Here is a 56,640-nt window from a genome sequence, read left to right on the forward strand (position 1 = left end):
GCCGCTACGAACGCAAGGCCGAGCACTTCCTCGCCTTCACCAGCATCGCCTGCACCCTCATCTGCTACCGCAGACTATCCAAATGAGATGGCGTCTTAGAGGTCGTTTCCTCCCGAGGCTGGCAGTGGGCGCGGAGCTGGACCGCGGATGCGGCGTTGACGCGTGCAGGGTGTACGACCCTGGGGCTCCGTGGCCGCCTCCAGGCCAGCCCCAACCCGAACACCAAGCTGCGGTTCCTCGAGGAGCGCGCCGTCGGCACCACCTGGGAACAGGTCGGCGAACCATGCGGAATCCCGGAGATCGGCACACCGGCCCCCCCGTCCGCGAACCTCGGACCTCAGTCCTGCGCGGCCACGGTGGGCACGGGCGACACGGGGATCTTCAGCTTCTTGAACCACAGCCGCAGCGCCTCGGTGACGCCGTCCTGCAGGTACAGCCCGGACTGCGCCAGCGCCGCGTCGAGGCGCACGTCGTCCTCCAAGAGCAGCCGGACCGACATCGCGACCCGCTGCGGTCCGCGCTGGCAGCCCACATGGTGAGGGCGCCGCCCGGCCTTCGCGGCCGCGGCCGCCGCCTCCTGCGCGGCCTTGCGACGGGCGTGCACGCGGGCGGGTGTCGTACGGGCGGATCTGCGCAAATGGGTGGTCCTCGCGGTGGTCACGGTCTGCCAACGCAGGCCGCGCCGGAACGTCACTGCTCCGAAGCGTCAGCATTCCGCTGACACAGCTCATCCCCGGACCGTCGTGGACGGTGACGAACAGCGTGGACCCGACCCGATCGCCATCACACCGGTCTGGTTATGGTCCGTCCGTCCGGGTGAGTGGCGGCTGCTCATGCCCACCCAGGCAGGTCATAGACCGCGTCACACAGCGGATCCGCAGCCTCGTCGACGCGATGCGCGGGAAGGGTTTCACGGTCATCTGGGTTGAGGACGGCCATGAGTTTGGCTGAGGCCCACCACCCCACGTTGCGGAGCTGGCGGGTGTCATCGTCGTACAACGCAACGTCCACGCCAACGGTGCCGTAGTCGCAGGTCGGATAGACACGCAGGACGGCGGGGGTGCGCAGGTTGAAGCCTACGAGGTGGTACAGCCCCGGAGCAGCGGAAGCTGCCGCGCCATGCCAAAGGAGGTCTCCTACCAAGTCGGCGATCACGTAGTCCAGCGCGTCCTGGGCTGTGACTTCGCTCTTTCTGGTCAGTAGACCTGCGGCTTCCAGTCCTGCGATGTCGACTACCCGCAGACCCTCATCGCTGCGCGTGTGCGAGAGGTCTTCAGCCAAGGCCCGCTGTGCCACGTGGCGTAGGGCCCCGACATACCACCAATCGCCGATCTGTTGTCCGTCCGGCCATCGTTCGGGCAGGTCCACGAGGAGCGGGTCGACAGTTGAACTGGCCAAGTGGACTCGGAAACGGTCACTGCCGGTCCGATGGGCAGCACGAATGTAATAGTCGGTCCCGGGAAGCGGGGTGCCGATGAAGCGGCGAAGCGTCAGCAAGACGCGGGCCGGGAAATCGTCCACGTCTCCAGAATTCTCCGACCGGCGTCTGCTGACTGCATGTACCGATCAGATGTTGTTGACCCAGTCAGGACACACTGTCTGACCCTTGCAGTAGGAAGTGATGGTCCCGATGGGCCGCCCGTCAGGAGTCTTGACGCCTCCAGGCCCCTTCTCTCCTCGCTCAGCGCTGGTCGGCTTGACCAGGGTGTCCGTCAACTTCTTGCCGGTGGCCGCGTCGATCACAGCGACCTCGACCATCTGCCCGTCCAGGTCGGTGGTCTCGGTGTTTGTCCGGGCAGTTCTGCAGCGTCTCAGTGAGTGACACAGTCGGGGATTTTGGAGATGTGGAGCTCAGTGGGAGTGGCCGGCAGGTAGATCCCGCCTTCCCCTGCAGAGGGATTTCCGCTGCCGGTCTCTGCGAGTGCAGGACCACGCCCCCTGTAACGGGTTCGCGAGACGCCAGAGCTGCGCCCTGTGGTGCTGAAGCGGTGGGTGGTGCGTTCGTCGGCCCTTGACCGAGGCGTGGCCCTTACTGTGTCAGTTCGAGTGAACTGCACTCCCGGCATCAGCTCTGCGTCCCCTCGCGGTATCCAATAACGGCTGCATCGGGTACAACGAGCAGCTTGCCGGTGGTACGCCGAGCCTCCAGATCGCTGTGGGCCTGGGCGGCCTCGGCCAGAGGGTAGCGGGCCGTTACGGTGACCTCAAGCGCCTTGGAGCGCACCCACTCGAACACATCGGCGGCGCGTCGGAGCAGTTCGGACCGATCGGCGATGAAGTCCCCGAGGCTGGGCCGGATCAGGGTCAGCGAACCACCGTGGGCGAGCCGAATGGGATCAAACGGCGGCACGGCACCACTTGCGGCGCCGAAGAGTACGAGATGGCCGCGAGTTCGCAGGCTGGCGAGGCTCGCGTCGAAGGTGTGCGCGCCGACGCCGTCGAAGACAACCGGCAGTCCCTGACCGCCGTTGAGCCGCCTCACCTCGGCTGCGAGATCGTCGACTGCGGAGTAGAGGATCACCTCAGCGGCCCCGGCACGCTTCGCCAGTTCGGCCTTCGCCGTGGTCGACGTCGTGCCTATCACCCTGCCGGCGAGGTGGGTGATGAGCTGGGTCAAAAGTAGCCCCACGCCACCGGCAGCCGCATGCACGAGCACCGTGTCGCCCCACTGGACCGGGTAGGCGTCCTTGACGAGATAGTGCGCGGTCATACCTTGCAGGAGCACGGCGGCGGCGGTCTCGAAGCCGATATCGTCAGGTAGCGGCACCAGCCGGGTGGAGTCCACGACGGCCCGTTCGGCATAAGTGCCGGGAATCTCCACCCAACCGACCCGGTCCCCCACTGCGACGTCGGCGACGTCGGGTCCAACTTGGACGACCGTGCCCGCGCCCTCAGTGCCCGGGGTGAAGGGCAGCGGGAGGGTGTATCGGCCCTCGCGGTGGTAGACGTCGAGGAAGTTGACCCCGGATGCGGCGACCTCCACGACCGCCTGGCCCGGACCCGGCCGCGGCTGGTCCACATCGACCTCCCGCAGCACCTCGGGACCGCCCACTTCGTATACCTGAATCGCTCGCATGACTCTCCAATTCCGGCTCACATCCCCCACCAACTCCGTGGATGGCGATCCGATTCCCGGCATGCAGATCAACGCCCGCCAGCACCACGCGCTGGCCGGCTGACCGCGTACGGTTCGCCGATCCGGGTTCTCACCTGCTCGAGCTCCTCCGGCTCGTAGTCCGCCAGGATCCTGCCCGAGAGATCACGCGTCTACCTCCCCCGCGACCGTGGTCGAGCGGTCCGCTCGGGTCGCCAGTTCTTCCGTTCGGCGGGGAGGGTTCTTCGTCAAGGAGACGGGCTCTACCTCTCGGTGCAGGCGTCGTTGTCGGAGTCGTCCGTACGGCGTCGGCGGGCGGCCAGGAGTGCGCCTCCGCCGGCGGCGAGGAGGACTCCGGCGCCGCCGAGCAGCCACGGGGTGGCGTCGGCGCCGGTGTGGGCGAGGGAGCCGTCGGGCTCGGGAGCCGTGGTGCTCGATGCGGTCTCGTCGGAGGCCGGGGAGCCGGTCGGCTTCTATGTCGGCCCCGGCGTGCCGTCGTCACCGGAGCCGCCGGACGTCGGCTTGTCCGTGGGCTTGTCCGTCGGCTAACGGACAAACGCCGCAGCGTCCTTCCGTTCCTTCCCCTCGTACCGCACCAGGCGCAGCAACTCCCGTTCAGGAAACGGCCACTGCGGGCCGGTGAGGACGAACCGGTCGACCACCCCACGCGCCCGTAGCCACGCGAACATGGCTCACTGTCAGCTTCTTCCCCGCCCGCAGAGCAAGCAGCCGCAGCGCCGCGCAGCGCCGTCCTCGACGCCCGGGCAATCCGCCGCCCGCGCACGGCGTCGCCGCCCCCATGTCAGTACGGCCACGCGGTGAGGCCTGTGACGTCCAGGCGCAGGACGAGGCTGCCGGCTTGTGTAATCGTCGGCCTTTGATCATCTGGCTTCTGAGAGTGGCGGCTCGCGCTTCGGTTCAGGGGAATCCCGTAGCGCGGCCGCCCCTTCGGTTGGCGTTGCGGGGTTGTCAGCGGATGCTGAGTGCGACGATCTGGGTGACCTCATCGGCGGCGAAGTTGTCGTCGCTGACCAGGAGCAGGGTGCGTTCGCCGTTGGGCAGGGTCGGGCCCCAGGTCATGCCTTCGGTGTTGTCGACCGTGGACAGGTCCAGGTCGTGGAAGTCCGTGACCAGTGTCTTGCGCATGGGGATGATCTTCTGCCCGGCCAGGGAGTCCATGTTCTGCACCTTCGTCGCGCCGCGGGTGGTGGCGTCGTAGATGCGGATCTTGAATCCTGCGCCCGCCACCCAGGTGCGTTCGAGTACGAGGTAGCGGCTGGGGTCTTCGGGGAAGGCGAGGATCGCGGGCACCCCGGTGTCCGGGCCCCACGGGCTGGTCGGGTCGGGCTCCGTGAAGATCTTCTCCAGCGGGTAGGCGAACTGCCCGAGGACGTCGCCCTGCCGGTTCTGCTGGGTGACGCGGACCAGGGCGCCGCGCTCCAGGTCGGGCTCCGGGCCGTCTTGGAACAGCGGCCCCTCGACGGCGCTGGTGAGCGTGCTGTTGTGGTCGCCGAAGGTGATCGCTTCCACCGCCTTGTTCCGCCTGAGACCCCAGTCCTGCCTGGTCGACTCGTAGTGGCGCGGCAGAGGCAACTGACCGCGATACTGGCCGGTCCGGGTGGCGAACTGGATCGTCGGCTGGATCAGCGGGTCACTCGACGATTTGGGCCGGTCGCCTTCCTGCGCCCACCAGTAGCGGCAGCCCAGCGGGTCGACCCGCAGCTCTTCCGGGTCAACGACCTTGCCGTCGCGGGCGCTGGCCGGCGGGTACACCGAGCCGTCCGGCTGCAGGAAGGGGTGCGTGCCGGTGAAGTCGACGGAGTGCACCCCGGCGCCGTCCACACGGATTCTGGCGGTGTAGAAGCGGGCGGGCTGCAGGACCGAGCGGTCGTCGCTGACCATCACGTACTCACCCGTACACGGATTGCGGTCGATGCCCGACAGCCCGCCAACCGTCGTGTTCTGGAAAGGGAGTTTGTGCGGAACGATCTTCTCGCCCAGCAACCGCGCCTGAGCCCCGATGTCGGACCGATGCGGGGGCGCGTCGGTGTCTCCCGGCTGGGCTGCCACCGCGGGGGCCATCGTGGCCGCCAGCGCCAGGGCCACAGTGCATGCGCGGCGGATCAAAGTGGCTTTCATGACACTGAGCTTGGCCCAGCGTCACCACCCCGCGCAGTCACCCGCCAGGGTGACCGGCGCCGCGGGTGCCACTCTGCCGTGTGGTGGGTGTGGTCTGTGAGTTGAGGGCATACCACTGAGCTTGGGCTGTGCAAGCAGGCCTGGGACGGTGACGGTGCCTGGTGGTCTTTGTCAGCTTCGGAAAAGGTGCGGCGTCCCGAGGCCTTTCGCGGCATAAGGGCCTCGGTACCCGCCTGTCCTTCCGCTGCTCGTGCGTCACGCCTGGTCGATTGGCCAGCGAAGCAGCCGCCAGTGGTTCCGGCCGCGAGCGGCCCGGCGTTGCTGGAGAGCGTTTCGGCGTCGTAGGGCAGTGTTGCTGGAAGCTGCAGTGGTGCAGTGATCGGAGTGCTGGCGGGCCGGTCTCCGAGATGTCGTCAGTGTCTCGGTACCGGCCCTGTCAGCGGTGGGTCACACCTGTCTGGCAGCCGTTGTGCTCACCTTGTCAGGAGGCGTCCTCGGTGCCGGCGTCGTCCAGTTCGTCGTCGTCGGCCGTGTAGGTGCGGTGGTACAGCTTGTTGTCCCGGCCTCGGATGAACAGTTCGATGTTGCCCTTCCTCCGGGACACCGCCGCGGGGGCGTCGTCCGTGCCGGTGATGCCGAGGTCGATCCACTCGCTCCACTGGCTGCCGTTCCAGAACCGGTGCAGGATCTGGTGGTCGTGTCCCTTGGCGAAGACGTCCAGCCGGTCCGGCCCCCAGGTAGCGGCTCCGGGGCCGGAGATGAAGCCGGTGCCGATCTCCCGCCAGGTGCCCCAGGTGCTGCCGTTGAGCACGCGGTGGTACATCTTGTTGCTGTTCGCTCCGCGCGCGAACAGGTCGACGCGGCCGGTGGCCCAGGACACCGCAGCGGTGCCGTTGATGGTCCCGCCGATGGAGCTGAACGACCCCCAGGGCTGGTCGATCGGCGCGGTGGCGTGCAGGACGGCGTTGACGTTGTTCACGGTGAGCAGGTCGATGCGGCCCTCACCCGCGGCCGCCGCCGCCACCCCGCCCCACGCCTGGGTGGTCTCGTTGGTCTGGGCCCACTTGTCGGGCCAGTTGGAGCCCTCGATCCAGCTCTTGCGGTAGATCACCCGCTTGCCGCCCACCGCATAGACCGTGTACCGGTCCGACTTGCCTGCGACGATCGCCGGGTCGTACGTCAGGCTGCCGCCCAGGTCGTTCCAATCAGCCCACTCCTGGCCCTCGTTCCAGGACCGGGCGACGATCCGGTTCTTCGGCCCCCGGGCGACCACGGTCATCTTCGACGGGACGCGCGATGCCACGCTCGGTGCTGAAATGATCGTGCCTTCCACGCTCTTCCAACCGCTCCACTCACCCATGTGCTCCTGCTTCCCCTCGTGATGTGGCGACTGGAACCCGCCGCCACTGGAAGTAATGGCGTCGATACGCATGGCGAAAACGACAGGGCGGCGGCAATCAGCCGATGCGTCCAAAACAGCTTGAAAAGACAGGGATCTTGGGATGCTCGTGCTATGGCACCGTCGAGGGCCGTGCCTGGACTTCAGCCCGGGAGACCGTGCGGAAACGGAACGTCACCGTCGCCCTCTGGCTCCTCGGGCAGCGGTGTTTCGGCTGCGTCAGGGGCGGGCTGTGGCTCGGCTCTGGGTGCGCGGTGGCGACTGAAGCGACCCAGGACCCGGGCGGCACTGGCGGCTGCCTGCTCGGGAGCATCCTGCACGATCTGTTCGAGAGCGAGGATGCCGCCGATACGTACATAGGTCTGTTCGGAACCGAGGCGTTCCAGGCGTTTGGTGAAGCGGTCGGTGGTCTGGTCGCGACGGGTCAGGCTGCCTGACGTCGAATCGGGCGCTGTCATGAGTCCTCCGGAGCCGCTCCCCTCGCGGATTGATACCGCAGGGTGCACAGTTGACAAAAGCACGATGCACGCTCGAGGAGTGGCGTCTGCCACACGTCCTGCGGCAGCAGGCGCCCGCCTCAGGGGACCGCAGCGACAGCACACAGGCGGAGAGGGGCCGACGCCTTGCCTTTGCTCTGTCCTGCGGCGGCGTGAGCCGGATCAGTCCAGGGCGTCGCCGAGGGCCGTCAGCAGGACGCTCTCGCAGGCTCCGGGGCCATCGACGAAGTCCACGAAGACCGCGATCAGCGCGAGCTCGCACCCCCTCGTGTCCGCGCACTGTCGGGGACCGGCCCGGCCGCATCGTGCCAGGCCTCGAACGCCACGGTCACCACCTTGCGCACCATGGGCAGACCAGCCGCGCTCACCTGCTCCGACCGCTGCTCGACGAGCTGGTTCATCAGCATGTCGATGAACCGCTCGGTGAACTGCGCACCGCCAGCGCGGTATCGGGTCAAGTCGCGCGCTGCACGGCTGTCCCTTCTTCGTCCGCGAGGCCAGTCCGGTGATAGAAGTTGACCTCAACCTAAGTTGAGGTCCTAGGTTTCCCCCATGGACACCACGAACTTCACTGTTCCCGCCAACGACGCCGATGAGCAAAGAATTCGCGAGTTGGTCGCGCGGTCCCAGGAGGCGCAGATCGACCCGGACGTGCTGCCTGCGCTACACACGGCGAACTTGGTGATCGTCAACTTGGCCGGGCGGCGCCTCTTCGGGCGCGAGGCCTTCGCTTCGGCCATGACCGAAGCGCTCTCGTCACCACTCAAGGACATCCGGACCTCGCTGGAGGTCGACGACATCCGGTTCACCACCCCAGACGTCGCTGTCGTCAGCCTCACCAAGACCGTCCATGACGAACGGTCCGAGACGGAGAGCTCGTCCGAGCTGCCCTCGGTCGGTGTCATGACCTACGTTTTGACCCGCCAGGGCGACGACTGGCGCATTGCCCTGGCCCAGACGACACCGGTCCGCTGAGCGGCCGCTGTGCCGACCAGGGCGCGCTTTCCGCGAAAGCCATGTCGTTTGAGAACCCGACCCCGGGCGAGGGACAGCACGGTCTGTTTGCGCCCCTTCCCCTCCGCGCGCTTTCGCTCGTAGTTCGCCCGTGCCGGAGGGCTGCATGTCGCCGCCGGTCGCGGCGATGAAGGTGGCCCCGAGCATGGCGCCCATGCCGGGCAGACTGCGGATCACCTCGGCGTGCGGGTGTTTTTGACCTTGCGATTCTTCCGCCAGGTCTCGTTGCCGCAGCCCGGGCCCAGGACACCGCACTGCCCAGAGATGCACCTGACTCCGCCGCGGCGGATCGTGGCCGGTATCTGATAGCCGGTCAGCAGCAGCATCGGCGCGAGGGGGTCGGCCATGAGCCGGGTGTTCTCCTCGCAGGTCTACTCAGCCCGACGGTAGGAGCCGAACCAGGGCTACTGGACCGTGATCGGTCTTGTCGCGCTCATGGTTGCGCTTGCGTTCGCTCCCTGTCTCCTCCCTCACGCGCTCTCTTCCCGACTGAGGGAGAAGGCACCCGCGGCAGCCGCCAGGACTGCCGCCTCCGCGGCTCGTCCCGGGAGTTGCGGGTCCGGATCGGCACGCAGGAGCACTAGCTGGTGGTAGAGCGGCGCCGTGGCGGCGATGAGCAGGCCCCGCGCGTCCGTGTGCGGTGCGGGTAGTTCACCGCGCTCGACGGCGCGCTCGACGAGGATCTCGCACTGGGCATATCGGTCCGCCCACAACCGCGTCTGGGCCCGCGCGGCCTGTTCGGAGTGGAACGAGGCGGCCATCAGGGCGACGGCGAACGACGGCTGTACGACCAGGGATTCCTGGATCTCCTGGTTGAGGGCCGTCAGATCGCCGCGCAGCGAGCCGGTGTCCGGCGGCTGCCAGTCGATCTCGCCGGCGGCGTCGATGACGTCGACGAGCAGGCCGCCGACATCGCGCCAACGCCGGTAGACCGTGGCGCGGTGCACTCCGGCCCGCGTCGCGACACCCTCCATCGTGAGTCCTTCGTGACCGCCTTCAGCGAGTTCGGCGCGTACCGCATCGAGAACCTGGGCGCGGATGCGGGCGGTGCGACCGCCCGGACGGCGGTCAGACGTCGTGTCCAGTGGGTCTGTCATCGGCAATCAGTATCCGGTTGATCAAGGCGGCAGAGCTGTGTCAGCATCTTAACGCGACAGTTGTCGCCCTAGGTTCACCAGAGAGGAACCGCCTCAACGATGCAGCCCGTTCCCGCTGACCCCACCGTGCTCCACCCGATGCCCGAGCACCCGCGCGTGGTTCTGCTCAAGCCGCTGGTGAAGTCGCCGCTGATCGAGGTCGGTGACTTCACCTACTACGACGATCCGGACGACCCGACCGCGTTCGAGACGCGCAACGTTCTCTACCACTACGGTCCCGAGCGCCTTGTCATCGGCAAGTACTGCGCGCTGGGGACGGGCACCCGGTTCATCATGAACGGCGCCAACCACCGTATGGACGGCCCTTCCACCTTCCCGTTCCCCACCATGGGGGGTTCCTGGGCGGAGCACTTCGACCTGATCACCGGCCTGCCCGGCCGGGGCGACACGGTCGTCGGCAACGACGTGTGGTTCGGCCACGGCGCCACGGTCATGCCCGGTGTACGCATCGGTCACGGCGCGATCATCGCCGCCGGTGCCGTGGTCACCGTCGACGTCCCCGACTACGGCATCGTCGGCGGCAACCCCGCCCGGCTCATCCGTACCCGCTACGACGCTGCGGACATCGCCCGGCTCCTCGCCGTGGCGTGGTGGGACTGGCCCGTGCGGCACATCACCGGGCATGTACGGACGATCATGTCGGGGACCGTCGCCGATCTGGAGGAGGCCGCCGCGCAGGCCGACCGGCCCTGACACCGCGCACGCGCCACATTCGCCCGCACCCGGCCCGCGCCAGAAACGAGTGATCGCCCATGTCCCGTCGCCGCGCCCATATCGCGATGGTCGGCGTTCCCATCGTCAGCCATGTCCTGCCCAGCCTCGCGCTCATCCGTGAGCTGGTGGCCCGCGGGCACCGGGTCACCTACGCCAACGACCCGTTCGTGGCCGACCGGATCGAGTCCGCCGGTGCGGAATCGGTGACCTGCACCTCCACGTTGCCCGTCGCGGACAACGACTGGCCTGCCGACCCCATCGCCGCGGCCTGCCTCTTCCTCGACGACGCCGTCCAGGCGCTCCCGCAACTGCGCGCCGCCTACGACGACGATCCGGCCGACCTGTACCTCTACGACATCGGCGCCTATGCCGCGCGCGCCCTCGCCGAAGCGCAGGGCCGTCCCCTCGTGCAGTTGTCCCCGACGTTCGTCGGCTGGGACGGCTACCAGGAGGAAGTCGCGGCGCATCTGCGGAAGCTGCCGGGCGCGGACGCGTACCGGGACAGGTTCGCACGGTGGCTCGCCGACTGCGGTGCGACCACCACGGACGTGGACACGTTCTCCGGCCCGCCTTCCCGAGCCCTCGCCCTGATCCCGCGAGCGATGCAGCCGCACGCCGATCGAGTCGACACCGACGCGGTGACCTTCGTCGGCCCCTGCTTCGACACCCGAGCGGCCACGGACAACTGGACCCGACCGGCGGCCGCGGACAACGTGCTGCTGATCTCGCTCGGTTCGGCGTACACGCGCCGGGCCGCGTTCTACCGCCAGTGCATCGCGGCCTTCGGCGACCTGCCCGGCTGGCACGTCGTACTCCAGATCGGCAAGTACACCGACCCCGAGGAACTCGGCACCATCCCGCCCAACGTCGAAGTGCACTCCTGGGTTCCGCAGCGGGCGATCCTGGAACAGGCCGACGCCTTCGTCACCCACGGCGGCATGGGCGGCTGCGGCGAAGGGCTCCTCGCCGGCGTTCCCATGATCGCCGTGCCGCAGGGAGCCGAGCAGTTCATGAACGCCGACCGGCTCGTCGAACTCGGCGTCGCCCGCCGTGTGGACACCGCTGACGCCGCCGCCGAGACCCTTCGTACGGCGCTCAACGACCTGGTCACGGATCCGGTACGCGTCGACAAGTCCCAGCAGTTGCAGGCCGCCGCCCGGGCCGAGGGCGGCACCCCGCGCGCCGCCGATCTCATCGAGAACATGCTGGCCGCCGCCGAGGGGCCCGCGCTCTGAAGCCCTGCCGCTTCCGTTCCGCGGGCGGCGCCGTCCTCATCCGAGGGCCTGTACGCAGGACAAGCGCGGAAAGATCACCGCCGAGAGCGGGGCGGCGGAGTGGATTCAGAAGATGTACGCATAGCGGCGCACCCCCCGGCCGCGCCTCCACCGTGCGCCCGGCTCTGGTCAGGTGGATGCCGTGGCGTCCCGGCCCTCGGAAGCGCGCGGGCCGGGCTCCGTCGCTGCTCAGCGGCTGTGGCCTTGAGCGCCTACCTCCCGCCGACCACGGGGAAGATCACCCGCCGAGTCCACCACGGAGTCGGTGACCTCCGTCTTCCGGACATGGCACAGCGAGGGGAAACGATGACCACAAGCGATCGCCCCTCGGCGAGGATCTGACCTTGAGCCGGTCGTGCTCGGCCACCGCAGCCAGCAGGTGGTCGAAGCAACTCCTGCCAGAGCTCGTTACGGGCTGAGGGAGCTGCCCTGCCGACCCAGGCCACGCAACAAGGTGTCGACCACGAGGGTCGCCAGTTCATCGACATCGTCGGCTTCGTCCGAGCGATTCTGGGCGGCCTCGTGAATGAGGGCGTAATAGACGCGGCGAGCCCACGCCAGGTCAGTGTCAGGGCGCAGCACACCGGCTTCCAAGGCGCGCTGGAACAGGCGGTCGCACTGAGCGAGCACATCGGCGTGTGCTCGTGCCACCTCGGGGTCCTCCGGTGTGGTCCTGCTCATTGCGAACCCCCACCCGATCTTGACCCGGAGGACGTTGGCGGTCGCTTGGTAGAGGGCGATCAGTGGTGGGGCGCTGTCGGGATGGGCACTCGTCACGGCTTCGTGGAACTGCCGCGTTGCCCAGGCTGTCAGAGCGTCCACCAGGGCCTCGCGGCTGGTGAACCGGCGGTGCACGGTCGTACGAGCGACGCCCGCCGCCTCCGCGATCTGCTCCATCGTGGCCGCCGGATTGGAGCTGAGGACACGCTCGGCAGCTTCCAGGATTGCCCTCACGGTCCGCTCCGCGTCCGCGCGCAGTGGCCGCTGCTGACTCTTCCGCTCCACGAGGTTCCTCTCTCTGACTCTCCGAGGAGGGTACGGGATAGTCGCCATTCATCGATAACTTGCAACACCAATGTTGCAAGTTCTAGGGTTAACGCATCGGGTAAGACTCATCTCTGGGTAGGGGTGCTCCATGGACCTGCAACTGACCGACAAGGCCGCTGTCGTGACCGGCGCGAGCCGGGGTATCGGCTTGGCCATCGTCTCCGCTCTGGTGAGTGAGGGCATGCGGGTGGTGGCCGCAGCACGGACGATCACTCCGGAGCTCAAGGCCACCGGCGCGATCGGCGTGTCCGTGGACCTTTCCGAAGCCGACGCCCCTGCCCGGCTCGTCGCTCAGGCCGAAGCCGAGCTCGGCGGGCTGGATCTCCTGGTCAACAACGTCGGTGGCGGCGACGCCGGGGATGGCCGGACGGGCGGCTTCCGCACCTTCACTGACCAGCAGTGGTACGACACGTTCGACCTGAACTTCCTCGCCTCGGTCCGCACTACCCGGGCCGCGCTGCCTCACCTCACCACCAGCCGCGGCGCCATCGTCAACATCTCCTCCAACGGCGCCAGGACCCCGCATGCGGGCCCTGTCACCTACACCACCGCCAAGGCCGCACTGACCGCGTTCGGCAAGGCGCTGGCCGAGGAGTTCGGCCCCCAGGGCGTGCGCGTCAACACCGTCTCGCCCGGGCCCGTCCGCACCGACATGTGGGAAAGCCCCGACGGTTACGGAGCCGAGCTTGCCAAGTCGATGGGCCTGGAACAGGAACAGCTCCTGGCCCATCTCCCGGCCGCCATGGGCATGGTCACCGGCAGGCTCGTGCACCCCGACGAGGTCGCCGCCCTTGTCGCCTACCTCGCCTCGCCCCTCGCCGGCAGCACCACCGGGGCGGACCACATCATCGACGGAGGCGCGATAAAGACAGTGTGACCACAGGCGCGCTGCCGCACCGACACCGCATGCGCCCTCGTCCAGCGAAGTCGCTGGATAGCTGAAGAGGAGGAACGGGATGTCACTGGCCGTCGTACGCGATCTGCGGCCGGAGCTCCGGCTGGAGACTTCCGAGGAGGTCGGGGCCTTCGAGCAGGATCTGCTGGCTGAGTTCGTCCTCGCCCGGGCCTCCGCCGGAGTCCTCGACGACACCATCCGCGGTGACGTCGGCCCCGTCCTTGGCCTGTGGGAATGGTTCGGTCGGTCCCTGTGGCAGATGGAGGCCCACGACCTCGACCGGTACTTCGGGCGGCACCGTCGCGACTCAGCCTTGGGCACCGAGGTCCGCCAGGCCGCGGCCTTCGCCGTATTCTTCGAGTTCCTCGAACTACGGCACAAGGTCGGCATCCACGCCGCCACCGGCTTCGTCGTCGAATCCCCCGCTGGATGAGATGAACCGGCCCCTCGGTGGCACCTCCGCGAGGCTGCGGATCCCGCTGCCGGAAGCGGAGGTCACCGCGCTCTTCGGCGGCTGGCGGTGCGACATGGAAGAGACACGCGAGTACGCTCCGGCCGCCCGGAACTACACCGCCTCGCGGCTGGTCGGCCTCATCGGACCGCGGATCTCGGAACTGTGCCTACTGCGGATCGGCGACGTCCGTTGGAACCTGGGGCGGTTCGGCAAGGTCCTCCTCAAGGACAAGGGCAGCCAGGGCCGTGGCATGAAAGAGCGGCTCGTCCCACTCATCAACGGCTCGCGTAACCTGCTGGAATGGTGGATCACCGGGCCGCGCTGGGAGTTCGACGACAAGGTCAACGACCCTCGTGCACCGTTGTTTGCCTCGAAAACGCCGATACGGCGACGGCTCCAGCAGGGCAGTGACCGACGACGCTCTGCGGACCAGGCTCGCTGACGCGGTCGTCCGGCATCTGCCGCACCAGGTCGGCCAGCTCACACCGCATGTGCTGCGACACTTCGCCGCTACCGACCTCTACCCGCAACGGCATGGACGTCGTTGCCGTCCAAGAGGTCCTCGGACATGAATGGCTCAACACGACCGTGATCTACGCGCACGTCGAGAAGTCCCACGTCGAAGATGCCTGGATCCACGCGGGGCATCGGGCCACGACTCGATTCGGAGGGGTACGCCGATGAAGTGCAACCTGCGGATGGTCGCAGCCGTCGACCTCACCCGGCCACCGTCCCCGCCCGCCCCACGGACAGCGAGAACCCCTCCGACCGCGTTTCCGCAGGTCGAAGGGGTTTTATGCAGTGGAGCCCAGGGGAGTCGAACCCCTGACAGCCTGATCGCCGGCCAGGACAACAAGACCCGTGTCGACCTGACGGTAGCGGCCCGCACTGGACAGCAGCTCTTCATCATCGGCACCCTGCGACCGCGCGGCGGCGCCCGGCCTCAGCCTGTCCCGTCGGAACCGTGGTTACGGCCGCCGCACCGTGTTCCGCCACGCCGGACCGAGCTGTTGCTGTTCGAGATGCCACGCGAGCTTCGTGGAGTCAGCAGCAAGGCCCCACTGCTCGACCCTCAACTGTTCACATCCTTGAGTGCCCAGGCCGCCCGCATCGCGGAGCTGCGTGGCTGGCCGCCCCGCACTCTCGGCTGTGCGACACGGCATCCGCGTTCTCTGCGCGGTTCACCGGCCCGGGGGTGGAGTACGTCGCTGTTGCCGCGCTGCTGGATCCGGCCCTTCGCGTGTTCGTGGCCCTGTCCGGTATCCATGCGCTGCCCGCCCGCCAGATTCGCTCGATACTGGTCGAGCACGTGGACCTGCCCGGACGGCGACTCGACCCTGAGGGCTTGAACCGTCCCCTGGACGACTACACCGCCGAGGCGATCAGCGGGTACCTCGCTTAGCGTCAGCGCAGATGGCCGAACAGCACCAACCTCCGATTCGGTCACTGCGTGACGTCGTGGTGGTGGCAGTGTTCCTGGTGATCAGCAGATGTGGCTCCCGGAGCACTGCAGGGCTGCGTATTCGTCTCCGTCCAATACGCGGTCAGGCTTGAGCCAGCCGTGGCGGTGCGCGAACTCGGCATACACAGAGGCAACGCCGTACTCGTAGTAGCGCTCCGGGATCAGATCGCGGAACACGCCAGGGACGCCGGTCCTTGACCAGGCCCCGCGGTCTTCCCAGATGCGCTGTGGTCAGCCAAGGCCCCGGGCTGGCGCTCCACGAACAGTGAAGCCGCAAGCGATCTGGAAGTAGTAGGCACCCCAAAGTCTCCCGCGGATGCCGCCGGATCGCGGACATGGGCCGGCGCCCAGCCATCCTCCACTGGGTCTCCCCCAAGTACATGGGGGCTGCTATCTGAGGTCGAGACAACTGTTGGAGTGAGGACGGTACTCGTTCGAGGGGTTTGGCTTCTCAACTCCGTTCCCTCACGTCTGCGTTGGGGAATCGTGGTGTCCCGAGACACCACTTGGAACAGGAGGAATCTTGACGCTATCGCGTATGCGGCGGGCACTGGCTCTTGCCGGACTGCTCGCGGCACTGGCATCCATCACGCCGAGTTCGGGCGCCGTCAGCCGGGCAGCCGATCCCTCGCGACCCGCTGCGGTCGGTCCCTTTCAGGTAAAGAACCAGGGCACCGGCCGCTGCATGGGCATGCCGCCGGGCGACGACCGGATGCGGGTGTGGAACTGCACCAGCGAGCCGTACCAGCTCTGGGACCTGATCGCCGACGGCCGTGGCCGTTACCACATGGTCACTCGCAGGGACGGCCGCTGCCTGGCCGGCCACGCCAACGGGCCCGCCGGCTGGGCCACATGGCTGAGCGACTGCGACAGATCGTTCACCAACGTGGATCAGCTCTGGTATGTGGACCCCGCCCACAGCGCAGCCCCCGAACGGATCGCCAACCTCTTTGGCCGCGCCCTCGAACCCGACCGCGGATGGGGTGGGGCGAACGAGTCTCCGGTAGTGACCAATGACTACGACGGACGGCCCAATCAGCGGTGGACCCTGATCTACGGGCCGTGAAACCGGCGCCACTCCTGCTCGGGGTCTGCCCCCACGAGTCCTCAAGGTCTGTCGAGCGGACCATCAGCGGAGCCAGAGCCGGATCGCCGCGAGGGTGACCGTCCCGTGCGACGCGAAGGTGACCGTGCCGTGACAGACGTACGCTCGCTTGTCGTATCTGGTCGCCACGGCCCGGAAGCCCTTGAGCGCATTGATGGCACTTCCCGAAGCGTGCGGGCAAGTCACGCCACGGTATGCCCGTCCGCTGGCGGAAGAGAATGCCGTTGACGGCACGACAAGCGGGATACCGATCGAAGACCTCCTGGCTATCAGGAATGAAGGTCCACTGCCGCAGATTCCGCCGCAGCTCGGACTCGGTCAGCCACCCCGTCCTGCCGCTGTGGCGCCCGGTGGTGTCCATGGCCGAGGCGCGCTCATCTGGCCGCAGGGGTTTCAGGCCGTACGTATCGAGTGGTCACCGGCCGACGCCGACTCTGTTTCGTAGGGTTCTGTGTCCGATTCGTAGGGTTCTGTGTCCGAGAGATCTCGGTGACGGGTCTCGCTGGCACAGCCAAGGGCGATGACAGTGAGCAGAACGGCGGCCATGACGTACAGGGCGATGGGCGCGGCGCTGTTGTACTCGGCGAGCAGAGCGGTGGCGATGAGCGGGGCCGGGGCGCCGGCGGCCACGGATGAGAACTGAGCGCCGATCGATGCTCCGGAGTAGCGCATGCGGGTGGCGAACAATTCGGAGAAGAACGCCGCCTGAGGGGCGTACATGGCACCGTGGAAAAGGAGGGCCACGGTGACGGCTGTGATCATTGCCGCGAAGGACTGCCGGTCGACCAGGGTGAAGAAGGGGTAGATCCAGATTCCCGTACCGAGGGCGCCGATGAGGTATACGGGGCGGCGCCCGATCTTGTCGGAGAGGGCACCCCACAGGGGGATGGTCACGAAGTGGACGGCGGATGCGATCAGGACGGCGTTGAGCGCGGTCTGCTTGCTGGTGTCGGCGTGCTCCGTCGCGTACACGAGGATGAATGCGGTGACGACGTAGTAGGAGATGTTCTCCGCCATGCGGGTGCCCATGGCGATGAGGACATCGCGCCAGTGATCGCGCAGGACGGCGAGTATGGGCGGCTTCTCGCGGGGGGCTCGTGCGGTCTTGCGGCGTTCGGCCGCCGCGAGGGCGGCTTTGAACACGGGCGATTCGTCGACGGACAGCCGGATCCACAGTCCGACGAGTACCAGCGCGCCGGAAAGCAGGAACGGCACCCGCCAACCCCAGGAGTTGAACGCCGCGTCCGACAATGTTGCCGTCAGCGTGGCGAGGACGCCGGTGGCCAGCAACTGCCCGGCCGGCGCCCCGGTCTGCGGCCACGAGGCCCAGAAGCCGCGTCGGGCGGCGTCTCCGTGCTCCGCCACCAGCAGCACCGCGCCGCCCCACTCGCCACCCAGGGCAAATCCCTGGACCAGGCGCAGTGCGGTAAGCAGGACGGGGGCGGCCGAGCCGATGGTGGCGTGGGTGGGGATCAGACCGATCAGGAAGGTCGCGCCTCCCATCATCAGCAGGCTGTAGACGAGGAGTTTCTTGCGGCCCAGCCGGTCGCCGAAGTGGCCGAAGACGAGGGCGCCGATGGGGCGGGCGGCGAAGCCGACGGCGTAGGTCAGGAATGACAGAAGCGTGCCGACCATGGGATCGGAGTCGGGGAAGAAGAGTTTGTTGAACACGAGTGCGGCGGCCGCGCCGTAGAGGAAGAAGTCGTACCACTCGATGGTGGTGCCGATGAGGCTGGCGGCCACGATCTTCTTGAGGCCGCCGGGGGCCTGGGGCTGTGCTGAGGGTGGGGACGGCATGTGAAGCACCACTTCCGGGACGGTGGCTGAAGTTGTGTTCGGTCTCGCACCAGAGTGGGACCGTTGGCCCGCTATCCGTTATGTGTGCGGCGACCACTGCTCCTGCGCGGATGTCCTCACCGCAGCCATATCGGGGCGTGCGTGGCCTCTGCCGCACTGTGTCGCCGAGCGGTTCCCCCGGTGGCGCGCGAGCAGGGTCAGGTTCGTGGCGGTGCGTTGTGACAGGTGAAGCTGTGCGCGGAGGTGGGATCGCCGTGGCCGCGGTATTTCGGCCAGGCGGGGAAGGCGCACAGCGGCCGGGTGCGGGCGTTTGCGGCGGGGTTGGTGTCGGTGACGACAGGCCGTGAGGGCGCCGTGCCGTCCTCTGCCCAGGTTTCCAGGGCGCTGAGCGAGTCGTAGCTTGCCGCGAAGGAGGCGTCGACGTGGTTGGCACCCGGTATGAGATAGAGCCGGGCGAAGGAGCTGGTGGCGTGCGGGCCCACGCGTCTTTGGACGCGTCGGAAGTACTCGGCGGTGGAGCGGTGGCTGACGAGTTCGTCGGCGGTGCCGTGCAGGAGGAAGAGTTTTCCCCCTGCCTCGGCGAAGCGGCGAAGGTCGGGGTCGTTGACGTCCTGCAGGGCGGAGAGACCGCTGATGCGGTGCTGCCAGGCGCCGGGGCGGCGGGGGTCGACGGCCAGCGGGTCGTGTGCGGGGTCGCGGGTGACGAAGTACCGCACCCACTGGTCCCAGAACTGGACGCCGTAGCCGCTGTCCTTCGGCATCGGGTGGCCGGGGGCACGGGTGCCCATGCCCAGCAAGGGGGTCGTCATGTCGGCGCCGGAGAGGAAGGGGAAGCCGGGATAGCCGGTCTCGCCGCTGGCCAGACGGTATTTCCACCGCAGTGGGGAGGAGAGCGCCGCGACGGCCTGGATCTGGCGATCCGACAGGCAGGTGTCAGCGGTGTCCTTTCCGCCCGGGCAGCGCAGGGTGAGAGGGTGGAAGCGGCAACCTGACTCGTTGGAGATGACGCCGTCGTGCAGGCCGTCGTCGCCGTCGCAGGACCTGATGACGCCGCGGTACAGAAGGTCCTGTTCCACCGGGTTGAGAAAGGCCCCTGGACGGGAGAGGATCTGGGCTTCGTAGCCGAAGAAGAGGTTGAGGCCGACGGCGTTCCAGGCGGGGTAGGCGGCGATGACGCCATCGAAGTCGGTGGGCCATCGCTGGGCGACGGCAAGTGCTTCGCGCCCGCCGCTGGAGCCGCCGGCGATGTATCTGTGGGCGGGAGCGGTGCGGTAGTACGCGCGGATGATGTGGCGAGCGGCGTCATGGGTCTTCTTCAGTGCGTCGCCCGCGAAGTTGCGCACGGCTTCGTCGTTGACACCGAAGGAGCCGTCCAGGGAGGTGACCGGTTTGAAGTCTGGGGCCGCCTGGTGGCCGGAGTCACTGGCGTAGGTGGCATAGCCGCGGCTGAGCGGGCGCGGCCGGCTGGTGGGGCCGAAGGGGACATTGCCCGTGACATCGGGGATGGTGCCGTCGTAGCCACCGCCGCCGAACATCATCGACTTCTTGTTCCACTGTCGGGGCAGGGCGACGCGCAGGGTGATGTCGGGAGCCCGCGGGTCCACCGGGTGGATGACGGCGTCGACACGGCAGTACGCGCCGGTCGCCGAAGTTCCGCTGACGGTAGGGGGAATGGCGTTCGTTGCGCTCACCTCGCCGCCCGTGGTGGGCAGCCCGATCGCTGAGGCGGGCAGCCGCAGGCCGCGCAGCCTGTCGCAGTCGGTCGGTGTCCGGGCGGCATGTGACGGGAACGGGATCGCGCCGCTCACCAGGACGCAGACGAGCCCTGTCGCGGCAATGGACTTCTTCATGGCGTCTCCGTCGCTCATGCCTCGTGTCGCGAGGCGCAAAGGTTACGAAGCGTGCCGCCGAGGGCTGCATGGACTGGGCGCGCGCGGGGGCTGCCTGCGAGGTGCGCCGGTCCGCGGGCGGGCATGTCAGGGCTTGCTGACTTTCAGCAGCCGCAGGGCGACCTGGATCTCCAGGAGCCGTTCCGGGTCGCGCCAGGTGGCGCCGAGGAGCTGGTTCACCCGGGCCAGGCGTTGGGTGACGGTGTTCACGTGCAGGTGCAGTTCGCGTGCGGTGTTGCGGGCGTGCCGGCCGGTGCGGCAGTACGTGTCGAGTGTGTGTACCAGGTCGGAGGGGTGGGTGCGGTCGTAGGCGATGACCGGGCCGATGACGGATTCGATGAAGGAGGCGGTGGTGGGCTCGCCGCTGAAGAGGGCTCCGACGAATCCGAGTCCGCGTGTGTCGGCGACCTCCCCCGTTCTGCCGAGGGCGATCAGAGCGTGCAGACAGTTGTCCGCCTCGCGGAAGGCGGCGGCGATATGGCCGAGGTCCGCGGCCCACGCTGTCCCGGCGGTGACGGGGCGGCGTGAGGTCCGCGCGAGCTCATCCACGGCTCGGCGCGCCATGGCCTGGGGGTCGTCTCCCGGCAGCAGGAGGACGACGGTGTTGCGCTGAGAGCTCGCCAGGCCGTGGGAGCGCCGGGCGATGGCCGCGGCGGCGGCATACACCCGCTCGCGCAGTTCGTCGTCGATCCGGGCCACCACCAGGGTGTGACAGGTGGTGAGGTCGACGCCGAGCAGGGCGGCCCGGTGCCGCAGGAGGTCGTGATCCTTGCTGTGCGCGGTCAGCAGGTCCCCCAGGAGTTCTCCGCGTACGCGCGCCTCGGCCTCCGCCATGCGTCTGCGGGTGACGAGCACGAGGGAGGCCACCAGTGCGGCCCTCTCCAGGATGCGCCGGTCGGTGGCGTCGACCTGCGCGGTGGCGGTCAGGATGATCGTTCCCAGGGGCTCGGACTCGGTGATCAGGGGAACGGCGCACCGCGTCGCGCGGACCACGGTGTGCCCCGCCTGCCAGGCGTCCGCGCTGAGCCGGCCGAGTTCGCAGGCCGGTACCGCGTCCCGATCGCAGGACCGGGCCACGATGGTGCCCTCCTCGTCGAGGACGACCACTGTGCCGGCGACCGCGGTCGCGGTGGCCTGGACGACTTCGTCGACGCCGTTGCCCTGGATGACCAGGCGAGTGAGGCGTTCGTGGACCTCCGCGGTGCGTTCCAGGTCCGCCATGTGGGAGCTGATGGTGTCGTTGGCGATGCGCAGTTCGGACACGGCCTCTTGGGCGGCGCTGAGCAGGCGGCTGTTCTCGATGGCCACGGCGGCGTGCGAGCCGAGCATCATCAGAACGGTGATGTCCCGGCTGCTGAATTCGCGCTGGCTGCGGTGTGCGGCCAGCAGGACGCCGATCACCTCTTGATTGAGTTTGACCGGCACACCCAGCAAGGACTCGATCCGCTCCGCGGCAACGGTCTTGTCGATCTCACAGGTATGGGCGAAGGAATCGTCGGTGAGGTACGAGGCGACGGAGTACGGCTCGCCTGTGCGCGCCACGATCCCGCCGACGCCGGTGCCGACCGGCAACCGCAGTTCACGCAACAGGCCGGAGATGTTGCCGGCGGTCGCCTTGATGTAGCTGTCGCCGCGGCCGCGGTCGCTGAGGCTGATGTAGGCCAGGTCGCAGTCCAGCAGCCGCCGTGCCCGGTCGGCTATCGCTTGGAGGATGGGGTCGAGGGCCCTCAGGGAGGCCAGGTCGTTCGCGGTGTCGTTGAGGAGCTGAAGTTCCGCCTCGTTGCGCCGGTGCCGCAGCAGCCTCTCCCGTAGACGCAGCGCGATCGCCCGCTCCTCCTTCAGCGCGTCGAGGCGGCCCACCGGCTCCCCCGTGGCACGTGCCGCCGCGAGCACCTCGTCGAAGGACTCCATGTCGGCGTCGTTGAGCAGTAGTTCGAGGAAAGACATGCCGTATGTCTGTGCCATCGGCCCTCCGTCGAGCTGTGCCCTTGCGGTCCGGCACAAGTGTCGAGCTGTGCGCTTACGGTCCGGCACAAGTGTCGAGCTGTGCCCTTACGGTCCGGCAAGTATGGCGCCACATCGCTGGAGGGGCACCGCAGCGATCTGAAGCGAACCGCCCTCCGCACAACGCGTCATCGCCGACCCCGCGGCCGGCTCTGACACTCACGGTTCGACGAGGTTGCGGCGAATGCCGTTCACCAGGCGCTGCGCCACTTCTTCGGCCCGCCCGGACGGCCAGGTCAGCAGCCCGCTCCCGGAGGCGCGGCCTCGCTGTCCGGCGTTGAGTGGCTCGTCGAGCGCGGGGAAGGTGACCGCGGACGACAGATGGGGCGCCAAGCTGTCGAGGATGTTCCTGGTCAGGTCCAGTCCGATGAAATCCGCGTTCTCCATGGGGCCGACGGCCGACCAGCGCAGGCCCAGGCTCGCCCGCACGACCGTGTCGACCGTCACCGGGTCGCAGACTTCCTGCTCCAACAGATGCAGTGCCTCCCGTACCAGCGCGAACTGGAGCCTGTTGCCGATGAATCCCGGGACATCACGGTGCAGGCGCACCGTCGTCCTCCCCATCCGGTTCAGCACGTCGCACGCTTCCTGCACGAACCGGTGGTCCGTTTCCGCGCCCGGGGCGACCTCGACCAGCGGAACGAGGTAGGGCGGGTTCCACCAGTGCACTCCCACCAGCCGTTGCGGATGCCGCATGCCTTTGGCCACTTCGGTGACCGAGAGCACCGAGGTGTTCGACCACACCGGCATCACGGCCGGGATCTTCGCTTCCAGTGCCTCCAGGACCCGATGCTTGACGTCGAGTCGCTCAGGGACGGCTTCGATCACGGCATCCACGCGCGACGACATGTCCGGCAGGCTTTCCGCCGCTGTGACGCGTGCGGTGACCGACCCGACATCGCCCGGCAGCATGTCGCACCTTTCGAGTGCCCGCACGATTCGCTCGTCGAGTGAGGCAAGGGTCGCGGGGTCCGTGTCATACACGACGACACAGTGCCCCGCCTGGGCGAGGGCAACAGCGATTCCGTGCCCCATGAGCCCGCCGCCGAGAATTCCGAACCGGGTCATTGCTGTCCTCCAAGACTGGGCGGATGTATGCGGTGACGTGTGCCCTCGCCGCACCTGAGCGCCACAGGCACAAGGCGAGGTGCGCAGCCCGCAGAGGCCGGAGCGGCAGAAGGTGGTGCACACGTCGATGGCTCGGACGTCTGCTCACACGACAGGCGGCGACCTGCACAACCACACAGCGTGGGCAGCCCGCCGCGCCGCCAAGACGGTACGACGCCGCCACAAGGCGCTACGAGAGGAGCAGCGCACATATGTGCGGCGCTGGACGTGTGCGCAATGCCCACATGGCACCCGGGGGGAGCGCCGTCGGGTCGCGCCGCCGACACCGCGTGTGCGGGCCCCGCACTCACGCCTGACGCGCACCCGGGCCGGTGGTGCCGAGACGTAATGGCTGGGGCGGACACCACGGGCGGCGAAAGATGTGCACCGCGCCCATCTGCCCACCACGACAGGTGGTTCTAGCGTGCTCCGTGTCACACCACCCCACCACCCCTGTCGGCGTCCCACCGGGTGCGAGCCGCACATAAGCCCTCGGTGACCGTACGACGGTAAGGAGCACCCCCATGCTGTTTGCGTCCACCAGTCTCAGCGGGACGGCATCGACCCACACCGGGAACCGGCCGGCAGCCCCCGCGCGGCGGCTGCTCAGCGCCTCGCTCGCGGCCCTGCTGACCACGAGCCTGCTGGGCCTGGCTACCCAGGCATCCAGCGCTTCGCCCCGGTCGGCCCCCGCCGCCGGACACGACCCGGTGATCATGATCCCCGGCATGACCGGCTCACCGGCCAACATGAACACCATGAAGTCCAGTCTGCAGACCGGCGGTTGGCCCTCGAACCGACTGTTCACCTGGACCGACAGCAGCTCGATGACGCAGGACCTGGCCAAGGCCGCACAGGAGCTCTCGGCCAAGGTCGATCAGGTCCGCGACCAGACCGGAGCCGCCAAGGTCGTTCTCGCCACGTGGTCCGCCTCCACCCTGGCCGCCCGGTACTACATCAAGAACCTCGACGGCGCGGACAAGGTCTCCCAGTACATCGGGTTCGCCGGACCGCAGCACGGCACCGCCAACAACGGCTGCCAGTGGTATGTGTCCTGCCAGCAGTTCGCCTCCCCGAACACCCCGTTCCTCCAGGCCCTGAACAATCCCTCCGAAGTCCCCTTCAACGACAAGATCGACTACCTCACGATCAGGTCGACCGCGGACTACAACGCCACCCCGACCGACACCGCGAAGCTGGCAGGCGCCGACGAGAACTATCTGATGAGCGGGCCGATGGCACCCAACCACCTCAGGATCATCTCGAACGCCACGGCGTTGGCGAAGATGCGCTCGTTCATCACCGCGCACGAGAACGCCTGACACACCGCCCGGTCGAGGGAGCCGTGCACCGGCCGTGCCGGGCGCCGCACCCGACGGCTCCCGGCACGCCACCGGCTTCACCCCGTCCTCCCGCCGACCTCGACCTCCGTGCCCTCCGCGGCGGACCGACGCAGCACTTGTCGGTGCGGCCGATCCGCGGTGCGCGGCACACGAAGGGCCCTATTCCCCATGAACAAGACGATGCCTTCGGCCTCGCGAGCAGTGGCCGGCATCCCCGCCGGAGTGTCTCTGGCCGTCGGCGGCTTCGGCCTCAGCGGCGTACCCGACACGCTCATCCGGGCGCTCCACGAGCAGGGCGCAGATGACCTCGAAGTGGTGTCCAACAACTGCGGTGTGGACGGACGCGGCCTGGGGGTCCTGCTGGGCTCGGGCCGCATATCGCGCGTCACCGGCTCCTATGTCGGTGAGAACAAGGAGTTCGCCCGCCAGTACCTGAGCGGGGAACTGGAAGTGGAACTGGTGCCCCAGGGCACGCTCGCCGAACGGCTGCGGGCCGGCGGCACGGGTGTCCCCGCCTTCTACACCCCGGCGGGGGTCGGCACACAGGTCGCCGCCGGCGGACTGCCCTGGCGCTACGCCCCCGACGGAACGGTCGCGCTCGCCTCACCGCCCAAGGAGACCCGGGTCTTCGCCGGACGCACGTACGTCTTGGAGCACGCCATCACGACCGACTACGCGCTCGTGCGGGCCTGGCGCGGCGACCAGCACGGCAACCTCGTCTTCCGCCGGGCCGCCGCCAACTTCAACCCGCTCGCGGCCATGGCCGGCCGGACCACCATCGCCGAGGTCGAAGAACTGGTCGCACCCGGCGAACTGGACCCCGACCACATCCACGTGCCGGGCATCTTCGTCCAACACGTCGTCCAGCTCACCCAGTCCCAGGCGGCCGACAAGCCGATCGAGAAGAGGACGGTACGTTCCCGATGACCTGGCCCCGCGAGCAGATGGCGGCCCGAGCCGCCGCCGAACTCACCGACGGCTCCTACGTCAACCTCGGCATCGGCCTGCCCACCCTCATCCCCAGCCACCTCCCACCCGGCGTGCACGTCGTTCTGCACTCCGAGAACGGCATCCTGGGCACCGGGCCCTGTCCGTACGAGGATCAGGTCGACCCCGACCTGATCAACGCCGGCAAAGAGACCGTCACCGTCCTGCCCGGGGCCGCCTTCTTCGACTCGGCCCTGTCCTTCGGCATGATCCGCGGCGGCCACATCGACACCGCGGTCCTCGGCGCCATGCAGGTCTCCGCGCAAGGTGACCTCGCCAACTGGACGATCCCCGGCAAGATGGTCAAGGGCATGGGAGGCGCGATGGACCTCGTCCACGGCGCGCGCCGCGTCATCGTCCTCATGGACCACACCGCCAAGGACGGCAGCCCGAAGATCCTGGAAGAGTGCGGACTGCCCCTCACCGGTGAGCGATGCGTCCACCGCGTCATCACCGACCTCGGTGTCCTCGACGTGACGCCCGACGGCCTGGCCCTGGTGGAGACCGCTCCGGGCACCACCGTCGAAGACATCCGCAACAGCACGGCCGCGCCCATACTTTTCGAGCACATGTCGGCTGAGTGTTGAAGCAGGCAGGCCGCGTGGCCCGCCGATCACACGCAAGTCCCGTCCCCCCAATTCCGCTATAGACGGCACTTCTTCGAACAGACGGCACTTCTTCAAACAGAGGAGAATCATGGCTTCCCTGTCCCGAGCCCTGAAACGTCATGGTGCGAGCCGCGCCATCGGCACCGCGCTCGCAGCCCTGGCTCTGCTGGCGGCGGGCGGTGTCACGGGCACCACCGCGGCCGAGGCGGCGACCTCGACCTGCCCGTCGGTCGACGGCCAGTGGGCCGCCCCCGGCCCGTTCGCCGTCAGCTCCGCGTCCAACGGCCGGGGCACAACTGTCTTCCGGCCGGCCGACCTGGGTGCCCTGGGCTGCACCACACACCCGGTCGTCCTGTGGAACAACGGAGCCCGATCCGGTCTCGACCGGTATGCGCCCCTGCTGAACCACCTCGCGTCGCACGGCTTCATCGTCGCCGCGGCGGAGGGCAACGCGGGCACCGGAGGTCCCATGCTGAAGGGACTGGACTACCTGACAACCGAGAATGGCCGGGCGGGCAGCCCCTACCAGGGCAAGGTCGACCTGGCCCACGTGGGTGCCACCGGCCATTCCTTCGGCGGCGGGGCGGCGGTCGACGCCGGGGCCGATCCCCGAGTGGATACGATCGCGCCGATCTACCCCCTCGCGTTCAGCAGCGGTAGCCGGGTGCGGGGCCCCGCGGTGTTCTACGCCGGTCAGAACGACACGATCGTGTCACCCTCGACGGTCCGCAGGACCTACAGCCAGGCCACCCAGGTGCCTGCCGTCTACGCCGAACAACGCGGCGCCGACCACTACGGCATCCCCGGCCTGCACGGCCCCGTCACCGCGTGGTTCCGCTTCCACCTCATGCGCGACGAGCAGGCTCGTGGCCTGTACTTCGGCCCCAACTGCACCTACTGCTCGTCTTCGTTCTGGTCGGTCTTCGAGCGCAACCCCCGCGCCAAGGCCGTCCCCGGCCCCTGACCGCCCGCCACCTGGCGGCGAGTCCGACGCACCTGAGCCTGCCTGACCAGGTGCCTCAGTGTCTCGGTGGACCGGAGTGGACGCAACGCGTCTTGTCTTTCCGCTGAATTCTGTTCAGCACGGTGTGCAGCGGGTGCTGCCCGGGGAGACTCGCCAGTACACCGGTGCCGCAGGGGTGCGGTTGCCGGGTGTGTTGCTCCCACCGCCTCTGGACTCCCGCGCTGAGGCGGCGTGGAGGCGGGACGGCCGTGCGTACCACCCATGCCGCGTACGGCCGGGCCTGCCCCGAATATGCCTGTCCATTAGGGGCGGATGGGAAGAAACCTGAGTGCCCCCACAGCCCGGTGAGCCCTGTGGGGCTAGGCGAATGGTCCGTCGGTGACGAACCGGTGGAGTTGGCGGGCGAAGGCCGTCGCTTCGTCGGCCGGCCATGAGGCCAGGCTGGTCGTGATGTGGTCAGACAGGCGCCGGCGCAGTATCGCGACGGTGCGTTCGCCCTCGTCGGTGAGGGTGAGCAGGGTGGCGCGCCGGTCAGCGGGGTCAGGTTCGCGCCGTACGAGTCCGGCCGTCTCCAGTCGGGTGGCGCGGCGGGTGACGCCGGACCGGTCGATCCCCACGTCGGGCGCCAGGTCGGCCGCGCTGCGCGGCCCGGTCCTGTCCAGCCCACTGAGGATCGGATAGGTCAGTTCGTCCACCGCCTCCCCCAAGCCGACGGTCAGGGTTCGATACAGCCCCATGCGCGTACTGCGCTTGAGCAGCACACCGAGGGCGTCGGCGATCTCATGGCCCACATTTCTCTCCACACCCTCACGATAGCGTGCGCGGCGCACGCATATGGGCTACGCTCCCCTGGATGCGTGCGCAACGCACGCATGCTCCGATGTGAGGCTCTGCCCAGATGCAGTGCTCCGAAGGGATTCCGCCATGAACCGAACCAATATCGTCACCGCCCTCACCGACCTGCTCTTCAACCCTGGCCTCGACCACCACGAGGCCGCCGACCGGCACTTCGCCCCCGACTACCGTCAGCGCACGAACGGGCAGTGGGACGACCGCGAAGGCTTCCTCGAGCACATCGCCCACCTGCGTACCGTCGTGGCCGAAGGTTCCGTCGAGGTCCACGACGAGTTGTCCGACGGCATCCACTACGCCGACCGCCACACGGTCCACATCACCAAGAAGGACGGATCCACCGTGCGTACCGAGGTCTACCTGTTCGGCGGCTTCGCACCCGACGGCCGCTTCAGCCGTATCGAGGAAGTAACCCTCATGCTCGAAGGCGCCGACGCCGACCGAAACCTCGGCAGCGCCCGCTGAGGAGTCGGCGATGCCGGTCACCGGCCCGGACGCCCCGCCGTCATGGCGTCATGGCGTCATGTGCGAGCACCGCACACCACCGGCAGGGAAAGCGATCTCCAACTCCTCCTCCATCGCGCCGAAGAAGCGCCGCCCATCGGGCGACTGCCGTGACGTGGACCAGGTGTAGTCCCCGCAGGGCTCCATGGCGGTGTGCAGCGCCTGACGGCCGAGCCCCTGTCCTTGCCAGTGACCGGCGATGGCGATATTGACCACGTATCCGATGCGGCACACATGGCAGATTTGATACTCGAGGCAGCCCACCAGGCGGCGGCGTGCGTCCAGGACGGACACGGCCTGGCGACCCGCGGGCAGCGCAGCGAACGCCCGCTCGAAGCTCACCTGCCGACTCACTGAATTCACCCGGCCTAGGACACCCCGCGCGGTCCGACGTCAGCGAAAGAGACTGTACCGAAGGTGCGTGCTGAAGGAAGAGCACCCGAACAGGGCAAGAGCGCCGCCCGTGCTCGCGGAGGAAGCCCTGGCGCAGCGTCACCACGTCGTGCCGCAGAACCCGCGGTCAGTTCTGGTCGCGTTCTGCGCGCCGCATCGGGCCCCGGCCAGGCTGCCGCGTCTCCCCCTGCCCGGAGGGCTCTGTGGTCCGCCGCCGGTCCAGGCGGGCCACCACCGGGCCGGCCGTGACACCGTGCAGCACGACCGAGACCAGCACCGTAAAGGTCACCACCGCCCACAACTCCCGCTCCGGGACCAGGAAGTCCTGCTGGCCCAGCGCGTAGGCGAGGTAGTACAGCGAACCGATGCCGCGGATCCCGTAGCTCGCCACCACCCAGCGCTCCTGGCCCCGCAAGCTGCCACCCAGCAGTCCGGCCCACCCCGCCAGCGGCCGGACCACCAGCAGGAGCAGCAGGGCGGTCACGGCACCCTGCCAGGTCAGCGGCGCCAGGCCGCCCAGCGCGATGAACGCACCGAGCAGGAACAGCAGTGTCGCGGTCAGCAGCCGCTCGATCTGCTCGACGAAATCGTGCAGCACGTTGTGGAAGCCGTGGGCGCGCTCGGCCGCCCTGACGGCGCAGGCGGTGGTGAACACGGCGAGGAAGCCGTAACCTCCCGCGAGTTCGGTCGTCCCGTACGCCAGGAAGGTGGCGGCCAGCGCGACGAACCCTTCGCGGTGCTCGGACAGCCGCAGTACGGAGGAGCGGGTCCGGAAGAACAGCCAGGCCAGCAGCTTGCCGATCAGCAACCCGCACGACACGCCGATGACGCACTTGAGGACGACGTCCTTCGCCGCCCATGGGCCGATCCACTCCGCGGACCAGCCGCTGCCCGCGGCGGCGGCCAGCCCGATGGCCGCGTACGTCAGGGGGAAGGCGAGGCCGTCGTTGAGGCCCGCCTCGCTGGTGAGGGCGAACCGCACCTCGTCCTCATCGTGTTTGTCCTCGGTGGGCTCGCCCACGCGTATCTCTGAGGCGAGTACCGGGTCTGTGGGTGCGAGGACCGCCGCGAGCAGCAGCGCGGCGGCCGGCGGCCAGTCCAGCAACCACCACGCGACCAGGGCCATCGTCAGGACGGTCAACAGCATCGTGACGCCGAGAAGACGCCAGGTAGAGGCCCACAGCCGTCGGCCCACCGGGCGGTTGAGCGCCAGTCCTGCGCCCATCAGGGCGATGATGACGCAGACCTCGGTGGCGTGCTCCGTCACGAGCCGCTGCTCCACCGGGTCCACCGCCGGCAAGGGCAGCGGCAGCGCGTACACGATGGTGCCGCTCACCAGGAACACGACCGGCAACGACAGGGGCCGCCCGGCCACCACCCGGGGCAGCACCGCCGCGAGCAACGCTCCCACTCCCAGCCACGCGAAGACCGCATCGGCAATGGTCACTGAGCTGAATCCGATCCGTCGTCGGAGCCCTGCCCCGCCTCAGTCACGGGGGGCCAGGTTTTCAAAGCGATCGTTTGTGGTGAGCCGCCCGTACAACCGCTGCCAGGCGGGTCCGGTCCTCCCGGTCGCCGGGGCCCGGCAAAGGGGGTGACTCATCTGGCACTCCTCAGCTTTCGTAGGACTGACGTACGTCTACTAACCCCTGAGAGCGCACTGACACGCCACCGTGGACGATCATCGACATTCGTTCCGCCGCCCGGGCTGGTGCGGCCGCCGCCTGGCTGGTGCGGGACAAACCTGGTCTGTCAGGCGTTCCGGAAGGTAGCTTGGATAAGGAGTCCCCCTGAGGGAGGCCGTCCGATGCCGTGGTTCGTATGGCTGCTCACCGCCGTGGCACTGGGTGCCGTGGAGTTTTTCACCCTGACCCTCGTCTTCGGATTGCTGGCGGGTGCCGCGCTGGTAGCGGCCATAGTCGCCGGTGTGGGCGTCGGCATTCTCGGCCAGCTCGTGGCTCTCGCAGCGACTGGGGCAGCGGGCTTGGTGATCATCCGTCCGATCGCTCTGCGGCATATGGCACAGCCTCCCCTCACACGCGAGGGGAGCGACGCGCTGATCGGCAAGCGGGCCGAGGTCCTGCAAGAGGTCACCGCCACCCGCGGCCTGATCAAGCTGTCCGGCGAGGAATGGTCCGCCCGCACCCTCGACGAAAGCCAGGTGATCCCGGTAGGCGGGCTGGTGGACGTGATGGAGATCGAGGGCGCCACGGCCATCGTCTATCCCCGCGAACTCCTTCCATGAACGGCTGAATCCCTAGCAGTGGAGGAAACGTGGAACCGGTATTCATCCTGATTCTCGTGGCGGCGATCGTCGTCGTCTTCCTCGTAGCCTCCACCGTGCGGGTCGTCCCGCAAGCGCGTCGCTACAACGTCGAGCGGTTCGGCCGATTTCGCCGGACGTTGCAGCCCGGACTGAACTTCGTCCTGCCGGTGGCGGACCGTATCAACACCAAACTCGATGTGCGCGAACAGGTCTACTCGTCCGATCCCAAGCCGGTGATCACCGAGGACAACTTGGTGGTGAACATCGACACCGTGCTCTATTACCAGGTCACCGACCCACGGGCAGCGGCCTACGAGGTCGCCGATTACCTGCAGGCGATCGATCAGCTCACCGTGACCACGCTGCGGAACGTCATCGGCAGCATGGACCTGGAGGGGACGCTCACCTCGCGTGAGGTGATCAACGCCCAGCTCCGTGCGGTCCTCGACGACGCCACCGGCAAGTGGGGCATCCGGGTCAACCGCGTCGAGATCAAGGCCATCGATCCGCCCCACACCATCAAAGAGGCCATGGAGAAGCAGATGCGGGCCGAGCGCGACAAGCGCGCGGCCATCCTGCACGCCGAAGGGGAACGGCAGGCCAAGATCCTCACCGCGGAAGGCACGAAGCAGAAGGACATCCTCGAAGCACAGGGCACACAACAAGCCATGATCTTGCGGGCGGACGGTGAGGCAAAGGCGGTGGAGCGCGTCTTCCAGGCCGTCCACCGCAACAACGCCGATCCGAAGATCCTGGCCTACAAGTACCTCGAGACGCTCCCCCACCTGGCGAAGAGCGACAACAACACGTTCTGGGTGATCCCGGGAGAGCTCACCGAGGCGGTTCGCACCGTCACCAGCGCGTTCGGCGACCGCTCAGCGATGGGACTCCCCCATCATGCGCAGGCTCCGGCAACAACCACCATCGGCACTGACGAAGCACCGGGCGGAGGCGAGGCGTCGGAGCCCCCGGCGGAATCGACACCGCCACTCGACACCGCCGCTCCACTCGACGCCGCCGCTCCACTCGACGCCGCCGCGGCTGTCGACGAGGCCACGAAGCAGGCCGCCGCCGCAGTGAACGACGCCAAGGCGGAGGCCGAGGCGGCAAGTACCCCCACCGTGCCGAGCCGAGGGCTGAAGTCCGGCGACTGACCCTTCTCAACTGTTCGGCGTAGAGGCGACGGCCCCCATCTCGCTCACAAGGGACGTACAAGGTCCGCTCCCACCAGTGGGTTGCCGACTGCTGACGGGAGACCGTCACCAATCATTCAGCGCCCCGCCCGGGGCGATCAGCCCCGTCTCGTAGGCGAAGACGACGGCCTGGACACGGTCGCGCAGGTCCAGCTTCGACAGGATGCGGCCGACGTGGCTCTTGACCGTGGTCGGGCTGAGGAACAGCCGGGAGGCGAGTTCGGCGTTGCTGAGGCCCGTCGCGAGCAGGCGGAGCACCTCCAGCTCCCGCGGGGTCAGGCCGGACAGGTCGCGGTGCGGGGCGACGGTCTGCGGTTCCTCGTGGGGGGCGAAGCGCTCGATCAGCCGACGCGTGATCGCGGGCGCGAGGAGAGCGTCGCCGGTCCGCACCAGACGCAAGGCGGAGACCAGGTGTTCGGGGGTGACGTCCTTGAGCAGGAAGCCGCTGGCGCCGGCCGTGAGCGCGGCGTAGACGTAGTGGTCGAGGTCGTATGTGGTGAGGACGATGACCCGCGTTCCGTCCGGGCCTGTGTCTGTGACGATGCGCCTGGTGGCCTCGATGCCGTCCATCTCCGGCATCCGGATGTCCATGAGGACGACGTCGGGCCGCGTACGGCGGACCGCGGCGACAGCCTCGGCCCCGTCGGCGGCCTCGGCCGTCACTTCGATGCCGTCCGCGGCCAGGATCATCTTGAAACCGGTGCGCACGAGGGCCTGGTCGTCGGCGATGACGGCGCGCAGCGGTGGCTGGCCCCTGTTCATACCGCGCTCCGGGGAATGCGGGCCGTCACCCGGTAGCCGCCGGTCGGCGTCGGTCCGGCCGTCAACTGGCCCTCGTAGACGGCCAGCCGCTCGCGCAACCCCAAGTGGCCACGGCCGTTGCTCTGCACCGGCGGGCAATCCTTGGCGCCTCCGGTGTCCGTGATCTCGATCTCCAGCCAGTCTTCGGTGTATCCGATGGTGACGGACGCCCGCGCGCCGCGCGCGTGTTTGATCGTGTTGGTCAGCGCCTCCTGTACGACGCGGTAAGCCGTGAGATCCACCCCCGGTGGCAGCGGATCCGGTGGCAGCGACACCCCCACGCTCACGGGCGTACCGACGGCGCGTACGCGTGCGACGAGCGCGTCGAGCTGCGCGAGCCCCGGCTGAGGTTCCAGGCCGTCGGGCTTCTCGTAGTCCGGGGCGGCCAGCAGTCCCATCGCGTGGCGGAGTTCGGCCATGGCGGCCCGACCGCCCGCCTCGACGGCCAGCAGTGCCTCCTTCGACTGTTCGGGTGCCCTGTCCATCACTGTGCGGGCCGCGCCTGCCTGGATCACCATCACGCTCACATTGTGGGTCACGACGTCGTGCAGTTCGGCGGCGATGCGGGCGCGCTCCTCCTCGGCGGCGCGGCGCGTGGCCTCCTCCTGAGCGGACTGCAGTTGTGTCACCCGGTCCCGGCTGGACGCAAGGCGCAGGTGCAGGAAGCGGACGAGGCTGGCCAGCATCCCCGCCACCAGGAGCACGAATCCCGGGCTCGACCATCCGGGGAGTACGGGTTCCGCGTGGCGGAAGGCGAAACCGGACAGGGCGGCGGCGATCACCAGGACGGCGACCGCCGCTATCCGGTAACGGCTGTACACGACGGCGCTGTAGGCGCCGATGACACAGGCCAGGACGGTGATCCAGGAGGCGGAGCCGCCGATGGCCAGTGCCGCGCCGAGCACCACCACGAACAGGGTCAGCGGATACCGGCGCCGGGCCGCCAGCGGCAGCGTCGACAGGACGACCAGGGCCCAGGGCACGGAGGAGGATTCTTCCTCCACGGGCGCCTGACCGGGGCCGGGTGGCGGGGGCGGGGCCGGGACCCCGGTACCGACGTCCACCGCAGGGGGGTTGATGTCCACCGGCCCGTCGCCGGGGTAGCGCACCGCCACGAACAGGGCGATGACGGTCAGTGCGAACGCCAGCAGCACATCGGCGCGCACCGCTCGCCGGGACAGCGGAGCGGCCTTCCCCTCCGGCCGCAGCGCGTCGATGAGTTGCTGACGCCGGCTACGTCGGTCTTCCGTTTCCATCCGTGCATTGTGCTGCGCCCTCCGCTCGGCCCGCGTCCGTCTGTCCGGCCGGGGCATTGTCTCGGAGGCCTACTCCTCAGGGATGACTCCACGGCCAAGTCCTCCGCGGGAGGGACCTGATGTTGGTTCCGCGGCCGACGCGTCCTCTGTGCTGCGCCTCTAGGTTCGCAGGACCGGCAGACGGCAGGTGCCTCTCGCGACCGTAAGGACGGACAACTCGTATGCATCAAGTGATCGAACTGAAGGGTGTGGCGAAGCGTTACGACAGCGCTGACGCGCCGGCGCTCGGACCGCTCACGCTCAGCGTCGCCAGCGGTGAGGCCCTTGCCGTGACGGGCCCTTCAGGCAGCGGCAAGTCCACACTGCTGAACCTCGTCGCCGGCCTGGACAAGCCGAGTGACGGCGCCGTGAGCGTGGCCGGGCGGAGGATCGACCAGTTGAGCGAGCGCGCCCTCGCCGAGTTCCGGCGCGAGTACATCGGCATGGTCTTCCAGTTCTTCAATCTTCTCGACGACCTGACCGTCATCGACAACATTCAGCTCCCGGCCCAACTGACCGGGATCAGTCGGCGCAGGGCCGCGGCCCGCGCGGGTGAGCTCATGGAGATGCTGGGCATCCAGAAGCATGCCCGCGCCTACCCGGGCCGACTGTCCGGAGGTGAACGCCAACGGGTCGCGGTTGCCCGGGCCTTGGTCAACTGGCCCGCGCTGCTGCTCGCCGACGAGCCCACCGGTGCGCTCGACACCGCCTCGGGCCACGACGTCCGCGATCTCCTGACGGATCTGCACCGTGCCGGACAGACCATCGTGTTGGTGACGCACGACCTGACGCTGGCGGAGGCATGCGCGAGCCGCACTCTGCACCTGGTCGACGGTCGCGTCGCCCTCGACTCCTGTACGCAGGCCTTCGGATGAGCCTGTTCGGTACCGGCGCGACGGGCCGGGTCGTACGCTCCGGGGTGGGCCGGCGGCGGGTGCAGACCGTGGTGATCGCCCTGGCCACGATGATGGCCGTGGCGTCGGCCGTGGTCGCGGGGTCGCTGATGGTCGCCGCGACCGCACCCTTCGACCACGCCTTCGAGAAGCAGCAAGGCGCGCACCTCACCGCCCAGTTCGATCCGGCCAAGGCCAGTGCGGCACAACTGGCGGAGACCGGAAAGCTGGCCGGCGTCACCGCGAGCTCGGGGCCGTACCCGTCCACGGCGTTACGGCCGGTCGACCCGGCGGGCTTCCGGATGCCGACGCTGACCCTGGTCGGGCGGTCCGGTCCGGACGGCGACGTGGACCGCGTGGATCTGAAGTCCGGGCGGTGGGCGCAGAAGCCGGGCGAGATCGTGCTCGCCGCGTCGTTCGAGGGGCCCGCCATCGGGATCGGCGCCACCCTGACGGCTTCGGACACCGCGAACGCCCCCACTCTTTCGATCGTCGGCTTCGCCGTGTCGGCCAGCAAGACCGGTGCCGCCTGGGTGGTTCCCGCGCAGGTCGACGCGCTGGCGTCGGGGGGCGGCCCGGTCACGAGTCAGATGCTCTACCGCTTCGACTCCGCGAGCACCAAGGAGCGGATCCTCGCTGACCGGAAGAGGCTCGCCGCCGCCGTGGGGCCCGGGGCGCTGCTGGGCACCCAGTCCTGGCTGGACACCAAACGCGTCGCCGATCAGGGTGCGGCCGCGACCGTCCCGTTCGTGGTGGCTCTGGGCATGCTCGGCATCGTGATGTCGGTGATCATCGTCAGTAGTGTGATCAGTGGTGCCGTGGGCACCGGCCTGCGCAGAATCGGCATTCTCAAGGCCATCGGCTTCACCCCGCGCGAGGTCGTACGCGCCTACGTGGCCCAGGCGCTGATTCCGGCCGGGGCAGGCATCGCCCTGGGGGTCGTCCTGGGAAACCTCCTGGCGGTGCCGCTGCTCTCGGACACCGAGGCGGTGTACGGCACCGTCTCACTTTCGGTGGCCTGGTGGGTGGACGTCACGGTGCCGGCCGCCGCCCTGGTGATCGTGGGGCTCGCGGCGCTGATTCCCGCACTGCGGGCCGGCAGACTGCGTACGGTCGAGGCCATCGCGGTCGGCCGGTCGCCGCGCACAGGACGCGGCCAGTGGGCACACCGGACGATGGGACTGCTGCCGTGGCCGCGACCGGTGACCTACGGCCTCGCCACCCCCTTCACCCATCCGGTCCGTGCCCTCGCCATGCTGCTCGCGGTGGCGTTCGGTACGGTCGCGGCAACCTTCGCAGTGGGGCTGACCTCGTCCCTCACCGCAATCGGTACCTCCCAGGACCCCGAGAGCCGTGCGGCGGTCACGGTCACGACCTCCAAGCTGAACAACGTCGCTCCCCCTCCGCCTCCTCCCGCGGGGGGCAGCGTGGCAGGCCCGTCCCCCGTGGGCGGCAGCGTGGCAGGCCCGTCCGAACTCAAGGTCGCCGACCCGGCGAAGGTGCGGTCTGTCATCGCCTCGCAGGCGGGCACCGGATCGTACTACGGCAAGACCCAGGCCGAGGTCGCTGTGACCGGGACCTCCGGCTCGGTTCGGGCCAGCCTCTACGAGGGCGATTCGCGCTCCGGCAGCCACGAGATGATTTCCGGACATTGGATCACCGGTACGGGGCAGGTCGTGGTGCCCACGCGCTTCCTGGAAAGGACCAGCACCAAGATCGGTGACACGGTGCGGATGACCTACGAGAAGGAGACCGCGAACCTGCGGATCGTGGGCGAGTCCTTCGACACCTCGGGCAGCGAGCTGGAGGTCCACGCGGACATGGCCAACTTCGCGTCGGCCGAGCCAGGTGCCTTCCTCGTCGAGGTGAGGTCCGGCGTCTCCGCCGACGCGTACGCCCAGAAGGTCACCGCGGTCATACAGTCGCTGGGCGGCGAGGCCACGACCAACGCCCCCTCGGGGCAGGAGGGCGTCATCCTCATCATGTCCGCGATGGCGGTGCTGCTCACCCTGATGCTGATCTGTGTGGCCGGCCTCGGCGTCCTCAACTCCGTGGTCCTCGACACCCGGGAACGCATCCACGACCTGGGTGTCTGCAAGGCGATCGGCATGTCGCCACGGCAGACCATGAGCCTCGTGCTCTCCTCGGTGACCGCGATCGGCGCGCTCGGCGGGCTCATCGGCGTGCCGGTGGGGTACGCGCTGCACAGCCTTGTCATGCCGATGATGGGGCGCGCCATAGGCACCGGTCTGCCGTCGCCGGTCCTCGACGTGTACGAGCCTGTCCATCTGCTCCTGTTGGGGCTGGGCGGGGTCGTGATCGCGGTGCTGGGCGCGCTGATCCCGGCCGGCTGGGCGGCCAGGGCGCGTACGGCCACGGCGCTGCGCACCGAGTAGCGTCCCCTGCCGCCCCCTGCCGTCCCCTGTCCGGGCCTCCCGAGTCCCTCTCGCGCTCCGCCGGATCTCTCGTGCTCCGGTACCGGACTTCGCGTACCGTCGACGGTCGGTCAGCTCGTCTCCCGCACCGCGTCCCTGATCAGGTCGGCGACCCGGGCGGGTTCGGACAGGACGACGGCGTGGGAGGCGTCCGGGAGTTCGACGACGACGGCTCCGGCCCGTGCGGCGCCGAAGCGCTGGACCTCGGGGCTGATCGTGCGGTCCGCCCCGGCCACCAGAGCCCAGGACGGTTTCGTACGCCACGCCGCCGCGGACGCGGTCTCGGTGAAGGCAGCCGTGGCGAGCGGGCGTTGGGCCGCTGCCAGGACACCGGCGACGCCCTCGGGCACGTCGGCCGCGAAGACGGAGGGAAAGGCCGTCTCATCGATGGTGACCTCGACCGCCGAGTCACCGTCGAGGAGCGGGTACGTCCACTCCTTCAGGTTGCCCGTCAGCGGGGACTCGGGAAAGCCCCCTTGGAGCCGGCCGAGGCTCTCGCCCTCGTGCGGCACATAGGCGGCCACGTAGACGAGCGCGACGACATTTTCCGCGGCACCGGCCACGGTGATCAGCGCACCGCCGTAGGAGTGGCCGACGAGTACGGCCGGGCCTTCGACCTGCGCGAGGACGGAGGTGAGGTAGGCGGCGTCCGCCCTCAGCCCCCGCAGCGGGTTCGACGGAGCGATCACCGGGATACCGCTGCTCCGCAGTTCCGAGATGACGCCTATCCAGCCTGTCGCGTCGGTGAAGGCACCGTGCACGAGGACGACGGTGGGGTTGGTCATGCGAGTTCTCTTCTCGGTGTCGGGCCACGTGGGGGGCGTCCTCATGACGGTCGAGGCGCGGCCCGGAATTCGGCACGAGGCAGAGGCAGGAGGTGAGAGGCACGAGGCGAGAGGCGAGAGGCAAGGCCCGTGCCGCTGTTACTCACGGTAGGACAGTGGAAGTGGCCCCGCTTGTACGTGCGCGCATCCGCGCTGTCATGACGGCGCACACGCGTCTCAGCGCCTGCGCTCGCCCTGGGCGCCGGCAGTCGTCGGTGCGAAGGCCGAGGTCGCCAGCGCCTGCCATTCGCTGGGACTCATCCCGTAGGCTCCGCGGAACGTTCGGCTGAAGTGCGAGGGGCTGCTGAAGCCCCAGCGGTGCGCCACCGCGGCCATGGTGCTTCTCCGGTGGGAGCGCCCCAGTTCGAGCCGGCAGAACTCGAGCCTGCGCTGCCGCACCCATTGGGTCACCGTGCTGCCGTCGTTCTGGAAGAGCTTTTGCAGGTACCGGACGGAGATGTGGTGGGCGCGTGCGATCGACTCCGGTGAGAGGTCCGGGTCCATCAGGTGTTCTTCGATATGGGCGCGAATACGGGACAGCATCTCGTTGACGGTCTCGGACGCGTCGTCGGCCTCGTCCGTCGTGCCCGGCGCGAGGAGCTCCATCACCAGGACGGAGAGGAGATGGACGGCTGTCCGGGCTCGCCGGTCCCCGATCGTGGACCGGCGGAACTCCGCCTCGGCGGCGAGCCCGGTCAGGAAGTCGGACACCAGCGCCCCGACCCCCTCCCCGCCGTGTACGGGTACGCCGAGTACCTGGTTCAGTTCCGACTCCGTGACGCCCAGATAGCAGCGGGGCACCCGGAAGAAGATCATCCGGCAGTCTTCGCCGAACCGCAGCAGGTGCTGCCGGGCGGGGTCGCAGAAGACCAGGTCGTTCGGCTCCAACAGGGTCTTGGCACGCTCGTGGTGGACGGTGACGGACCCACGGACATGGACGCCGAGGTAGACGTCGTTCCGGTCGCTCGTGTCCGGCATCTCGGAGAGCATCTGGACCAGCCATCCCGGGTGGGAGGAGGGCGAGGCCGGATCGGGCGTTTGCCAGCGCACCCGTTCGGGCGCACGTGACATCAGTGAGGGGGTCATGGGAACTCCAAGCCGTACGGTTCGTTCGGGCGGCGGGCGGGTTCACGCCCGGCTCGCCGGCTCCTCGGCCAGGAACTTCTCCACCACGGCGTTGAAGGCCTGCGGGTTCTCCAGGAAGGGGAAGTGCGAGCTCGCCACGTCGGAGGTGAAGACGTGCAGGCGTGCGCCGGGAATCCGCCCGGCTACGAAGCGCTGCGAATCGGGGTGCACATGGCTTCCCTCACAGCCGATCACCAGGGTCGGCACGTCGATCCGGGGAAGCACGTCCCGCCAGTCCTGCGCGCAGTGGTCGAACAGCAGCGGCACCCCGACGTAGGCGGGTGTCGACCTGATCTCCTCGGCGACGAAGGCCAGCACCTCGGGGTCGGGTTCGCCGGAGAACATGCCGCGCACGAAGTCGGCGCGGACCGTGTCCCCCTCCGGCCCCGCGAGGGCCGCGCCCAGGTACAGCAGCCCCGACACATCGAAGATGGCGCCGCAGTCCCGTTGTTCCCGCTCGGTCATCCAGGGCACGGCGGCTACCGCGGCGGGCTGGTCGACTGCGACGAAGCGCCGGATCCGTCCGGTCCCGTACTGGTCGATGAAGCTCCACCACACCGAGACACCCATGGACCAGCCCAGCGCGTCGAAACGGGCGAGACCGAGATGGTCGACGAGTTCGAGCACGTCACGGGAGAGCCGGGCGATGCGGTAGCCGTGACGCGGTTTGCCGGACTTCCCGTGGCCGCGGAGATCGACGGTGACGACGCGGCGGCGGGGCGCGAGGCCCTCGACCTGGTGGCGGAAGACCGCCTGCGTCTGCCCCCAGCCGTGCAGCATCACCAGCGGGACGCCCTCGCCGCCGGTGTCCTGGTACGCGAGCCGCGCGCCGTCCGTCGTGATCAGTTCCTTCATGACCTCTCCCCTGGTCAGGGGCGGTACGTCCGGCCCGCCCGTCCCGAACATCATCGAATGGGGCCCGCCGCCCGCACCACCGCGAGCTGTAGGAATCGGGCCGTGGATCCTTCTCGCTTTGTCGAAGCGGGTCCGTGGTCAGACGGCCCCGTTGTCGCCCGGGCGGAGGAGTTCCTCGATCCGGAGGCCGAGGTGCAGAGTGAGCCGGTGGGCGCCGACGTCGAGGTCGAGTCCGGTGATGTCCTGGATCTGACGCAGGCGGTAGTAGAGCGAGGTGCGGTGGATGCCCAGCGTGTCCGCGGTCCTGGGAATCGACCCCGCGTGTTCGAGGAAGCAGCGCAGGGTGTCCCGCAGGCGGTCGCCGCCATGAGCCTCGCTCAGGGTACGGAGCGGCTTCGGGACCAGGGACGCGTCCAGGGCGTGCTCGGGGAGCTGGAGCAGCACGGCGAGTTCCCCGAGCAGCTCCCAGTCACCGGTGTTCTTCAGGGTGGGCAGTCGGCGTGCCGCGCGCGCCGCCACGAGCGCCTGCTCGTACGACGTCCATGCGTCGTCCAGGGCCGGGTGCCTGCCACCGACACCGATCACCGGGTCAGCCGAGGGGCCCAGGAAGGTGCGGAGTTCGTCGAGGATGCGAGCGGACTGAGCGGTGACCTCGCCCTGGCCGGGTGGGCGGTCGCGGACCTGGAGCAGCGTCGCCCGCTCCTTGCCGATCGCGATGAGGCCCTGGGCGGAGCGCGTCTGCCGGAACCCCTCCAACGCCCCCCACAGGGCGGCCTCGGACTGCCGCACGATCTCCGTCGTGCGGCTGAGCTGGACGACGGTGACCAGGACGTGCTCCGCCGCTCCGAGCAATCCGAGTTCCCGGCCTCGCCGGCGTGCGGTGGTACGGGCGGCGACGTCGCTGCCGACGAGCGCGAGGACGAGGTCCCACTCGTCGGCCTTGCGGGTGTCGGCGGCGATGTGCTCTCCGTACATCTGGGCGGCCATGGCGTCCGCGGCCCGGGCGATGGCACGCTTCTCCTGCTCTCCGAGCGCCTTCTCGGGCACGACCACCATGAGCAGCCCGAGGAGATGCCCGCGCTCGCGCAGCGGCACGACGTAACGGGGCAGCAGTCCGAGACCGTCACGACCGTCGATGAACCCGGCTGTGGACCACTGGGTCACGCCCTGGGCGAGGACGTGACGGATGGTCGCGTTGTCGGCGCGGCCCTGCAGCAGGGTGCCGATGCGTACCGGGTCCTCGTCGCCGAAATGGCGGCTCGTGCAGACCATGCGGACCAGTGGGTCGTCGACGGCGACGGACCGGCCGAGCCGCTCCGCGAGCTCGTCGACGAGCGCCTGGAGCTCGGGGCTGCCAGGGCGGGCCCGCTGGAGCCTTACGGTCATGCGCTGTTCCTCTCTCGACCAACTGGTCCCCGCGGGCTTCTCCATCCCGCGGGTCTTGATCATTTTGAGGAGGCAACGGCGTCAGCACATCGCACGAATCGTCCATTGTCGCGACACGCACAAGGGATACGAAGCGACTACTCTCCGCTGTCACGATGCTCCACCAGTTGGGTCAGCTCCCCGCGCGAGGAGATGTTCAGCTTGGTGAAGGCCCGGCGAAGGTGCGAATTCACCGTGTGCGGCGAGAGGGAGAGGTGCTCGGCCGCCTGTCGGTTGGTCAGCCCCCGGGCCACGAGCCGTACCACTCGTATCTCCGCGGCCGTCAGCTCGGGCCATTGACCGTCGAGTCCGGCCGGTGACGGCCGACGGCGCACACCGGCGGCCCGCAGGCGCCGGCGGACGCGTGCGGCGTCCCGCTCGGCGCCCGCTCGCGCATAGAGCGCGAGGGCCGTGTCGAAGTACGGCACCGCTGCGGACTTGCGGGTGGCCGCGAGCTTGCGTCCGGCGTCCTCCAGTGCCGACGCCCGGGCCAGCACCCGAGGGCAGTCCTCGTACAGTTGGACGGCGCGTACGAGAGGGGCGAGGTCGTTGTCGAGGAGCCCCCGGGCGTGCGCGGCGGAGGCGAGGAGGAACGTGAGGTCGGGGTTGAGCACGGCTCGACGCTCGGCCACGGCGACTGCCTGTGCGGCCCGTTCGTGCGCGCCGGCGCGCAGCGCCAGGCGGACGAGGGCCGGGGTGTCGGCGGGGTCGAGCGAGCCGGCGAAATCGGGCCGGTCCACGACGGGCGAGGCCATCGCCTCGTCGAGTTCGGCCATGGCACGGTCGGGGCGGCCTTCGAAGTCGGCCATCAGCGCCAGCATCCAGGAGCCGGTGTGGCGGACGACGGGTGCGCTGTCGCCCCGCATGCGCCTCGCCTCCGCCGCGTACGCTCGTGCGGACTGCTGGTCGTCGGTGTGGAGGGCGACGCGCATCATCGCGTACCGGAGCGTGAGGTCGGCGAGGTTGCCCGGGCCGGGGTCGCCGCTCGTCGCGGCCGCGGCGTCGGCCCGGGCGTCCGTCAGTTGGCCGGCGTCGAGCAGCATCCGGGAGCGGATCATGAGCCACATGCGGGTGGCGGCCGTCCGGCCCTGGTCCCTGGTGGTCCGGATGCCGTCCTCCGCGGCGGCGAGCGCTTCCGCGGAGCGCCCGGCGGCGTTCGCCAGGAATCCGTGCCACAGGGCCTCCGGGAACCACAGCGAGGAGCTGACGCCGGGGGCGGCGGCGAGCGTCAGGGACCGCCCGGCCTGTCGGAACGCATCGGTCCAGTCCATGCGGTGGAAGCTCGCGGCCGAGCGGACCGTCGTCAGCGTGGCCTCTGCGGCACGGTCCCCCGCCGCCGCTGCGGTCTCCCGTGCCTCCGTGGCGACCTGCTGTGCCGCCCGGTGCTCGCCCGCCATCGACAGGCCGAGGGAGAGCAGCGCGAGCAACCGTCCCCTCAGGGACACGGGGACGCCGGGCAGTGCCGCCCCGGCGCGGGCCTGCCGGACCGCCTCGGAGAAGTCGTACGGTGCGGCGAGGCGTGCCAGGGCGAGACGTATGCGCGCCTCGTCCTCGGGTCCCAGGCCGCCGGTCGCCAGGGCGGAGACCCCAAGCTCACGCGCCCGGGCGGCCTGGCCCGTCTGCCAGAGCAGCGGGATCGTCTCAGCGATGACCCGCGGCCGCTCAGGAGCGGCCGCCGCGGTGAGTTCCAGGGCCTTGACGCTGCGTTCCGCGGCAGGTCCGGGAGCGGTGCCCGCGAGTTCCGCCGCGCCGGTACGCAGCCGGTCCGCCTCCGTCGCGTCACCTGGCCCCGCTCTCCCGGCCGAAGGACCGGGGCGCCCGGCGGGCGAGGCCGCGCTCCGCGACGGCGGCTCGGCGGTCCGACGACGCAGGGCTTGACGCAGGGGCAGGGGGAGGCCGACTGCCACCGCCTCTCGGATCAGGTCGTGGCGGAAGGCGAGACGGTCGCCCCTTTCGGCGAGCAGATCGGCGTCGAGGGATTCCTGCACCGCCGTGATGAGCGCCGCCGAGGACCTGCCGAGCAGTTCGGCTAGCTGCGCGACGGTGACAGGGTCGCCCACGGCAGCCGCCGTCCGCACCAGCTCCCGGGCCTCGTCCGACAACTGGTCGAGGCGGCGCACGACAGAGGGCAGCACCCGTGGGGCCGGGGGCCCGGCCGGCAGCCTGGCCATGCCGTTCGCCACCGTCACCACCCCGTCCTCCCGCAGCGGGCCGAGCAGCTCGACCAGCAGTTGCGGCACCCCCTCGGCGCGACGGGCGACGCCGAGGACGTCCGGGCCGGGAGGGGCGCCAAGGACGTCCTCGCTGATCCGTGCGGTCGCCCGGTCCCCCAGCGCTCCCAGCGCCAGCTCGTGTGCGCCTGCCCGCCGGATCCTGTCCAGGGTCGTGCGCACTCCCCGCGGCACGCTGCCGCCGCGCACGGCGACCAGCCACAGGATGGCGTGCGCCGAGAGTCCGGCTGCGAGGGTGTGGAAGGTGAGCAGGGTCAGGTCGTCGCACCACTGGAGGTCGTCGAGGACGACGAGCAGGGGGCCGTTTCGCGCCGTCTCCCGCAAGCGGTCCCCCAGTTCCTGGAGCAGCCAGAACCGCTGGCCGGGGGTCGTGGCGAGGTCCCGGAGACGGACGGCGCCCGACAGCGGTTCCGCGCTGGGAGACACGCCCTCGAGCAGCGGGCCGAGCGGCACGAACTGTTCGTCCGGGTCCGCCGCCCCCTCGAACACCCTCGTCCCGCGCCGCCTCGCGGCAGCCGCGGCCTCCTCCAGGATCCTGGACCTGCCGATGCCGGCGGGACCTTCGACACGGATGATCCCGCCTTCGCCCCGGTCGAGCGCGTCGAGGCGCGCCTCGATGAAGGCCAGTTCGGCCCCTCTGCCGCGGAGGGGCGTCCGTACACCGTCCGACTCCTCGGGTACGGTCCGCCTCGTCACTCGGTTCACGCTCACTCCGTCGGCCTGGGCCACACGGGACCTGCTCGGTCCGCGTGCGGTACGGCGGATCAGTATGAACCACCTCGCCGTCGCCCGGGCCTGGGCCCCCTCTCAGTCGAAGCGCAGGTCGGCGACTTGCCGTTCGAGGGCGGTGGCGTCGTCCTCGGGCTCTTCACCGACCGGGCGCGCCGCCATGAGCGTGGCGAGCTGGGCGCCCGCCCGGCGGACGCGGCCGGGCAGGCCGTCGGTGTACTCGTCCCCACCCGAACCCCAGTCCTCGGAGGCCGCGTACACGGCGGTGGGGACGACGACGGCACGGAGATGGGCGAAGAGCGGGCGCAGAGCGTGTTCCAGGACCAGGGAATGGCGGGCGGTGCCACCCGTCGCCGCAATCAGGACCGGCTTCCCGGTGAGGGCGTCCGGGTCGATCACGTCGAAGAAGGACTTGAAGAGACCGCTGTAGGAAGCCGCGAACACGGGAGTCACGACGATCAGGCCGTCGGCCGCCGTCACCGTGTCGATCGCGGCGCCCAGTCGCGACGGCGGAAAGCCGGTCACGAGATGGTTGGCGATGTCGCCGGCCAGTTCGCGCAGCTCCACGACCTCGGTCGACGCCGTGTGGCCCCGGCCGGCGAGTTCGTCGCGGGCCGCCTCGGCGAGGCGTTCCGCGAGCAGGCGGGTGGAGGAGGGGGTGCTCAGCCCCGCGGAGACGACGATCAGCTTCACGCGGCGGACACCTCCCGGACGGCTCGCAGCGACGCGTGCGTGGGGGCCTCGGGCACACCGGCCGGACGCCCCTTCGCGAATTCCCGCCGCAGCACGGGCACGACCTCTTCGCCGAGGATGTCGAGCTGTTCCAGCACGGTCTTCAGGGGCAGGCCCGCGTGGTCCATCAGGAACAACTGGCGCTGGTAGTCGCCGACGGTCTCCCGGAACGTCAGGGTCCGGTCGATGACCTGCTGGGGCGAGCCCACCGTCAGCGGGGTCTGCTCGGTGAAGTCCTCGAGCGACGGGCCGTGACCGTAGACGGGCGCGTTGTCGAAGTAGGGCCGGAACTCCCGTACGGCGTCCTGGGAGTTCTTCCGCATGAAGACCTGCCCGCCGAGGCCGACGACGGCGTCCTCCGGCCGGCCGTGACCGTGGTGCGCGAACCGGCGCCGGTAGAGCCGCACCATGCGCCTGGTGTGGTCGGCCGGCCAGAAGATGTTGTTGTGGAAGAAGCCGTCACCGTAGAAGGCGGCCTGCTCCGCGATCTCGGGCGACCTGATGGACCCGTGCCAGACGAAGGGCGGGACGCCGTCCAGGGGCCGCGGTGTCGAGGTGAAGGCCTGGAGCGGCGTACGGAACGTTCCCTCCCAGTCCACGACGTCCTCGCGCCACAGCCGGCGCAGCAGCGAGTAGTTCTCCTTGGCGAGGTTGATGCCCTGGCGGATGTCCTGGCCGAACCACGGGTACACCGGACCGGTGTTGCCGCGCCCCAGCATGAGGTCGACCCGGCCGTCGGCCAGGTGCTGGAGCATCGCGTAGTCCTCGGCGATCTTCACCGGGTCGTTGGTGGTGATCAGCGTGGTGGCGGTGGAAAGGATCAGCTTCTCGGTGCGGGCGGCTATGTAGCCGAGCATGGTGGTCGGCGACGACGGTACGAACGGCGGGTTGTGGTGCTCCCCGGTCGCGAAGACGTCAAGGCCGACTTCCTCCGCCTTGAGCGCGATGGCGACCATCGCCTTGATGCGCTCGCGTTCGGTGGGGGTGCGGCCGTCGGTGGGGTCGGGGGTCACGTCCCCGACGGTGAAGATGCCGAACTGCATGGGGTGTCTGCTCTCTTGATCTCGTCCGGTTCCCGCGCCGGAAACCGGGGGGCCGGGGTGACGCCGGGGGGCCCGGCGTCACCCTGCGGCTCGACGGTGCGGCGTCACTTCGCCAGGAAGGCGAGGAGGGCGGTGTTGACCTCCTCGGCGTGGGTCCACAGCAGACCGTGCGGGGCGCCCTCGATCTCGACGTACTGGGCTGCCGGAAGCGCCTTGTGGAAGGGGCGCGCGGTGCCCTGGGCGGGCAGGATACGGTCGGCGGTGCCGTGCAGGATCAGGGCCGGCACGTCGATGGCGGGGATGTCGGCGCGGAAGTCGGTGTACCAGGTCGCGGGCGCGGCGGACGCGGCGAAGGAGCCGCCGACGGCCGCGGTGTTCCAACTGTTGCGGACGGCCTCCTCGCTGATGCGGGTGCCCAGGTTCTCGTCGAGGTTGTAGAAGTCGTTGAAGAAGGCCGTGTAGTAGGCGTAGCGGTCGGCCTTGACGGCGGCGACGACGCCGTCGAAGAACTCCTTCGGGGCGACGCCGTCCGGGTTGTCCTCGCTCTTGAGCAGGCAGGGCTCGAGCGAGGCCAGGAAGGCGGCCTTGGCGACCCGGCGGGAGCCGTATGTGGACACGTAGCGGGCGACCTCACCGGTGCCCATGGAGAAGCCGACCAGGACGGCGTCGTTCAGGTCGAGGGTCTCCATCACGATGTTCAGGTCGGCCGCGAAGGTGTCGTAGTCGTAGCCGGTCGTCGGCTGCGAGGACCGCCCGAATCCGCGGCGGTCGTACGTGATCACGCGGTAACCGGCGTCGAGCAGCGCGGCGCTCTGGCGCTCCCAGGAGTGGCCGTCGAGTGGGAAGCCGTGGATGAGGACGACCGGCTGCCCGGCGCCCTGGTCCTCGAAGTACAGTTCGATGGGGTTGGTGTTCTCCTGGCCCACGGTGATGTACGGCATGGGGGGCTTCCTCGATTCGGGTCGGTGGTCCGCGCGTCGAAGCGGCGCGGTATGCCGTCACGCTAGGGCCGGTCCGGTGCCGCCTGTTGCCGTGCCGCGCACCGCGCCTTGCACGGGAGCGCAGGAGTCGTTCAGTGGCCGGTGGCGGTCGCGGCGTCGCCCTCGGCCAGCACGATCCTTGCCAGGTGGACCCTGGAGTGCACCGAGAGCTTGCGGAAGATCGACGCCAGATGGGTGTTGACCGTATGTGGGGAGACCAGGAGGGCGGCCGCGGCCGACCGGTTGGTGTGACCTGCGGCGACAAGCTCGGCCACCTTGCGCTCCGAGGCCGTCAGCGCGTCCCAGCCCCAGTGGGGGCGTGGCCGGGAACCTCCGTCGCGCCGTCCGGAGCGGGTCGTGGCCCGTTCCAGATCGACCCGGACCCGGTCGGCCTCGTAGTCCGCCCCCGCCGGTGCATAGATTTCGTACGCTCTGGTCAGGGCAGGCACTGCGGCGGCGTTGCCCACGCGCAGCAGCGCTCGCCCGAGGTCGGCGGAGGCATCGGCGAGGGGCAGTGGCCTGGGGCCGGTGAGGAGGATGCGGACCGATCGCTCCAGGAGTCCGTGGTCGGCGTTCACCAGGGCGGCCGCGTGGGCGGCCGTCCCCTGCGCGGTCGGCACGGAGGAGTTACGGGTGGCGTGCTGCGCCGCCTGGGCCACGAGGTCCTCGGCCAGGGTCCGGTCCCCGGCGCGCAGGGCGATCCGCACGGCCTGGACGACATGGGGGCGCAGCAGCCGCCAGCGGAAGAAGGAGTGGTCCCGCTGGGCGGACCGGACCAGTTCGGCCGCTGCCGCGTGGTCGCCGTCGGCGTCGGCGACGACGGCCTCGAAGTACTGGTGCGTGGCGTGGTTGCCCGTGTTCGGCCGGTCGGCCACGGTCGCCCGCACGACGTCCAGGTGGTCCCGCGCGGCTTCGCGGTCGCCGCGCAACAGCGCCAGGAGGCCGCGGTTGACCCGGATGTTGACCAGGTTGCCTGGCACATGGAGGTCCGCTTCGAGGCGTTCGGCGGTGACGAAGTCGGCGTCCGCGTCGTCGAGCCGCCCGAGCCCCATGTTCAGGGTTCCCTGGGCCCAGATCAGCATGGCGGGGCGCAGGGGGTCGTCGCCCGCCGTGCGGAGCATCGGCCGTAGGGCGTCGAAGTCGTCCATGTGGATCCGTGCCACGGCCTCCTCGGGGAGGAAGGCCGTGTCGAAGACGCTGAGCGCCGTGTGGTGTTCGACGGCGGCGGCGCAGTCGCCCGCGTTGAGGGCGATCTCGCCGAGGCTCCAGAGGGCGAGGACGCGGGCCTCCCGGTCACCGGACCGCTCCGCCTCGGCGAGCGCCCGTTCGGCGGTCTCGCGAGCGGCCCGGAGGTCGCGTCCGCGGGAGCGGGCCAGGGCCAGCCGCGCGGTCAGCCGGGCGCGGACCGCCGGGTCGGTGACGGCTGCCAGCGCTGCCGTCGAGCGGCGGGTCAGCTCGTGGACGTCGTCGAGGTGCCACAGCGTGTCGCCGATCACGGACTGCAGCCGTGCGAAGACCTCCAGTGGCGGCTGCCGGGCCAGCAGCGCGTCGCCGGTCTCCCGCGCCTGGGTGTACCGGCCCGCGCGGGTCAGCGCGACGATGGCCCGTTCTCCCACGTCGAACACCATGGGCGCGTGGGGCGGTACGAGTTCCAGGGCGCGTACGGCCAGGTCGGCTGCGAGGTCGGGCATCACGGCGATCACGTCCGTGACGGCCGTGCCGAGCAGCCTGATCGCCTCCTGGTCGCCGGGTTCGGCGCTCATCAGCAGATGCGGGACCGCGTCGACGGAGCTCCGGCCCGCCGCGACGAGCCGGCTCGCGGCCTCCCGGTGCAGCGCCCGGCGTACGGAGGGGGCGAGGTCGGCGTACACCGCCTGGCGGAGCAGGTCGTGGCGGAACAGGAGGCGTTCGCCCTCGTCGTGGAGGAGCGCGGCGGAGATCGCCTCTTCCAGCTCGGCGCCGAGGTCGCTGGCGGGCCTGCCGCACAAGGCCGCGGCGTCGGCGAGCGTGAACGCGCGGCCGAGGACCGAGCCGATCCGCAGGAAGCGGAGGGTGTCCGGCCGCAGGGCGGCCAGCCGCTCCCGTACGCCGAGTACCAGCCGCTGCGGCAGTCCTGGCCCGTCCGCGCCCGACGCCGCGATGCCCGTGAGCATCTCGGAGGCGAGGAAGGGGTTGCCGCTCGCTCCCTCGAGGAGCTCCGCGACGTGCTCCGGTACGTCCCCGCCGAGGACGTCCCGTGCCAGCTCGGCCAGGGCCGTGCCGGACAGCGGCCGCAGGGGGAGGGTCGTCGTCCCCGGTCCCTGTCCGTACAGTTCCGGGTCGTTCCTGCCCGTGAGCAGCCAGAGGACCGGGGAACTGAGCAGCCGTGCCGGCATGACACTCAGGGCGAATCGGCTCAGCGGATCGGCCCACTGGACGTCGTCGACCGCGATCAGTACGGGCGTGCCCGTCGAGCGTTCCTCGATGAGCTGGGCCAGTTGTTCGACGAGCCAGATGCGCTGGTCGTGGTGGCCCGCGAGGTCCGCGAAGTCCGTGCTCGACAGCAGTGGTGGGTCACCGTGCAGGAGGCCCGAGGCAAGTGAGGCGAGCGGTGCCAGCTCGTGCAGTTCCTCGGCGTGTCCATGGCTGACGACGAATCCGTGGGCCCGTGCGATCGAGACGGTCTCCCGCAGCAGTACGGTCTTTCCGATCCCGGGCTCGCCCAGGAGCAGCGCGATCGCTCCGCCCTCGCCGTCGCGCACCGCCTCGACCAGCGCGCGCAGCCGCTCCAGCTCGGCTTCGCGGCCTCGCAGCCCGGGTCGGCTCAGCCCCGCGCTACCCGGCGCCGCGACGCCGTGTCCCTCAGACCGGTCGGGGATCATCCCTTGACCGATCCGGCGAGCAGCCCCCGTGCGAAGTGCCGCCGGAGGGAGAAGAAGACGAGCAGCGGGACGAACGCCGCCACGAAGGCTCCCGCGGTGAGCCGCTGCCACTCGTTGCCGTACGTCCCGGCCAGGCTCGCCAGTCTGACCGTCATCGGCGCGGTCTCGGCCGTTCCGCCCGACAGCGTCAGTGCCACCAGAAGGTCGTTCCACACCCAGATGAACTGGATGATGGCGAAGGTGACCAGGGCCGGGCGGGCCAGGGGCAGCACGATCCGGAGCAGCAGCGTCCCGTGCGACGCCCCGTCGACGCGGGCGGCCTCGATCAGGTCCCGGGGCAGTCCGGCCAGGAAGTTGTGCAGGAGGAACACCGCGAACGGCAGCGCGAAGACCGTGTGGGCGAACCAGACGTGGCCGAACCGCGCGGGACCGCTGAGGTTCCACGCGGGCAGGAACAGCCAGCCTTGGGAGAAGAGCTTCAGAAGTGGGACGAGCGCCATCTGGAGCGGCACGATCTGGAGCGCGAAGATGCCGACGACGAGCGCGTCACGCCCCCGGAAGTCGATCCACGCCAGGGCGTACGCCGCGAAGAACGCCAGCACGAGCGGGAAAATGACCGAGGGAAGGGTGATGACGACGGAGTTGACGAAGTGCTCCGCGAGCCGGCCCGACCCGTTCTGGCCGCCGGACAGCACCTCGCCGTAGTTGTCGAGCGTGAAGTGCGGCGAACCGAACACGGTCCACCAGCCCGTCGTCTTGACCTCGTGCTCGGGGCGGAACGAGGAGAGCAGGAGGCCGAGGGTCGGTGTCGTCCAGAGAACCGCGATCACCACGGCGATCGTCGAGAAGGCGCGGGAGGCCAGACGCTCGCGGACGCCGTTCATCGAGCCCTCCGCTGCGCCCGGACCTGGTGGGCGACGAAGGGGGTGACGAGGACGAAGAGGAGCACGGCGAGAGCCGCGCCTCGGCCCGTCTCGCCGTAGCGAAAGGCCTGGTCGTACATCTCGTGGGCGATGACGCCCGTCTCGAACTGCCCTCCGGTCATGGTCTTGACGATGTCGAAGGCCTTGAAGGTGCCGATCGCCTGGGCGAGGACCACGACGAGCAGTGTGGGCCTGATCGACGGCATGGTGATCCACCAGAAGATCTGCCAGGTGGACGCGCCGTCGAGTCGGGCCGCCTCGGTCGTCTCAGCGGGAACGGCCTTGATCGCGCCGGCCAGCAGGACGGCCGCGAAACCCGCCTGCGTCCACACCATCACCACGATGAGGCACAGGACGTTCCAGGGAGAGTCCACGAGCCATTGCCTCGGTTCGCCGCCGAACGCGACGACGAGCTGGTTCAGGAGCCCGATCTGTCCGGCCTCCGCGGGACGGTAGGCGTAGACGAACTTCCAGACGACACCCGCGCCGACGAAGGAGACCACCATCGGCATCAGGACGAGGGACAGCGCGAACGCTCTGAACCGCGTCCGTACGACGGCCGCCGCGTAGAGCAGACCGACCGAGGTCGCCAGCAACGGCACGAGCACCACCCACGCCAGGGTGTTGCGCAGCGCGACCGCTCCCCGGGGGTCGGTGAACATCCACACGTAGTTGTCGAGGCCGGCCCACGCGTCTCCCCCGCTGTCGGTGAACGAAAGCACCAGGGTGCGCAGACCGGGAAGGAGGAGACCGACCGTGAGCAGCAGCAGCGCGGGGGCCAGCAGGGTCAGGGCCGCGGCCCGCCGCCGTTGTGGCCCCCGGTGCAGCGCCAGCAGGATCAGGGCGACCACCGCCGCGAAGGCGGCGACGCCCTGGAGCAGGAACAGCAGCTTGGACTGCTGGGCGACGACGTCGAACGGCATCAGTGGCTCGGCCAGGACCGTTCGATGGAGTCGGCGACCTGTCGGGTGTCCGCGCCGCCGGCCCAGTCGACGGCTCCCTTCCAGAACGTCCCGGCGCCGACCGACGCGGGCATCAGGTCCGAACCGTCGAACCTGAACTGTGTCCTCGGGTCCTGGAGCAGTCGGGTCGAGAGCTTGTCGACCGGGGTCGCGGCGTCCGCCGGGTCCACGCCCCTGTTCGCCGAGACGAACGGGCCCTTCTTCATACGCGCGTTCGCGAAGTCCGCGGAGGCCAGATACTCCTGGAAGGCCCGCACTTCGGGTCGGTCGGCGAACGCAGCGGTGAACACCCCGCCACCCAGTACGGGTCGGCTGGCAGAGTCGGCCCCCGGCAGCAGGAAGGCATAGACGTCCTTGTCCGGTCCGACCTCGGTGCCCTCCGGCCACAGACCGGCGTAGAACGAGGCCTGGCGGTGCATCGCACAGTCTCCGGAGAGAATCGGAGTGCCGGCTTCCTGGAAGGAGATCGACGCCATCGACCGGGCGGGACCGAAACCGCCGTTGGCGTACCGGTCGTCCTTGAGTACGGACCCCACGGTGTCCATGGCCTTGATCACACGCGGGTCATTGAACGGGATCTTGTGGGCGACCCACTGGTCGTAGACGTCCGTGCCCTGCTGGCGCAGCAGGACGTCCTCGATCCAGTCCGTCACGGGCCAGCCGGTCGCCTCACTCGACTCGAGGCCCGCACACCACGGCTTGACGCCTGATGCCGCGACCTTCTCCGTCACGGCCATCAGCTCGGACCACGTACGGGGAATGCTCAGCCCCCTGTCGCGGAAGAACTTCGGCGAGTACCAGACGAACGACTTCACGTTCGCGACCAGCGGCGTGCCGTAGAGGGCGCCGTTCACGGTCGCGTAGCTGTTCCAGTCCGCCGACCAGCCCTGCTTCGCCAGGGCCACGACCCCGGCGCTCGCGGGCTTGAGCTTCCCCGCCCGCGCGAAGCGTTCCAGGAGCCCGGGCTGGGGGAAGAACGCCACATCGGGCGCGCTCCCGCCGTCGACCCGGAGCTGGATCTGGGCCTCGAACTCCCCGCCGCCCTCGTACTGGACGTCGATTCCCGTGCAGTCCGCGAAGTCGGCCCAGGTCTCTTCGAACAGGTCGGCCTCCCGGTCCCGGTTCTCCGCGTAGACGGTGACCTTGGTGCCGGGATGCTTGCCGTACCTGGCGTACGGCACGCAGTCCACGGCTGCGGGTGACTGCGAACCGCTGCCCTGCGGAACACCGCAGGCGGTGGCGAAGGCGGCGAGGGTGATGACGGCGAGCGCGAGCCTCGCGCCGAACCTCATGGGTGTAGCTCCTCCGATCGCCGCCGAAGGGCTCTCGGGGGCGATCAGAAGCTACCAGCGCTCGAACAATATCGACTAATCGTTCGATCCTGAACGATCGGGTCCGTGGGCGGTGGACCGGACCGCGTCCTTGATCAGCTCTGCGACGGCCTTGGGCTGGGCAAGCATGACGAGGTGGGAGGAGTCCACCTCGACGGTGGTCATGCCGGCGCGCTCGTAGCCGTAGCGCTCCACATCGGGGTTGATCGTGCGGTCGCGGGAGGCGACCAGGCCCCATGAGGGCTTGGTCTTCCACGCCGCGACGGGCGCCGCCTCCGTGAAGGCACGTGCGGCCAGTGGGCGCTGGGAGACGGCGAGCACCGCGGCGAGGTCGGGGTCGACGTCCGCCGCGAACAGGGCGGGGAACCGGTCGACCGCCACCGAGACGTCGGTGCCGGGGTCGGTGGAGCCGGGCACCGGGAACGGGGTCTGGACGAGTGCGTCGGCGAGGCCGGAGTCGGGGAAGCGTCCCTGTAGCTCGCCCAGGCTCTCTCCTTCTTCCAACGCGTATCCCGCGACGTACACCAGTGCGCGGACGTTGTCCTCCGTCCCGGCGAGGGTGATGACGGCGCCGCCGTAGGAGTGCCCGACCAGGATCACGGGGCCTTCGACGGCACGGATCACCGAGGCGATGTACGCGGCGTCGCCGACCAGGCCCCGGTTGGGCACCGCCGGGGCGACCACCTCCATTCCGGCGGCGGTCAGCTCGGGGACGACGCGGGCGTAGCTGGAGGCGTCGGCGAAGGCGCCGTGGACCAGGACGACGGTGGGGCGGGCGTGTCGGGGCATGGGAGAGCTCCTCGGTGAGTGCGGGGGTGGGCGGGGATGTGGTGTTTCACGGGCCGAAGCGGTTTCACGGGCCGAAGCGGGCGCGTCCCGCCTCGGGCATCAGGTGGGTGTGGCCGGCGTTCGTGCGGCGGTCAGAGCGTGCGGCGCACGCCCGCCTGGCGTTCCAGGTTGCGGAGCTGGACGGCCAGGTCGCCTTCCACGGCGAGGTGGGCGGGGCCGCTGCGGCCGATGGGCAGGACCTGCTCGCTGCGCATGTCCTCGAGCATCAGGGCGAACGCCGCGTACATCGCGACGAGCGCCACCACGAAGCCGAGCGCACCGGACGTGCGCGTCAGCCATTCGGCGCCGGTGATGCCCGCGAGGCCGGTGGCGGCCCAGCGGGGCAGGGAGACCGCGAGGACGAGCCAGAGCGCGCGCTTGGGCCGGGTCACGGCGGTCATCAGGACCCCGAAGCAGAGGAGCGCCAGGTTGAACACGCCGAGGACCTGAAGGCCGTCGGCCGCGCCGCTGAGCATGATGAGTGCGTAGGGCAGCCAGCTACCGGCGAACACCGCCATCAGCGTGGCCGCGATCACGTCACGGGCGCCGAAGGCCAGAACACTCACCAGGAGTTGGAGGACGAAGGCCGGCAGCACGGTGAAGGCCACGGCGGCGCGGGCCGCCTCGTCGAAGAGCCCGAGCTGGAGGCAGCCCGTCATCACTGAGGCGATGGCTATCGTGAAGAAGCCGAGCGGCATGGGTGAGGCGATGGGGTGCAGGTTGATCCGTGTCATCGACCGGAGGTCCGGTTCGAAGCGGCGGCCCTGGGACGCTTCCGGCGGGGTGGCCTGGGCGTCGCCGCCACCGTCGGCGGCGGGAGAGGCTGCGGTCATCGGGTGGATCTCTCCTTCAGTGCTCGAAGCAGGGGTCGACGAAGGACGGCGTCGTTCCGGGAACGGAGCCGCGCGCGACGCGCCACCGGCGGTGCTGCTCGGATTCCGCGACGGCCTCGGCCACGAGCGACGCCTGGCGGGCGCCTTCCTGGCCCGACTGGTAGCCGCCGAAGTGGGCCACGGGGCTCCACTCGGGGCTCACCGGCGGGACCGCCTCGTCGAGTCCCTCGTACTCCGCGGTCGCGTAGACGATGCGGCCGCCGACGACGGTGAGTACGGACTCGATGTCGGGGATGACGTCCTCGGGCACGGTGAGGAAGTCGTCGGAGAGGATCGCGAGGTCGCCGTACCAGCCCTCTCGCAGGCTCCCCTTGACGTCCTGCTCGCCGGTGAGCCGGGCTCCCCCACGGGTGTAGAGGTCGAGGGCACTCTCACGGTCGATCAGGTTCCCGGCCGGGCGGAGGGCCGTGCCGCCGACGGTCCTGCCGGTCACCAGCCAGTGGAGCGCGACCCACGGGTTGTACGAGGAGACGCGGGTGGCGTCGGTTCCTGCCGCGACGGTCAGGCCCCGGTCGAGCATGGCCCGGACCGGTGGGGTGTGGGCGGCGGCCCCGGTGCCGTAGCGGTCGCGGAACGCCGTGCCCTGGAAGGACATGCGGTTCTGGACGGACAGGGCGCCGCCGAGGGCCGCGATCCGGTCCAGGCTGTCGCCCGAGACGGTCTCGGCGTGATCGAAGAGCCAGCGGTTGCCGCCGGGGAAGAGCCCTTCCGCCGCGAGTTTCTCGAAGACGGCCAGGTCGCGGCGGATCGTCTCGTCGTACGTCGCGTGGAGCCGGAAGCCCCAGCCGTTCTCCAGCAGGAGGCGGACCGCCTTCTCGAACTCGGCCTCGTACCCCTCGGCGAGCTCGGGACGGGGTTCGGAGAAGTTCTCGAAGTCGGCGGCCGCCCAGGTGAGGTTCTCGCCCGCGCCGTTGAGCCGGAGCCACTCGTCCCCGTCCCCGGGCTTGACCGTCTCGGTCCAGCGCTTCAGGTCGGCGAGCTCCTGTCCTGCCGTCTGCGGGAACAGGTGGTAGGCGATCCGCAGCGACAGCTCCCCCGCCGCGGCCAGGCCGACGACCGTGGCGTAGTTGTCGGGGAAGTTCTGGAACCCGCCGGCCGCGTCGACCGCGGATGTCAGTCCGAAGCGGTTCAGCTCGCGCAGAAAGTGGCGCGTCGACGTCCGCTTGTCGGCCTCGTCGAGGGCCGGCGCCTTGGCCAGGGTCGAGTACAGGATGAGGGCGCTCGGCGCCGCGAGGAGCACGCCGTTGGGTTCGCCGTCCCGGCCCCGTACGATCTGACCGCCGCGAGGGTCGGGGGTCTCCCTGGTGAATCCGGCG

At 69.6% G+C, this 56,640-nt stretch carries 51 protein-coding genes and 2 pseudogenes (1 of these 53 only partly in view); 18 read left to right on the forward strand and 35 right to left on the reverse strand.

Annotation, left to right across the window (positions count from 1 at the left end; translation table 11 throughout):
- Positions 1-86, forward strand: a pseudogene (locus IG78_RS47545) (IS5/IS1182 family transposase); the annotation flags it as partial.
- 251 nt (positions 87-337) lie between these two features.
- Here IG78_RS47545 and IG78_RS0101955 read toward each other — a convergent pair.
- The 8 genes and pseudogenes from IG78_RS0101955 to IG78_RS49005 form a co-directional block, all read right to left on the reverse strand.
- Entirely contained in the window at positions 338-661 is a 324-nt protein-coding gene (locus IG78_RS0101955) for a hypothetical protein (RefSeq protein WP_169749666.1), read from the reverse strand.
- A 170-nt stretch (positions 662-831) separates the two neighbouring features.
- A complete protein-coding gene (locus tag IG78_RS0101960) occupies positions 832-1,521 on the reverse strand; it encodes a hypothetical protein (protein ID WP_030559241.1) in 690 nt (229 codons plus the stop codon).
- A 544-nt stretch (positions 1,522-2,065) separates the two neighbouring features.
- On the reverse strand, positions 2,066-3,052 hold the full coding sequence (locus IG78_RS0101970; protein WP_430738974.1) for a quinone oxidoreductase family protein: 987 nt from the start codon (positions 3,050-3,052) through the stop codon (positions 2,066-2,068).
- Positions 3,053-3,357: 305 nt separating this feature from the next.
- Positions 3,358-3,489: pseudogene (locus IG78_RS50955) on the reverse strand (LAETG motif-containing sortase-dependent surface protein); the annotation flags it as partial.
- A gap of 574 nt (positions 3,490-4,063) precedes the next feature.
- Positions 4,064-5,233 carry an esterase-like activity of phytase family protein gene (locus IG78_RS0101985; protein WP_030559245.1) on the reverse strand — a complete coding sequence of 390 codons (1,170 nt, stop codon included), beginning with the start codon at positions 5,231-5,233 and terminating at the stop codon, positions 4,064-4,066.
- Positions 5,234-5,714: 481 nt separating this feature from the next.
- Entirely contained in the window at positions 5,715-6,665 is a 951-nt protein-coding gene (locus IG78_RS0101990; protein WP_488356432.1) for a DUF8189 domain-containing protein, read from the reverse strand.
- A gap of 110 nt (positions 6,666-6,775) precedes the next feature.
- Positions 6,776-7,090, reverse strand: a complete 315-nt coding sequence (locus tag IG78_RS49000; protein WP_157855740.1) for a hypothetical protein — start codon at positions 7,088-7,090, stop codon at positions 6,776-6,778.
- Positions 7,091-7,374: 284 nt separating this feature from the next.
- A complete protein-coding gene (locus IG78_RS49005; protein ID WP_030559249.1) occupies positions 7,375-7,587 on the reverse strand; it encodes a hypothetical protein in 213 nt (70 codons plus the stop codon).
- Positions 7,588-7,681: 94 nt separating this feature from the next.
- On the opposite strand from IG78_RS49005, the gene IG78_RS0102005 reads away from it, so the two are divergent.
- Complete coding sequence (locus IG78_RS0102005; RefSeq protein ID WP_030559251.1) at positions 7,682-8,104, forward strand: SgcJ/EcaC family oxidoreductase; 423 nt, start codon at positions 7,682-7,684, stop codon at positions 8,102-8,104.
- 212 nt (positions 8,105-8,316) lie between these two features.
- On the opposite strand, the gene IG78_RS49010 is transcribed toward IG78_RS0102005, so the two are convergent.
- Entirely contained in the window at positions 8,317-8,490 is a 174-nt protein-coding gene (locus IG78_RS49010; RefSeq protein ID WP_157855741.1) for a hypothetical protein, read from the reverse strand.
- A gap of 123 nt (positions 8,491-8,613) precedes the next feature.
- A complete protein-coding gene (locus IG78_RS0102015; protein WP_030559252.1) occupies positions 8,614-9,240 on the reverse strand; it encodes a TetR/AcrR family transcriptional regulator in 627 nt (208 codons plus the stop codon).
- Between the two features lie 99 nt (positions 9,241-9,339).
- Between IG78_RS0102015 and IG78_RS0102020 the strand changes: the two genes are divergently transcribed.
- Both IG78_RS0102020 and IG78_RS0102025 read left to right on the forward strand, forming a co-directional pair.
- Positions 9,340-9,993, forward strand: coding sequence for a CatB-related O-acetyltransferase (locus tag IG78_RS0102020; protein ID WP_030559253.1), 654 nt, complete (start codon positions 9,340-9,342; stop codon positions 9,991-9,993).
- A gap of 59 nt (positions 9,994-10,052) precedes the next feature.
- Positions 10,053-11,249 (forward strand): macrolide family glycosyltransferase, encoded by a 1,197-nt coding sequence (locus IG78_RS0102025; RefSeq protein WP_199813256.1) that lies wholly within the window; start codon positions 10,053-10,055, stop codon positions 11,247-11,249.
- 447 nt (positions 11,250-11,696) lie between these two features.
- Here IG78_RS0102025 and IG78_RS0102030 read toward each other — a convergent pair whose 3' ends face one another.
- A complete protein-coding gene (locus IG78_RS0102030; RefSeq protein ID WP_030559256.1) occupies positions 11,697-12,293 on the reverse strand; it encodes a TetR/AcrR family transcriptional regulator in 597 nt (198 codons plus the stop codon).
- Positions 12,294-12,423: 130 nt separating this feature from the next.
- On the opposite strand from IG78_RS0102030, the gene IG78_RS0102035 reads away from it, so the two are divergent.
- From IG78_RS0102035 to IG78_RS0102055, 5 genes are all read left to right on the forward strand, one after another.
- A complete protein-coding gene (locus IG78_RS0102035) occupies positions 12,424-13,212 on the forward strand; it encodes an SDR family NAD(P)-dependent oxidoreductase (protein ID WP_030559257.1) in 789 nt (262 codons plus the stop codon).
- Between the two features lie 79 nt (positions 13,213-13,291).
- Positions 13,292-13,663, forward strand: a complete 372-nt coding sequence (locus IG78_RS50960; protein WP_225882073.1) for a hypothetical protein — start codon at positions 13,292-13,294, stop codon at positions 13,661-13,663.
- 1 nt (position 13,664) lies between these two features.
- Complete coding sequence (locus IG78_RS50965) at positions 13,665-14,126, forward strand: site-specific integrase (protein ID WP_225882072.1); 462 nt, start codon at positions 13,665-13,667, stop codon at positions 14,124-14,126.
- 753 nt (positions 14,127-14,879) lie between these two features.
- Positions 14,880-15,086: a hypothetical protein gene (locus IG78_RS0102045; RefSeq protein ID WP_030559259.1), complete on the forward strand. Its 207-nt coding sequence runs from the start codon at positions 14,880-14,882 to the stop codon at positions 15,084-15,086.
- Positions 15,087-15,669: 583 nt separating this feature from the next.
- Entirely contained in the window at positions 15,670-16,212 is a 543-nt protein-coding gene (locus tag IG78_RS0102055) for an RICIN domain-containing protein (RefSeq protein WP_157855742.1), read from the forward strand.
- A 432-nt stretch (positions 16,213-16,644) separates the two neighbouring features.
- Here the strand turns inward: IG78_RS0102055 and IG78_RS0102065 are convergent, their stop codons facing one another.
- The 4 genes from IG78_RS0102065 to IG78_RS0102080 all read right to left on the reverse strand — a co-directional run bounded on the left by IG78_RS0102065 (position 16,645) and on the right by IG78_RS0102080 (position 23,009).
- Positions 16,645-18,048 (reverse strand): MFS transporter, encoded by a 1,404-nt coding sequence (locus IG78_RS0102065; protein ID WP_037685486.1) that lies wholly within the window; start codon positions 18,046-18,048, stop codon positions 16,645-16,647.
- Between the two features lie 197 nt (positions 18,049-18,245).
- Entirely contained in the window at positions 18,246-19,898 is a 1,653-nt protein-coding gene (locus IG78_RS0102070; protein ID WP_030559264.1) for a tannase/feruloyl esterase family alpha/beta hydrolase, read from the reverse strand.
- Positions 19,899-20,024: 126 nt separating this feature from the next.
- Entirely contained in the window at positions 20,025-21,902 is a 1,878-nt protein-coding gene (locus tag IG78_RS0102075; protein ID WP_030559265.1) for a helix-turn-helix domain-containing protein, read from the reverse strand.
- Positions 21,903-22,100: 198 nt separating this feature from the next.
- The gene (locus IG78_RS0102080; protein WP_030559266.1) at positions 22,101-23,009 is read right to left on the reverse strand and encodes a 3-hydroxyacyl-CoA dehydrogenase family protein; all 909 of its coding nucleotides are present in this window, start codon (positions 23,007-23,009) and stop codon (positions 22,101-22,103) included.
- 563 nt (positions 23,010-23,572) lie between these two features.
- Here IG78_RS0102080 and IG78_RS43795 point away from each other — a divergent pair.
- From IG78_RS43795 to IG78_RS0102100, 4 genes are all read left to right on the forward strand, one after another.
- A complete protein-coding gene (locus IG78_RS43795; RefSeq protein WP_051852300.1) occupies positions 23,573-24,370 on the forward strand; it encodes an esterase/lipase family protein in 798 nt (265 codons plus the stop codon).
- 189 nt (positions 24,371-24,559) lie between these two features.
- Positions 24,560-25,318, forward strand: a complete 759-nt coding sequence (locus IG78_RS0102090) for a CoA transferase subunit A (protein WP_030559269.1) — start codon at positions 24,560-24,562, stop codon at positions 25,316-25,318.
- Positions 25,315-25,965, forward strand: coding sequence for a CoA transferase subunit B (locus IG78_RS0102095; RefSeq protein ID WP_030559271.1), 651 nt, complete (start codon positions 25,315-25,317; stop codon positions 25,963-25,965). The genes IG78_RS0102090 and IG78_RS0102095 overlap by 4 nt, the downstream gene beginning before the upstream one ends.
- A 109-nt stretch (positions 25,966-26,074) precedes the next feature.
- The gene (locus IG78_RS0102100; protein ID WP_063760688.1) at positions 26,075-26,950 is read left to right on the forward strand and encodes a poly(ethylene terephthalate) hydrolase family protein; all 876 of its coding nucleotides are present in this window, start codon (positions 26,075-26,077) and stop codon (positions 26,948-26,950) included.
- 359 nt (positions 26,951-27,309) lie between these two features.
- Here IG78_RS0102100 and IG78_RS0102105 read toward each other — a convergent pair whose 3' ends face one another.
- Positions 27,310-27,753: a MarR family winged helix-turn-helix transcriptional regulator gene (locus IG78_RS0102105; RefSeq protein ID WP_030559274.1), complete on the reverse strand. Its 444-nt coding sequence runs from the start codon at positions 27,751-27,753 to the stop codon at positions 27,310-27,312.
- Positions 27,754-27,874: 121 nt separating this feature from the next.
- Here IG78_RS0102105 and IG78_RS0102110 point away from each other — a divergent pair, with 121 nt between their 5' ends.
- A complete protein-coding gene (locus tag IG78_RS0102110) occupies positions 27,875-28,267 on the forward strand; it encodes a nuclear transport factor 2 family protein (protein ID WP_030559275.1) in 393 nt (130 codons plus the stop codon).
- A gap of 48 nt (positions 28,268-28,315) precedes the next feature.
- Here the strand turns inward: IG78_RS0102110 and IG78_RS0102115 are convergent, their stop codons facing one another.
- Together IG78_RS0102115 and IG78_RS0102120 are read right to left on the reverse strand one after the other, a co-directional pair.
- Positions 28,316-28,648, reverse strand: a complete 333-nt coding sequence (locus IG78_RS0102115) for a GNAT family N-acetyltransferase (protein WP_051852301.1) — start codon at positions 28,646-28,648, stop codon at positions 28,316-28,318.
- 178 nt (positions 28,649-28,826) lie between these two features.
- Positions 28,827-30,146, reverse strand: a complete 1,320-nt coding sequence (locus IG78_RS0102120; RefSeq protein ID WP_051852302.1) for a cation:proton antiporter — start codon at positions 30,144-30,146, stop codon at positions 28,827-28,829.
- Positions 30,147-30,506: 360 nt separating this feature from the next.
- Here IG78_RS0102120 and IG78_RS0102125 point away from each other — a divergent pair, with 360 nt between their 5' ends.
- Together IG78_RS0102125 and IG78_RS0102130 are read left to right on the forward strand one after the other, a co-directional pair.
- The gene (locus tag IG78_RS0102125; RefSeq protein ID WP_030559279.1) at positions 30,507-30,944 is read left to right on the forward strand and encodes an NfeD family protein; all 438 of its coding nucleotides are present in this window, start codon (positions 30,507-30,509) and stop codon (positions 30,942-30,944) included.
- Between the two features lie 29 nt (positions 30,945-30,973).
- Positions 30,974-32,119 (forward strand): SPFH domain-containing protein, encoded by a 1,146-nt coding sequence (locus tag IG78_RS0102130; protein ID WP_030559280.1) that lies wholly within the window; start codon positions 30,974-30,976, stop codon positions 32,117-32,119.
- A 105-nt stretch (positions 32,120-32,224) separates the two neighbouring features.
- Here IG78_RS0102130 and IG78_RS0102135 read toward each other — a convergent pair whose 3' ends face one another.
- Positions 32,225-32,920 carry a response regulator gene (locus tag IG78_RS0102135; protein ID WP_030559281.1) on the reverse strand — a complete coding sequence of 232 codons (696 nt, stop codon included), beginning with the start codon at positions 32,918-32,920 and terminating at the stop codon, positions 32,225-32,227.
- Complete coding sequence (locus IG78_RS0102140; protein ID WP_030559283.1) at positions 32,917-34,215, reverse strand: sensor histidine kinase; 1,299 nt, start codon at positions 34,213-34,215, stop codon at positions 32,917-32,919. The genes IG78_RS0102135 and IG78_RS0102140 overlap by 4 nt, the downstream gene beginning before the upstream one ends.
- Positions 34,216-34,436: 221 nt before the next feature.
- Here IG78_RS0102140 and IG78_RS0102145 point away from each other — a divergent pair, with 221 nt between their 5' ends.
- Positions 34,437-35,129 (forward strand): ABC transporter ATP-binding protein, encoded by a 693-nt coding sequence (locus IG78_RS0102145; protein ID WP_030559284.1) that lies wholly within the window; start codon positions 34,437-34,439, stop codon positions 35,127-35,129.
- Positions 35,126-37,543: an ABC transporter permease gene (locus tag IG78_RS0102150; protein ID WP_030559286.1), complete on the forward strand. Its 2,418-nt coding sequence runs from the start codon at positions 35,126-35,128 to the stop codon at positions 37,541-37,543. The genes IG78_RS0102145 and IG78_RS0102150 overlap by 4 nt, the downstream gene beginning before the upstream one ends.
- A gap of 110 nt (positions 37,544-37,653) precedes the next feature.
- On the opposite strand, the gene IG78_RS0102155 is transcribed toward IG78_RS0102150, so the two are convergent.
- The 15 genes from IG78_RS0102155 to IG78_RS0102225 form a co-directional block, all read right to left on the reverse strand.
- Positions 37,654-38,367 carry an alpha/beta fold hydrolase gene (locus IG78_RS0102155; protein WP_030559287.1) on the reverse strand — a complete coding sequence of 238 codons (714 nt, stop codon included), beginning with the start codon at positions 38,365-38,367 and terminating at the stop codon, positions 37,654-37,656.
- A gap of 216 nt (positions 38,368-38,583) precedes the next feature.
- Positions 38,584-39,492: a helix-turn-helix domain-containing protein gene (locus tag IG78_RS41600; RefSeq protein WP_051852303.1), complete on the reverse strand. Its 909-nt coding sequence runs from the start codon at positions 39,490-39,492 to the stop codon at positions 38,584-38,586.
- Between the two features lie 42 nt (positions 39,493-39,534).
- Positions 39,535-40,386, reverse strand: coding sequence for an alpha/beta fold hydrolase (locus IG78_RS0102165; RefSeq protein ID WP_030559290.1), 852 nt, complete (start codon positions 40,384-40,386; stop codon positions 39,535-39,537).
- A gap of 138 nt (positions 40,387-40,524) precedes the next feature.
- A complete protein-coding gene (locus tag IG78_RS0102170) occupies positions 40,525-41,772 on the reverse strand; it encodes a PucR family transcriptional regulator (protein WP_030559292.1) in 1,248 nt (415 codons plus the stop codon).
- A gap of 137 nt (positions 41,773-41,909) precedes the next feature.
- Positions 41,910-44,747 carry an ATP-binding protein gene (locus IG78_RS0102175; RefSeq protein WP_037685530.1) on the reverse strand — a complete coding sequence of 946 codons (2,838 nt, stop codon included), beginning with the start codon at positions 44,745-44,747 and terminating at the stop codon, positions 41,910-41,912.
- 102 nt (positions 44,748-44,849) lie between these two features.
- On the reverse strand, positions 44,850-45,464 hold the full coding sequence (locus IG78_RS0102180; RefSeq protein WP_030559295.1) for an FMN reductase: 615 nt from the start codon (positions 45,462-45,464) through the stop codon (positions 44,850-44,852).
- Complete coding sequence (locus IG78_RS0102185) at positions 45,461-46,546, reverse strand: LLM class flavin-dependent oxidoreductase (protein ID WP_030559296.1); 1,086 nt, start codon at positions 46,544-46,546, stop codon at positions 45,461-45,463. Before IG78_RS0102185 ends, IG78_RS0102180 begins: the two co-directional genes overlap by 4 nt.
- Positions 46,547-46,650: 104 nt before the next feature.
- The gene (locus tag IG78_RS0102190) at positions 46,651-47,487 is read right to left on the reverse strand and encodes an alpha/beta fold hydrolase (RefSeq protein ID WP_030559297.1); all 837 of its coding nucleotides are present in this window, start codon (positions 47,485-47,487) and stop codon (positions 46,651-46,653) included.
- 131 nt (positions 47,488-47,618) lie between these two features.
- On the reverse strand, positions 47,619-50,387 hold the full coding sequence (locus IG78_RS0102195; protein ID WP_030559299.1) for a helix-turn-helix transcriptional regulator: 2,769 nt from the start codon (positions 50,385-50,387) through the stop codon (positions 47,619-47,621).
- A complete protein-coding gene (locus tag IG78_RS0102200) occupies positions 50,384-51,271 on the reverse strand; it encodes a carbohydrate ABC transporter permease (RefSeq protein ID WP_030559300.1) in 888 nt (295 codons plus the stop codon). Before IG78_RS0102200 ends, IG78_RS0102195 begins: the two co-directional genes overlap by 4 nt.
- Positions 51,268-52,233, reverse strand: coding sequence for a carbohydrate ABC transporter permease (locus IG78_RS0102205; RefSeq protein ID WP_030559301.1), 966 nt, complete (start codon positions 52,231-52,233; stop codon positions 51,268-51,270). The genes IG78_RS0102200 and IG78_RS0102205 overlap by 4 nt, the downstream gene beginning before the upstream one ends.
- The gene (locus tag IG78_RS0102210) at positions 52,233-53,564 is read right to left on the reverse strand and encodes an ABC transporter substrate-binding protein (RefSeq protein ID WP_030559302.1); all 1,332 of its coding nucleotides are present in this window, start codon (positions 53,562-53,564) and stop codon (positions 52,233-52,235) included. The genes IG78_RS0102205 and IG78_RS0102210 overlap by 1 nt, the downstream gene beginning before the upstream one ends.
- 75 nt (positions 53,565-53,639) lie before the next feature.
- On the reverse strand, positions 53,640-54,392 hold the full coding sequence (locus tag IG78_RS0102215) for an alpha/beta fold hydrolase (protein WP_030559304.1): 753 nt from the start codon (positions 54,390-54,392) through the stop codon (positions 53,640-53,642).
- A 131-nt stretch (positions 54,393-54,523) separates the two neighbouring features.
- Positions 54,524-55,264 (reverse strand): GPR1/FUN34/YaaH family transporter, encoded by a 741-nt coding sequence (locus tag IG78_RS0102220; protein WP_030559305.1) that lies wholly within the window; start codon positions 55,262-55,264, stop codon positions 54,524-54,526.
- A 16-nt stretch (positions 55,265-55,280) separates the two neighbouring features.
- Positions 55,281-56,640 carry the 3' portion of an amidohydrolase gene (locus IG78_RS0102225; protein WP_030559307.1) on the reverse strand. The gene runs 536 nt beyond the window's last position, so 1,360 of the gene's 1,896 nt are visible here — the last part of the coding sequence; its start codon lies beyond the right edge, outside the window; it ends in the stop codon at positions 55,281-55,283.

Source organism: Streptomyces aureocirculatus, from assembly GCF_000720475.1.
GTDB lineage: Bacteria > Actinomycetota > Actinomycetes > Streptomycetales > Streptomycetaceae > Streptomyces > Streptomyces aureocirculatus.

Excerpts from the sequence above, each read along its gene's own strand:
- IG78_RS49000 (WP_157855740.1), bottom strand. The coding sequence starts at position 7,090 with ATGACAGCGCCCGATTCGACGTCAGGCAGCCTGACCCGTCGCGACCAG.
- IG78_RS0102135 (WP_030559281.1), bottom strand. The coding sequence starts at position 32,920 with ATGAACAGGGGCCAGCCACCGCTGCGCGCCGTCATCGCCGACGACCAG.
- IG78_RS50960 (WP_225882073.1), top strand. The coding sequence starts at position 13,292 with ATGTCACTGGCCGTCGTACGCGATCTGCGGCCGGAGCTCCGGCTGGAG.
- IG78_RS0102210 (WP_030559302.1), bottom strand. The coding sequence starts at position 53,564 with ATGAGGTTCGGCGCGAGGCTCGCGCTCGCCGTCATCACCCTCGCCGCC.
- IG78_RS0102170 (WP_030559292.1), bottom strand. The coding sequence starts at position 41,772 with ATGACCGTAAGGCTCCAGCGGGCCCGCCCTGGCAGCCCCGAGCTCCAG.
- IG78_RS0102095 (WP_030559271.1), top strand. The coding sequence starts at position 25,315 with ATGACCTGGCCCCGCGAGCAGATGGCGGCCCGAGCCGCCGCCGAACTC.
- IG78_RS0102165 (WP_030559290.1), bottom strand. The coding sequence starts at position 40,386 with ATGAAGGAACTGATCACGACGGACGGCGCGCGGCTCGCGTACCAGGAC.
- IG78_RS50965 (WP_225882072.1), top strand. The coding sequence starts at position 13,665 with ATGAACCGGCCCCTCGGTGGCACCTCCGCGAGGCTGCGGATCCCGCTG.
- IG78_RS0102035 (WP_030559257.1), top strand. The coding sequence starts at position 12,424 with ATGGACCTGCAACTGACCGACAAGGCCGCTGTCGTGACCGGCGCGAGC.
- IG78_RS0102200 (WP_030559300.1), bottom strand. The coding sequence starts at position 51,271 with ATGAACGGCGTCCGCGAGCGTCTGGCCTCCCGCGCCTTCTCGACGATC.
- IG78_RS0102100 (WP_063760688.1), top strand. The coding sequence starts at position 26,075 with ATGGCTTCCCTGTCCCGAGCCCTGAAACGTCATGGTGCGAGCCGCGCC.
- IG78_RS0102145 (WP_030559284.1), top strand. The coding sequence starts at position 34,437 with ATGCATCAAGTGATCGAACTGAAGGGTGTGGCGAAGCGTTACGACAGC.
- IG78_RS43795 (WP_051852300.1), top strand. The coding sequence starts at position 23,573 with ATGCTGTTTGCGTCCACCAGTCTCAGCGGGACGGCATCGACCCACACC.
- IG78_RS0102140 (WP_030559283.1), bottom strand. The coding sequence starts at position 34,215 with ATGGAAACGGAAGACCGACGTAGCCGGCGTCAGCAACTCATCGACGCG.
- IG78_RS0102155 (WP_030559287.1), bottom strand. The coding sequence starts at position 38,367 with ATGACCAACCCCACCGTCGTCCTCGTGCACGGTGCCTTCACCGACGCG.
- IG78_RS0101985 (WP_030559245.1), bottom strand. The coding sequence starts at position 5,233 with ATGAAAGCCACTTTGATCCGCCGCGCATGCACTGTGGCCCTGGCGCTG.
- IG78_RS0102220 (WP_030559305.1), bottom strand. The coding sequence starts at position 55,264 with ATGACCGCAGCCTCTCCCGCCGCCGACGGTGGCGGCGACGCCCAGGCC.
- IG78_RS0102075 (WP_030559265.1), bottom strand. The coding sequence starts at position 21,902 with ATGGCACAGACATACGGCATGTCTTTCCTCGAACTACTGCTCAACGAC.
- IG78_RS0102020 (WP_030559253.1), top strand. The coding sequence starts at position 9,340 with ATGCAGCCCGTTCCCGCTGACCCCACCGTGCTCCACCCGATGCCCGAG.
- IG78_RS41600 (WP_051852303.1), bottom strand. The coding sequence starts at position 39,492 with ATGACCCCCTCACTGATGTCACGTGCGCCCGAACGGGTGCGCTGGCAA.
- IG78_RS49010 (WP_157855741.1), bottom strand. The coding sequence starts at position 8,490 with ATGGCCGACCCCCTCGCGCCGATGCTGCTGCTGACCGGCTATCAGATA.
- IG78_RS0102005 (WP_030559251.1), top strand. The coding sequence starts at position 7,682 with ATGGACACCACGAACTTCACTGTTCCCGCCAACGACGCCGATGAGCAA.
- IG78_RS0102125 (WP_030559279.1), top strand. The coding sequence starts at position 30,507 with ATGCCGTGGTTCGTATGGCTGCTCACCGCCGTGGCACTGGGTGCCGTG.
- IG78_RS0102090 (WP_030559269.1), top strand. The coding sequence starts at position 24,560 with ATGAACAAGACGATGCCTTCGGCCTCGCGAGCAGTGGCCGGCATCCCC.
- IG78_RS0102070 (WP_030559264.1), bottom strand. The coding sequence starts at position 19,898 with ATGAAGAAGTCCATTGCCGCGACAGGGCTCGTCTGCGTCCTGGTGAGC.
- IG78_RS0102015 (WP_030559252.1), bottom strand. The coding sequence starts at position 9,240 with ATGACAGACCCACTGGACACGACGTCTGACCGCCGTCCGGGCGGTCGC.
- IG78_RS0102190 (WP_030559297.1), bottom strand. The coding sequence starts at position 47,487 with ATGCCGTACATCACCGTGGGCCAGGAGAACACCAACCCCATCGAACTG.
- IG78_RS0102150 (WP_030559286.1), top strand. The coding sequence starts at position 35,126 with ATGAGCCTGTTCGGTACCGGCGCGACGGGCCGGGTCGTACGCTCCGGG.
- IG78_RS0102065 (WP_037685486.1), bottom strand. The coding sequence starts at position 18,048 with ATGCCGTCCCCACCCTCAGCACAGCCCCAGGCCCCCGGCGGCCTCAAG.
- IG78_RS0102185 (WP_030559296.1), bottom strand. The coding sequence starts at position 46,546 with ATGCAGTTCGGCATCTTCACCGTCGGGGACGTGACCCCCGACCCCACC.
- IG78_RS0102110 (WP_030559275.1), top strand. The coding sequence starts at position 27,875 with ATGAACCGAACCAATATCGTCACCGCCCTCACCGACCTGCTCTTCAAC.
- IG78_RS0102205 (WP_030559301.1), bottom strand. The coding sequence starts at position 52,233 with ATGCCGTTCGACGTCGTCGCCCAGCAGTCCAAGCTGCTGTTCCTGCTC.
- IG78_RS0102195 (WP_030559299.1), bottom strand. The coding sequence starts at position 50,387 with ATGATCCCCGACCGGTCTGAGGGACACGGCGTCGCGGCGCCGGGTAGC.
- IG78_RS0102025 (WP_199813256.1), top strand. The coding sequence starts at position 10,053 with ATGTCCCGTCGCCGCGCCCATATCGCGATGGTCGGCGTTCCCATCGTC.
- IG78_RS0102080 (WP_030559266.1), bottom strand. The coding sequence starts at position 23,009 with ATGACCCGGTTCGGAATTCTCGGCGGCGGGCTCATGGGGCACGGAATC.
- IG78_RS0101990 (WP_488356432.1), bottom strand. The coding sequence starts at position 6,665 with ATGCGTATCGACGCCATTACTTCCAGTGGCGGCGGGTTCCAGTCGCCA.
- IG78_RS0102215 (WP_030559304.1), bottom strand. The coding sequence starts at position 54,392 with ATGCCCCGACACGCCCGCCCCACCGTCGTCCTGGTCCACGGCGCCTTC.